At 77.7% G+C, this 49442-nt stretch carries 39 protein-coding genes; 31 read left to right on the plus strand and 8 right to left on the minus strand.

Translation table 11 applies throughout. The features are described from left to right. The 5 genes from WDZ17_RS04080 to WDZ17_RS04100 form a co-directional block, all read left to right on the plus strand. Nucleotides 1-336 (plus strand): SAV_6107 family HEPN domain-containing protein (locus tag WDZ17_RS04080; RefSeq protein ID WP_339573848.1); only part of this gene is annotated, 336 nt, incomplete at its 5' end. A 56-nt stretch (nucleotides 337-392) separates the two neighbouring features. Then, nucleotides 393-5126, plus strand: a complete 4734-nt coding sequence (locus tag WDZ17_RS04085) for a helix-hairpin-helix domain-containing protein (protein WP_422631818.1) — start codon at nucleotides 393-395, stop codon at nucleotides 5124-5126. Between the two features lie 431 nt (nucleotides 5127-5557). Beyond that, the gene (locus WDZ17_RS04090; protein WP_339573850.1) at nucleotides 5558-6211 is read left to right on the plus strand and encodes a methyltransferase domain-containing protein; all 654 of its coding nucleotides are present in this window, start codon (nucleotides 5558-5560) and stop codon (nucleotides 6209-6211) included. 151 nt (nucleotides 6212-6362) lie between these two features. Then, the gene (locus WDZ17_RS04095; RefSeq protein ID WP_339573851.1) at nucleotides 6363-7646 is read left to right on the plus strand and encodes a DNA polymerase IV; all 1284 of its coding nucleotides are present in this window, start codon (nucleotides 6363-6365) and stop codon (nucleotides 7644-7646) included. Between the two features lie 278 nt (nucleotides 7647-7924). After that, nucleotides 7925-8386 (plus strand): SCO2097 family morphological protein, encoded by a 462-nt coding sequence (locus WDZ17_RS04100; protein ID WP_339573852.1) that lies wholly within the window; start codon nucleotides 7925-7927, stop codon nucleotides 8384-8386. Nucleotides 8387-8884: 498 nt separating this feature from the next. Here WDZ17_RS04100 and WDZ17_RS04105 read toward each other — a convergent pair whose 3' ends face one another. Genes WDZ17_RS04105 through WDZ17_RS04115 form a run of 3 tightly spaced genes read right to left on the minus strand, consistent with a single transcriptional unit; the run spans nucleotide 8885 to nucleotide 14015 of the window. Continuing rightward, complete coding sequence (locus WDZ17_RS04105) at nucleotides 8885-11425, minus strand: transglutaminase TgpA family protein (RefSeq protein WP_339573853.1); 2541 nt, start codon at nucleotides 11423-11425, stop codon at nucleotides 8885-8887. Beyond that, a complete protein-coding gene (locus WDZ17_RS04110) occupies nucleotides 11422-12924 on the minus strand; it encodes a DUF58 domain-containing protein (RefSeq protein ID WP_339573854.1) in 1503 nt (500 codons plus the stop codon). Before WDZ17_RS04110 ends, WDZ17_RS04105 begins: the two co-directional genes overlap by 4 nt. A 20-nt stretch (nucleotides 12925-12944) precedes the next feature. Continuing rightward, nucleotides 12945-14015 (minus strand): AAA family ATPase, encoded by a 1071-nt coding sequence (locus WDZ17_RS04115; protein ID WP_339573855.1) that lies wholly within the window; start codon nucleotides 14013-14015, stop codon nucleotides 12945-12947. Between the two features lie 554 nt (nucleotides 14016-14569). On the opposite strand from WDZ17_RS04115, the gene mraZ reads away from it, so the two are divergent. The 22 genes from mraZ (at nucleotide 14570) to WDZ17_RS04225 (ending at nucleotide 41317) form a co-directional block, all read left to right on the plus strand. Beyond that, nucleotides 14570-15001, plus strand: a complete 432-nt coding sequence (gene mraZ / locus WDZ17_RS04120; RefSeq protein WP_339573856.1) for a division/cell wall cluster transcriptional repressor MraZ — start codon at nucleotides 14570-14572, stop codon at nucleotides 14999-15001. Between the two features lie 412 nt (nucleotides 15002-15413). Beyond that, nucleotides 15414-16430, plus strand: a complete 1017-nt coding sequence (gene rsmH / locus WDZ17_RS04125; protein WP_339573857.1) for a 16S rRNA (cytosine(1402)-N(4))-methyltransferase RsmH — start codon at nucleotides 15414-15416, stop codon at nucleotides 16428-16430. Beyond that, nucleotides 16427-17056, plus strand: a complete 630-nt coding sequence (gene ftsL, locus WDZ17_RS04130) for a cell division protein FtsL (protein ID WP_339573858.1) — start codon at nucleotides 16427-16429, stop codon at nucleotides 17054-17056. Before rsmH ends, ftsL begins: the two co-directional genes overlap by 4 nt. Next, a complete protein-coding gene (locus WDZ17_RS04135; protein ID WP_339573859.1) occupies nucleotides 17056-18876 on the plus strand; it encodes a peptidoglycan D,D-transpeptidase FtsI family protein in 1821 nt (606 codons plus the stop codon). The genes ftsL and WDZ17_RS04135 overlap by 1 nt, the downstream gene beginning before the upstream one ends. Nucleotides 18877-18930: 54 nt before the next feature. Continuing rightward, nucleotides 18931-20643 carry a UDP-N-acetylmuramoyl-L-alanyl-D-glutamate--2,6-diaminopimelate ligase gene (locus WDZ17_RS04140; protein ID WP_339573860.1) on the plus strand — a complete coding sequence of 571 codons (1713 nt, stop codon included), beginning with the start codon at nucleotides 18931-18933 and terminating at the stop codon, nucleotides 20641-20643. Continuing rightward, nucleotides 20640-22184 carry a UDP-N-acetylmuramoyl-tripeptide--D-alanyl-D-alanine ligase gene (locus WDZ17_RS04145; RefSeq protein WP_339573861.1) on the plus strand — a complete coding sequence of 515 codons (1545 nt, stop codon included), beginning with the start codon at nucleotides 20640-20642 and terminating at the stop codon, nucleotides 22182-22184. The genes WDZ17_RS04140 and WDZ17_RS04145 overlap by 4 nt, the downstream gene beginning before the upstream one ends. Further along, nucleotides 22178-23269, plus strand: a complete 1092-nt coding sequence (gene mraY / locus WDZ17_RS04150) for a phospho-N-acetylmuramoyl-pentapeptide-transferase (protein WP_339573862.1) — start codon at nucleotides 22178-22180, stop codon at nucleotides 23267-23269. Before WDZ17_RS04145 ends, mraY begins: the two co-directional genes overlap by 7 nt. Then, the gene (gene murD / locus WDZ17_RS04155) at nucleotides 23266-24879 is read left to right on the plus strand and encodes a UDP-N-acetylmuramoyl-L-alanine--D-glutamate ligase (protein ID WP_339573863.1); all 1614 of its coding nucleotides are present in this window, start codon (nucleotides 23266-23268) and stop codon (nucleotides 24877-24879) included. The genes mraY and murD overlap by 4 nt, the downstream gene beginning before the upstream one ends. A 3-nt stretch (nucleotides 24880-24882) precedes the next feature. Continuing rightward, on the plus strand, nucleotides 24883-26301 hold the full coding sequence (gene ftsW / locus WDZ17_RS04160) for a putative lipid II flippase FtsW (RefSeq protein ID WP_339573864.1): 1419 nt from the start codon (nucleotides 24883-24885) through the stop codon (nucleotides 26299-26301). Then, entirely contained in the window at nucleotides 26298-27413 is a 1116-nt protein-coding gene (murG, locus tag WDZ17_RS04165) for an undecaprenyldiphospho-muramoylpentapeptide beta-N-acetylglucosaminyltransferase (protein ID WP_339573865.1), read from the plus strand. The genes ftsW and murG overlap by 4 nt, the downstream gene beginning before the upstream one ends. A gap of 47 nt (nucleotides 27414-27460) precedes the next feature. Continuing rightward, a complete protein-coding gene (murC, locus tag WDZ17_RS04170; RefSeq protein WP_422631819.1) occupies nucleotides 27461-28945 on the plus strand; it encodes a UDP-N-acetylmuramate--L-alanine ligase in 1485 nt (494 codons plus the stop codon). A gap of 350 nt (nucleotides 28946-29295) precedes the next feature. Then, on the plus strand, nucleotides 29296-30027 hold the full coding sequence (locus tag WDZ17_RS04175) for a cell division protein FtsQ/DivIB (RefSeq protein ID WP_339573867.1): 732 nt from the start codon (nucleotides 29296-29298) through the stop codon (nucleotides 30025-30027). 401 nt (nucleotides 30028-30428) lie between these two features. Further along, complete coding sequence (gene ftsZ, locus WDZ17_RS04180) at nucleotides 30429-31778, plus strand: cell division protein FtsZ (RefSeq protein ID WP_339573868.1); 1350 nt, start codon at nucleotides 30429-30431, stop codon at nucleotides 31776-31778. Between the two features lie 11 nt (nucleotides 31779-31789). Then, the gene (locus tag WDZ17_RS04185; protein WP_339573869.1) at nucleotides 31790-32638 is read left to right on the plus strand and encodes a purine nucleoside phosphorylase YfiH/LACC1 family protein; all 849 of its coding nucleotides are present in this window, start codon (nucleotides 31790-31792) and stop codon (nucleotides 32636-32638) included. A 230-nt stretch (nucleotides 32639-32868) separates the two neighbouring features. Continuing rightward, nucleotides 32869-33570, plus strand: coding sequence for a YggS family pyridoxal phosphate enzyme (locus WDZ17_RS04190; RefSeq protein WP_339573870.1), 702 nt, complete (start codon nucleotides 32869-32871; stop codon nucleotides 33568-33570). A gap of 137 nt (nucleotides 33571-33707) precedes the next feature. Further along, nucleotides 33708-34268 carry a cell division protein SepF gene (locus WDZ17_RS04195; RefSeq protein WP_339573871.1) on the plus strand — a complete coding sequence of 187 codons (561 nt, stop codon included), beginning with the start codon at nucleotides 33708-33710 and terminating at the stop codon, nucleotides 34266-34268. Nucleotides 34269-34275: 7 nt separating this feature from the next. Further along, a complete protein-coding gene (locus WDZ17_RS04200; RefSeq protein WP_339573872.1) occupies nucleotides 34276-34566 on the plus strand; it encodes a YggT family protein in 291 nt (96 codons plus the stop codon). A 127-nt stretch (nucleotides 34567-34693) separates the two neighbouring features. Next, nucleotides 34694-35443: a DivIVA domain-containing protein gene (locus WDZ17_RS04205; protein ID WP_339573873.1), complete on the plus strand. Its 750-nt coding sequence runs from the start codon at nucleotides 34694-34696 to the stop codon at nucleotides 35441-35443. A gap of 92 nt (nucleotides 35444-35535) precedes the next feature. Then, on the plus strand, nucleotides 35536-36102 hold the full coding sequence (gene lspA, locus WDZ17_RS04210; protein ID WP_339573874.1) for a signal peptidase II: 567 nt from the start codon (nucleotides 35536-35538) through the stop codon (nucleotides 36100-36102). A gap of 10 nt (nucleotides 36103-36112) precedes the next feature. Next, nucleotides 36113-37018 carry an RluA family pseudouridine synthase gene (locus WDZ17_RS04215; protein ID WP_339573875.1) on the plus strand — a complete coding sequence of 302 codons (906 nt, stop codon included), beginning with the start codon at nucleotides 36113-36115 and terminating at the stop codon, nucleotides 37016-37018. A gap of 121 nt (nucleotides 37019-37139) precedes the next feature. Beyond that, on the plus strand, nucleotides 37140-40697 hold the full coding sequence (gene dnaE / locus WDZ17_RS04220) for a DNA polymerase III subunit alpha (RefSeq protein ID WP_339573876.1): 3558 nt from the start codon (nucleotides 37140-37142) through the stop codon (nucleotides 40695-40697). Nucleotides 40698-40729: 32 nt separating this feature from the next. Continuing rightward, complete coding sequence (locus WDZ17_RS04225; protein ID WP_339573877.1) at nucleotides 40730-41317, plus strand: hypothetical protein; 588 nt, start codon at nucleotides 40730-40732, stop codon at nucleotides 41315-41317. Between the two features lie 40 nt (nucleotides 41318-41357). Here WDZ17_RS04225 and WDZ17_RS04230 read toward each other — a convergent pair whose 3' ends face one another. After that, nucleotides 41358-42014: an LON peptidase substrate-binding domain-containing protein gene (locus WDZ17_RS04230; protein WP_339573878.1), complete on the minus strand. Its 657-nt coding sequence runs from the start codon at nucleotides 42012-42014 to the stop codon at nucleotides 41358-41360. Nucleotides 42015-42137: 123 nt separating this feature from the next. Between WDZ17_RS04230 and hisD the strand changes: the two genes are divergently transcribed. The 4 genes from hisD to WDZ17_RS04250 are packed head-to-tail and all read left to right on the plus strand — an operon-like array spanning nucleotide 42138 to nucleotide 46155. Then, nucleotides 42138-43463, plus strand: coding sequence for a histidinol dehydrogenase (hisD, locus tag WDZ17_RS04235; RefSeq protein ID WP_339573879.1), 1326 nt, complete (start codon nucleotides 42138-42140; stop codon nucleotides 43461-43463). Further along, a complete protein-coding gene (locus WDZ17_RS04240; protein ID WP_339573880.1) occupies nucleotides 43460-44662 on the plus strand; it encodes a histidinol-phosphate transaminase in 1203 nt (400 codons plus the stop codon). The genes hisD and WDZ17_RS04240 overlap by 4 nt, the downstream gene beginning before the upstream one ends. 54 nt (nucleotides 44663-44716) lie before the next feature. Next, the gene (hisB, locus tag WDZ17_RS04245) at nucleotides 44717-45373 is read left to right on the plus strand and encodes an imidazoleglycerol-phosphate dehydratase HisB (protein ID WP_339573881.1); all 657 of its coding nucleotides are present in this window, start codon (nucleotides 44717-44719) and stop codon (nucleotides 45371-45373) included. A gap of 29 nt (nucleotides 45374-45402) precedes the next feature. Beyond that, nucleotides 45403-46155, plus strand: coding sequence for a hypothetical protein (locus tag WDZ17_RS04250; RefSeq protein ID WP_339573882.1), 753 nt, complete (start codon nucleotides 45403-45405; stop codon nucleotides 46153-46155). A gap of 323 nt (nucleotides 46156-46478) precedes the next feature. On the opposite strand, the gene WDZ17_RS04255 is transcribed toward WDZ17_RS04250, so the two are convergent. The 4 genes from WDZ17_RS04255 to WDZ17_RS04270 all read right to left on the minus strand — a co-directional run bounded on the left by WDZ17_RS04255 (nucleotide 46479) and on the right by WDZ17_RS04270 (nucleotide 48910). After that, complete coding sequence (locus tag WDZ17_RS04255) at nucleotides 46479-46913, minus strand: type II toxin-antitoxin system VapC family toxin (RefSeq protein WP_339573883.1); 435 nt, start codon at nucleotides 46911-46913, stop codon at nucleotides 46479-46481. Between the two features lie 116 nt (nucleotides 46914-47029). Next, entirely contained in the window at nucleotides 47030-47317 is a 288-nt protein-coding gene (locus WDZ17_RS04260; RefSeq protein ID WP_339573884.1) for a hypothetical protein, read from the minus strand. Between the two features lie 150 nt (nucleotides 47318-47467). Continuing rightward, the gene (locus tag WDZ17_RS04265; RefSeq protein WP_339573885.1) at nucleotides 47468-47839 is read right to left on the minus strand and encodes a VOC family protein; all 372 of its coding nucleotides are present in this window, start codon (nucleotides 47837-47839) and stop codon (nucleotides 47468-47470) included. 768 nt (nucleotides 47840-48607) lie between these two features. After that, nucleotides 48608-48910 carry a hypothetical protein gene (locus tag WDZ17_RS04270; RefSeq protein ID WP_339573886.1) on the minus strand — a complete coding sequence of 101 codons (303 nt, stop codon included), beginning with the start codon at nucleotides 48908-48910 and terminating at the stop codon, nucleotides 48608-48610. Nucleotides 48911-49442 lie beyond the last annotated feature (532 nt).

A 49442-nucleotide genomic window follows, 5' to 3' on the forward strand; every position in this document is an offset into this window, starting at 1 on the left:
CGCCGCGGCGGCGTCCTCGGGGTCTGGGACGTCCTGCCCCGGGTGGCGCCCGAGCTCGGCGAGTGGGCGCTGCTGTTCGCGGCCGGCGCCCCCCGGCGCGCCGCCGTGGAGGCGGGGCGGGCGGGGGCCGTCACCGCGCGGGACGCCGACGACCTCCTGCGCGACGCCGAGACCTTCGCCGGCGTCGTCTCCTCGGCGCTCGGTCTCGGTGCCGGTCTCGGGCTCCCGCGACCCGCGCGGCCCGTGCGGCCCGGGCGGCCGGTCCCGCCCGGACCGGCCGGTCCCGTCCCCGCGGCGCCCGCAGGAGCCGGCGCCGCGCCGGCCCCGGGGTCGTGAGCGCCGCCGGCCGCGGGCGGGCCTTCCCGCACCTGCACGTGGCGTCCGGGTACTCGATGCGGTACGGCGCCTCCAGCCCGGGTGCGCTCGTGACCCGCGCGGCCGAGCTCGACCTCGACACCCTGGCGCTCACCGACCGCGACGGTCTCTACGGCGCCGTCAAGCACGTCACGGCCTGCTCGGAGGCCGGTCTGGCCCCCGTGCTCGGCGTCGACCTCGCCGTCGAGCCGTCCGGGCTCGCGGACGGCCTGCCCGGGTGGGCCGACCCGTCCCGGGCGGTGCGCGAGCGGGCGGCGGCGGGCGGCCCGGCGCGCGGCGGCGCGGCCGTGGACCGCCGCCTGCCACGGGTCACCGTGCTGGCGCACGCGGGCGGCACCGACGCCGACGGCCGGCGCCGTCGCGGGCGCGCCCTCCTCCCGCCCGGGCGGTCCGGCGCGGGCGACGGCGAGGTGCTGGGGCCGGGCGAGGGCTGGGCGGCGCTGTGCCGGCTGGTCTCGGCGACCCACCTGCGCGGCGAGCGGGGGACCCCCGTGACGACCGCCGACCTCGTGGCCGAGCACGCGGTGGGCGCCCGCACGGGCGCCCCCGCGCTCACGGTGCTGCTCGGGCCGGGCTCCGAGCTCGGCCGGGCCGTCCTGGCCCGGCGCGACGACCTCGCCCGGGCCGTCCTCGCCCACTGGTACGACCTCCTGCCGCTCGGGTCGCTCGCCGTCGAGGTGGTCTGCCACGCCGGCCCGCCCGGCAGCCCCGCGAGCGCCTCGCACGCCGGGCGGATGCTGGCGCTGGCGCGCAGCGCGGGGCTGCCCGCGGTGCTCACCGGCGCCGTCCGGTACGCCCGCCCCGAGGGCGCGCGCACGGCCGACGTCCTCGACGCGACCCGGCGCCTCGTCCCGCTGGACCTGCGGCACCTCGACCGCACGAGCTCGCGCGGCCACCTCGCCGGCACGCCGGAGATGCGCGCGGTCGCCGCGGAGGTCGAGTCCGCCGCGGGCGCCGCCGGCACGGGGACGGGGGCGGGGCTCCTGCGCGACACCGAGGCGGTCGCGGGGCGCTGCCGCCTCGACCCGGCGGCCGACCTCGGCATCGGCCGGGTGCACCTGCCCGAGGCGTCGGTCCTCGGGGTGGACGGCGACCTCGACGCCGCGCTGCGCGCGCGGTGCGAGGGCGCCGTCGGCACCCGCTACCCGGGGGCTCCCGAGGCGCTGCGCCGCCGTGTCGAGGCGCGGCTGGAGGAGGAGCTGTCCGTCATCCGCCGGCTGGGGTACCCCTCGTACTTCCTCACGGTGGCGCAGGTGTGCGACGAGGTCCGCGCGCTCGGGGTCCGCGTCGCCGCGCGGGGGTCCGGCGCGGGCAGCCTCGTCAACCACCTGCTCGGGATCTCCGGGGTGGAGCCGCTGTCCCAGGGGCTGCTCATGGAGCGCTTCTGCACCGTCGAGCGCGCCCAGCTGCCGGACATCGACGTCGACGTCGAGTCCGCGCGCCGGGAGGAGGTGTACGCGCGCGTCGTCGAGCGCTTCGGCGGCGAGCGGGTCAGCGCCGTCTCGATGATGGACACCTACCGGGTGCGCCACGCCGTGCGCGACGTCGGCGCGGCGCTCGGCATGCCGCCCGCCGAGGTGGGCGCCATCGCGACGGCCTTCCCCCACGTGCGGGCCCGTGACGCCCGGGCGGCGGTCGCCGAGCTCCCCGAGCTGCGGGCCTCCGGGCTGGGCCACGAGCGGCTGTCCCTGCTGCTCGACCTCGTGGAGGACCTCGACGCCCTGCCCCGGCACGTGGCCCTGCACCCCTGCGGCGTGCTGCTGTCCGACGCCGGCCTGGGCGACCGCACGCCCGTCGAGGCCAGCTGGGCGGGCTTCCCGATGAGCCAGCTCGACAAGGACGACGTCGAGGTGCTCGGCCTGCTCAAGCTCGACGTCCTCGGCATCCGGATGCAGTCGGCCATGGCCCACGCGCTCGACGAGGTCGAGCGCGTGGACGGCCCCGGGGCCGCGGCGGCCAGCGGGCACGCCCCCGGTGCGCCCTACCTCGACGCCGCCACCGGGCGCCTCGACCTCGACGCGGTGCCGCTGGACGACGAGGCGACCTACCGGCTCGTGCGCTCGACCCGCACGCTCGGCTGCTTCCAGATCGAGTCGCCCGGCCAGCGCGAGCTCGTGGGGCGCTTCGCGCCGCAGGACTTCGCCGACCTCGTCACCGACATCTCGTTGTTCCGCCCCGGGCCGGTGAAGTCGGACATGATCACGCCCTTCCTGCGCGCCCGGCAGGGGTGGGCGCGCCCGCAGCGGGTGCACCCCCTCGTCGACCCGGCGCTGGAGGAGACGTGCGGCGTCGTCGTCTTCCACGAGCAGGTGATCCGGCTCGTGGCCTCGACGGCGGGTGTCGACCTCGCGGAGGCCGACGAGGTGCGCCGCCGCCTGGGCACCCGCGAGGGCCAGGCCGAGGTGCGCGAGCAGTGGTTCCCCCTCGCCGCCGCGCGGGGCCTGACCGGCGCCGACGCCGAGCGGGTGTGGGAGGTGCTGGCCGCCTTCGCCTCCTTCGGGTTCTGCAAGGCCCACGCCGCCGCCTTCGCCCTGCCGACGTACCAGTCGGCCTGGCTCAAGACCCACCACCCGGCGGCCTTCCTCGCGGGCGTCCTCACCCACGACCCCGGCATGTACCCCAAGCGCCTCGTCCTCGACGACGCCCGCAACCTCGGCATCGCCGTCCTCGGGCTCGACGTCAACGCCTCCGACGCGGTCTACCGGGTCGAGCGCGTCGAGGTGGTCCCCGAGGACCGGGGCGGCCCGGCGCGTCCCGGCGTGCCGGGCGGCAGCAGACCGCACCTGCGGCACCGGTCGGACCACCGGCCGGGACCGGGGGAGCCGGCGGGAGAGGGGGCGGGGGACGGTGACGGGGCACCGGTGCCGGGCCGCGGCGGCGAGCCTCCGTGGCGCGGGGCCGCGCTGCGCACCGACGCCGCCGTCCCGGACGGGCGGGGGTACGGCATCCGGCTGGCGCTCACCGACGTCGCGGGCATCAGCGAGGCGGAGGTGGCGCGCGTCGTCGCCGGGCGGCCGTACGCCTCGCTGGCCGACCTGTGGCAGCGGGCGCGACCCAGCCGTCCCGTGGCCGAGCGCCTCGTCCTGGCCGGGGCGCTGGACTCCGTGCACGGGATCGGGGTCCTCGGGGGAGGGGGACGCGCCACCGGGACGCCCGTCCGCCGGCGCGGTGCGCTCACCCGGCGCGACCTGCTGCTGCAGCTGGGGGACCTGGACCGGTGGGCGCGCGGGCTCGACCGACGCCCGCGGGGGACGCGCCGCCGCGGCACCGGTCGCGCGTCGGCCCCCGCCCCGGCAGACGTCCCACCCGCCACCGGGTCCCTCAGCGGGTCCCTCAGCGGGTCCCTCGCCGGGTCCCTCACCGGGGCCCGGCCCGGCCCCGACGTCGCGGCGGCCGCGGCGCGGCAGTCCCGGGCGTCGGCCCCGGTGGCCGCCGCCGACCGCCTCGAGGTCCAGCTGGCGCTCGACGTCGGCGGGCCCGGGGACGCGCCGCCCTCCGGGCTGCCGGAGATGACGGGGGCGGAGCGGGTCCGGGCGGAGCTGGAGGTGCTCGGGCTCGACGCGAGCGCGCACGTCCTGGACTTCTACGCGCCGCTGCTGCGGGCGTTGGGCACGACGGGCTCGCAGCAGCTGGCCTCGAGGCGCTCGCGCAGCGAGCTGCTCGTGGCCGGGGTCAAGGTCGCCACGCAGACGCCGCCCATCCGCTCGGGTCGTCGGGTCGTCTTCCTCACGCTCGACGACTCGACGGGACCGGTCGACGCGACCTTCTTCGAGGACGTCCAGGGCCCGTACGCCGCCACGGTCTTCGGCTCGTGGCTGCTCCTCGTGCGCGGGGAGCTGCGCCGTACCGGCCCGCGCGGGGTCTCGCTGCGCGCGACGGGGGCGTGGGACCTGCCGGCGCTGCAGCAGGTGTGGACCCGCGGGTGCGCCGACGGCGGCGCCGCGGGGGGCCGCGAGGCGCTGCGGCGCGCCCTGGCGAGCGGTGCCCCGGCGGCCGGGGAGAGCGGCTACGACGAGGCGGCCGTGGCGGGGGCGGCCGGGTCGCGGGCGCTGCGCCCGGTGCCCGTCCGGGGCGTCGACCTCGTGCCGGCCGCGCGGTGGGCCGCGGTCGAGCAGCGCACCGGTCGGACCGTCGGGACCGGGCGCGACGACGGCGCGATCCGGGACGACGGCCCCAGCCGGGCCGCCGGGGCGGAGGCCGAGCGCCGGGCCGCCGCGGCGCACCGGCGCGCCATCGCCGTGGCCGCCCGCTCGGCGGCGGCCGCCGCTGCGGTGGAGGAGGCCCAGGAGACTGCCCGGGAGATGGCCCAGGAGATGACCCAGGAGATCACCCGGGGGATGACCGGGGGCGGGGCGGCCGGGCAGGTGAGGCAGGAGCGCGCGGCGGCGGCCCGGCCGGGAGCACGCCGGGCAGGTCCCCTCTCCGCGACGGCACGGCCGGTCGCCGGGGGGCCCGACGGGTCCGGGCGCACCCGTCGCGTGCTGGTGCACGCGAGCGGCTTCCGGCAGTCGCCGTACAGCGACGTCCGGGCGCCGGGCGGGGACGTCCGGGACACCAGGGGCATGGCCCGCGGTGGGAGCCCGGTGCAGGACCCGGCGGTGCAGGACCCGGCGGTGCGGGACCCGGCGGTGCGGGACCCGGCCGACGCGGGGGCGGTACCGGGCGCGGGGGCCGGCCCGGGCCCGGGCCGGGGGGCGGCAGGGGCACCGCGCAAGCTGTGGCACTCCAGCGCGGGGAGCTCGGGGCGGTGACGGGCGGGGCGACGACCCGACCACCGTCGGAGCGCTTCCCGACGGTGCGGTGCGCCGTGACGCCGTCACTAGGGTGGGTCGGGCGGTGCGGAGACCCTCGACGGGGACGGACGGCCGCGGTGCACGAGCGGTGCCCGGTCGGGGGCGGCCCGCCCGCAGAGGAGACCGCCCGTGGAGCGGCACGACAGGAAGGGGTCCCCGTGCCCGAGGAGCCCGTGCCCGAGACTGCTGCGGCCGGTGTGACTGCGGCCGGTGCGACTGCGCCCGAGGACGGCGGGCCCAGGTCCTCGAGCGCCTCCGGGACCGACGCCGGGCCGGCGAGGACCGAGCCGCGGGGCGGGTCGCGGACGCCTCCCGCCCTGCTCGACGGCGTCGTCGCCCTCGCGGCGGCGGCCGCAGGTCCTGCCCGAGCGGGAGCCCGGGGCGACGGGGTGCCGCCCGTCCGGGTCCTGGACCTGGGCGGCGGCACGGGCGGGCTCGCCGTCGAGCTCGCCTCCCGCGGGCACGACGTCGTCGTGGTGGACCCGAGCCCGGACGCGCTCGCGGCGCTGGCCCGCCGCGCCGACGAGGTCGGCGTCGCGCAGCGGCTCACCGGCGTCCAGGGCGACGCCGAGGACCTGTCGGCCCACGTCGCCGACGCCAGCGTCGACGTCCTGCTCGCGCACGGCGTCCTCGAGGTGGTCGAGGACCCGCGGGCCGCCCTCGCGGCGTGCCGCCGGGCCCTGCGGCCGACCGGCCGTCTCAGCGTCCTCGTCGCCGGCCGGGGCGCCGCCGTCCTCGCCCGTGTCGGCTCGGGCCACCTGCGCCAGGCCCGGGCCCTCCAGCAGGACCCGGACGGGCGCTGGGGCCCGGGGGACCCGCTCCTGCGCCGCTTCGACGTCGAGGGCGCCAGGTCCCTGCTGGCCGCGACCGGCTTCGGGGTGCTGCGGACGCAGGGCGTGGGCGTCTTCCGCGCCGTCACGCCCCGCAGCGCCGCGGACCCCGCCGCCGCGCAGGCCCTGGAGGAGCTGGAGCGTGCGGCCAGCGCCGACCCGGCCCTGCTCGGGGTCGCCGCCGCGATCCACCTGCACGCCGCCCCCGTCTAGAGCCCCCCGTCCAGAGCCCCCCGTCCAGAGCCCCCCGTCCAGAGCCCCGACCCGGGCCCGGACCGGGGGACGCGCGGCGCCGACCCACCGACCTGCCACCACGCCGACACCTGCCACCCCGCCGCTCCGGACCGTCCGAGGAGGTCGCCCCGTGGGTCGCTCCCAGCTCGACCGCTCGCAGCCGGGCTCACCGGTCGCGGGCGGCCCCGCCGCCGGAGCCGTCGGGCCCGACGCGGACGACACCGGCTGCACGGTCCTCCACGTCGACATGGACGCCTTCTACGCCTCCGTGTCGCTCCTGGAGCACCCCGAGCTCGTCGGGCGGCCGGTCGTCGTCGGCGGCGCGGGAGGGCGGGGCGTCGTGCTGTCCGCGACCTACGAGGCCAGGGCGCTGGGCGTGCACTCCGCGATGCCGATGAGCCGGGCCCGGCGGCTGGCGCCGCACGCCGTCGTGCTGCCGCCGCAGCACCACCGCTACGCCGAGGTCTCGGCCGGCGTCATGGAGGTCTTCCGGTCGGTCACGCCCGCCGTGGAGCCGCTGAGCCTCGACGAGGCCTTCCTCGACGTGGGCGGGGCGCTGCGCCGGCTCGGGAGCCCCCGTGCCATCGCCCGGGAGGTCCGCCGTCGCGTGGAGGACGAGCAGGGCGTGACGTGCTCGGTGGGCGTCGCGTCGACGAAGTTCGTCGCCAAGCTCGCGTCGTCGCGCTGCAAGCCCGACGGCCTGCTCGTCGTCCCGGCGGACCGCGTCGTCGACTACCTGCACCCCCTGCCCGTCTCGGCGCTGTGGGGGGTGGGGGAGAGGACGGCCGAGCACCTGCAGCGCCTCGGTCTGCGGACGGTCGGGGACCTCGCCCACACGCCGCGGGCCACGCTCGTGCGCGCCCTGGGGGCTGCCTCCGGCGCGCACCTCGCCGAGCTCGCCTGGGGGCGTGACCCGCGTCCCGTCGTCGCGCACGCGCGGGAGAAGAGCATCGGCGCCGAGGAGACCTTCTCCTCGGACGTCGACGACGAGACCGTCGTCCTGCGCGAGCTGCTCCGCCTGTCCGGCCTCACCGCGGCCCGGCTGCGCGCCGCGGGGACCGTCGGCCGCACCGTGGTCCTCAAGGTGCGCTTCGCCGACTTCACGACCATCACCCGCTCGCGCACCCTCGAGGAGGGCACCGACGTCAGCCGGGACGTCTACGCCGCCGCCCGGCGGCTCTGGGACGGCCTGCGGCTGGACCGGGCGCGGATCCGGCTCGTCGGGGTGCGGGTCGAGGGGCTCTCCCCCGCGGAGGCGGCGCACCGGCAGATGCGCCTCGACGAGCGGGACCGGGGGTGGCGCGACGCCGACCGCGCCGCGGACCGGGCCGCCGCCCGCTTCGGCGCCAGCAGCATCACCTCCGCCAGCCTCCTGCGCGGGGGCCGGGGCGACCCGGGGAGCGGCCCCGCGTGAGCGGTGGTGCCGCCGCGGCACGGGGGGCACCGGAGGGCACGGGAGCACGGCCGGGCGCCCGCTCCGCCGGGCCCCCGACGACACCGCGGGCGTTCTCCGACGAGCCCCCGGGGCCGGTCGGCAGCGGCCTCGTGAGAGGCGCGGGACTCGCCGGTGCTCGATCGGACGGTCCCGGGGGCGGACGTGGTACACCTGGCTTTCCCCAGCGCCGAGCGCGACCTATCCTTCCCACGGGTGCGTCGCTCTCGCGACAGCGCCGTCTTCACCGGGGAGGTCCTGTGCCGCTGTCCGAGCACGAGCAGCGCCTGCTCTCGCAGATGGAGCAGCAGCTCCTCAACGACGACCCGAAGTTCGCGTCGGCGATGAAGGGCTCCGCGCGCCGCGGCGGCTCGGCCGGCCGGCTCCTCCTGGGAGGAGCGGGGATCCTCGTCGGGCTCCTGCTCCTCGTCGTCGGCGTCGCCACCCAGCTGACGGTCGTCGGCGTCCTGGCGTTCGTCCTGATGCTCGGCGGTGCGGCGTGGGCGATCTCCACCCCCCGCCGACCCTCCGGCCCCGGCCCGCGCGGAGCGGTCCGCACGGACGGGTCCACCGGACCCGCGCCGGGGCAGGGTCGCAGCACCGCCCCCGGGCCCGGACGAGGCGCACGCCGCTCCCGTCCCGCGCGAGGGTCGTCGTCCTTCATGGAGCGCATGGAGGAGCGGTGGCAGAAGCGGCGCGACGAGGGCGGCGGCGGCCGCTGACCTCGGCGGACGCCGCGCGTCGGGGCGGGCCCCGGGAGTCGTGCCCGTCCTGACGCCCCGCCGACGTCCCCACGGTGGCCCACCCCGGTGACCGACGAGCTCGTGACCCGGCCACCTGCCGCCCGCCACCCGTCCCCTCCCGAGCCGCTCCGCCCGTCGCTGCCGACGACCTCCCGGACCGGACCAGCGGCGAGGACGCGCGGACGCCTACGAGACCCCCGCCCACCGGTGGGGGTCTCGTGCTGCGAGGACCGCCGCCCCGGGCGCGACGAGGCAGGGCCGGGACGAGGCAGGGCCGGGACGAGGCAGGGCCGGGACGAGTCGGGGCCGGGACGAGTCGGGACCGGGACGAGTCGGCGGCCGGGACGAGGAGAGACCCCTCCACCGGGCCCGACGCCTGCGGTCGTGGTCGGCCGGCGTCCACGTGGAACGGCCCGCCCGGACGCGTGTCCCCGGGAGCGCTGGTCGGCCGGCCACCGAGGACGTCTGGTGGACCGGTCAGCGACCGCCGCGGAGCCGGGCCAGCGGCAGCCAGCGGGCGCGCCAGCGCCGGCGACGGGACGTCGTCGCCGCGACCGCGGCCAGCACCGCGTCGACGTCGTCCCGGTAGCCGCGAGAGGCCGCCGGGGATCCGACCTCACCCTCGACCTCACCCTCGACCTGAGGTCGAGACCACGCCGTGGTGCCCCCGCTCGGGCGGCGGACGCCGGCGCCGGTCGGGACGAGCGCGTAACGGGCGGCCTCCTGGTCGGCCCTCAGCCGCCCGACCCGGGCGGGCAGGTCGTCCCCACCGCCCCCGTGGTGCCGACCCCCTGAGTCCCGCCCTCGCCCCGGCAGCGGGTGCTGGCCGCCCGCCACGAGCGCGAGCAGACGCGCCTCCTCCGATCGTGGCGTCGCCCCGACGGGGGGCGAGGACCCGAGGTCGACGAGGCCCCGTCGCAGGTCGTCCTCGGCGCGGTCGACGAGGGCGGCGGGGTCGCCGCCCTCGGCCGCCCGCCCCGCCCGCCGCCACCGCCGGCGACGCAGCAGCGCGGCGAGGCCTGCCGGTGACAGCAGGAGCACGACGACGGCGACGCCCACGGCCACGGGCAGCAGCGCCCGCCGTGCGTCGGCGCCCGTGCCGGTGCTCGAGCCGCTGCTGCCCGCGCCCTGCGTCGGTGCGGGCGACGCCCCGGTGGCCGAGGGGGCGGGCGTCGGTGCGGGCGCCGGCTGCGGCTCCTGGGCGTCCTCCTGCTGCGCGGCGACGGCGGCGTCCGCGGCCGCCACGCCGGTCCAGGGCGGCGCCTCGCCCGTGCGGACGCCGGGCGTGGGCTCGAAACGGAGCCAGCCCGTGCCCGCGACGTACACCTCCGGCCACGCGTGCGCGTCGCTGAACCGGACGACGTAGCTGCCGTCGGCCTGCCGCTGCCCCGGCAGGAAGCCCACGGAGACCCGCGCCGGCAGGCCGAGCGACCGGGCCATCAGCGCCATCGCCGAGGCGAAGTGGACGCAGTAGCCCGACCGCCGGTCGAGGAACGCCGCGACGGAGCCGGCTCCGGTGCCGCCGGGCGCCTCCTCGCTGTAGGAGAAGCCCCCGTCGTCGCGGAAGAACGCCTGCAGCCGGGTGGCCTGCTGCAGCGGCACGCCGTCGCCGGCCACCTCGGCCGCGAGGTCGGCGATCTGCGGGGGGAGGTCGTCCGGCAGCTCCGTCCACGTCGTGCGCACGGTCGGGGGCACGGCGCTGCCCCCGACGAGGTCCTCCTCGCGCGGAGCCAGGCGCAGCGCGTCGACCCGGTAGGTCTGCCCCTCGGTCGTCGTCGTCGGCCCCTCGCCGACGAGGTCCAGGGTGCCGGGGCGCACGAGCCAGCCGTCCCCCACGTCCACCGACGTCGCGGGGTAGGGGGCGGGCAGGTACTCCTGGCGCAGCCCCTCGACCGACACGGACAGCTCCTGCTGCTCCGCCGTCCCCGCCGCCAGCGCCGCGTCGACGTCGAGCCCGATCGGTTCCGGCAGGACGCCCCCCCGGTCCAGCGGCACCGCGGCCGCGTCCTCCTCGCGGGGGCGCCACATCTCGCCGTCGAAGGCGTCCACCGTCACGAGCCGCAGCGGCTCGGTGGCGGGTGCGCCGTCGGCGAGGCGGTAGGTCAGCGCAGCGGCGTCGGAGCGTTCGTCGAGGTCCTGCGCGAGGTCGAGGAGCGGGTCCACGCGGCCGGTGCCGCTGCCGTCCCCGGTCGAGCCGCCCCCGACGCCCTGGAGCGCGAGCAGGCCCGTCCCCTGCCACGGCCCGACGGCCGGCACCACCAGCGCCGCGGCCAGCGCCGCCGCGACGACGACGGCGACGGCGCCCCACGTCCCGTCGCCCCGGGCGACGGGCCCCCCGCCGCGGCGCCAGCGCGTCGCCGTGCGCCCCCAGCGGGGCGTCGCCCAGCGGCTGTCGGCCCTCAGCAGCAGCAGGTAGGGGAGGACCGCGACGACGAAGAGGACGGGCGGCAGGCCCCCGCGCAGCAGGGCCCCGGCGGCGACGACGACCGCGAGGAGGGGCAGGCCGGCGAGCGCGGCCCGGCGCAGCCGCACGGCGAGGAGGTCGACGGCGACCGCGACCGCCGCGGTCGCGCCGACGACGACGAGCCGGAGCCCGGCGGGGTCGGGCACGGGCGGCAGGGACGTCCGGATCACGGCCCGGCCGTCCTCGAGCAGCCGGGCCACGGCGTCGACGGCGTCCGGTCCGGGCAGGACCCCGAGCACCGCGCTGCCGGGCAGGTAGAGCGCCGTCAGCGTGCACACCGCGACGAGGAGCTGGCCCGCGGCTCGCAGCGCCACCGAGGGCGTCAGCGCGTCCAGCGCCGCACCCGCGAGACCGACGAGGACGACGACCACGACGGCGTCGACGAACCAGCCCGGGCCCTCGACGAGCGGCAGGAGGGTGGTGACGGCGGCCAGGACGGCCAGCGCGGCGAGAGCCCTCGGCGCGGCCGTCGCGAGGCGGGCCTGGGCCGGCTCCGACCTCGGGCGCCCCGCCGCCCGGGTCCCACGCGCGTCGGCGCGCCGGCGCCCGCTCACGCCGGGCTCCCCGCCGGCGCCTGCGCCCCGGGCTGCGGTCCGGGGTGGGCGCCCGCGCGACCGGCGGCGGCGGGGGCGGAGGGCGACGGGGCTCGCCGCGACGGTGCCGCCGCCCGCACGGCGCGCGACCACGCCGCGCCCAGGGCCGCCTGCGCGCCGCCGTCCGTGTCGCCGTCGCGCCCCCGGTCGGGGGCCCGGTCGGGGGCCCGGTCGAGGGCATGGTGCGGGGCGTGGTCCGGGGCGTCGTCACCCGCACCGCCGACCCGTAGACCGGCCGCTCCCCAGCCGGCGCCGGCGAGCGCCGACAGCGCGGCGCCGACCTCGGCGTCGTCGTCCCCGTCCTCCCGGCCGACGACCAGCGCGACCGAGCGGGCGGCCCGTCGGCCCGAGGTGGCCGCGAGCAGGGCGGGCACGGCCCGCGGACCCACGACGGCCACGACGGCGTCCTCCCGGCGGCCGCCGAGCCGGCGCAGGGCGGCGTCGAGGGCGCCCGCGCCCCCGCCGCGGTCGCCCGCCGGCTCCGACGGCTCCGCGGTCGTGGGTGCCACCGCGGCCAGCCTCTCCAGCCGGGCGCCGCGACCACGGCCCCCCTCTCGGCCCGCGTCCGCGGGCGAGCCCGTCAGCAGGCGCACGGCGACGTCGTCGAGCGCCAGCCGCTCCGCGGCCGAGGCCGCCGCGGTGACCGCCAGCTCGAAGGCGTCGTGGCCCGCGCCGTCGTCCGGGCCGGACACCTCGCCGGCGCCCAGGTCGAGCAGGACCGAGGCCGACGCGCGACGCGGGCGCTCGTCGCGCCGGACCATCAGCTCGCCCTGGCGTGCGCTCGTGCGCCAGTGGACCCGCCGGCGGTCGTCCCCCGCCCGGTACTCCCGCGGCACCACGTCGTCCTCGCCCGTCCCGGGGTCCGACGCCGTGGCGCCGCCCGCGCCGCCGTGCAGGCGCAGCGGCGGCAGGTGGACGGTCGCCGGCACGACGACGAGCGGGTCGGTGGCGCGCGTGGACACGGGCAGCTCCACGAGCCCGAGGGGGTCGCGGGAGACCAGGCGCAGCGGGCCGACGCGGTGCACGCCGCGGACGTCGGCCCGCAGGGCGTAGCGCACCGACGCGGAGGTGCCGGCCGGCAGCCGGTCGACGACGAAGCGGGGCGCGGCCCGCAGCGCCGGCGGCACCAGGTCCTCGGCGAGCAGCGCACCGCGCCCGCGCCCGCGCCCGTGCAGGTCCAGGCGCACGGAGACGGGGTCGCCGACCGCGACCACCTCGGGGGAGACCGTGCGCTCGACGACGAGGGAGGGGCGCGGCACCCGGGCGACGACCCAGCCGCCGAGCGGCAGCGCCACGAGCAGCAGCCCCAGCCTCAGGAGGTCGCGGTGCGACAGCACGACCCCGACGACCACGGCGGCGACGCCGAGCACCGCGAGGGCGCGCCCCCGCGCGGTCAGCGCCCCGGCGCCCCGGCGCCACGCGCTGACCGCCCGTGCGCGGACGCCCCGGCCGGACCGCACCGCCCCACCCGCCGCCGGGCTCAGCGGTCCTCGCCGCGCAGCGGCGTCGAGGCCAGGACGTCCTGCACGACCGCGGAGGCCGCGCGCTCGTCCGCCAGCACGTCGACCCGGTCGCTCGTGACGAGCCGGTGCGCGAGGACGGGCCCGCACAGGGCCTGGACGTCGTCGGGGAGCACGTGCGGGCGTCCGTCCACCAGCGCCCGGGCGCGGGCGGCGCCCAGCAGGTGCAGCGCCGCCCGCGGCGACGCCCCGAGCAGGACCGCGGGGTGCCGACGGGTGGCGCCGACGAGGTCCACGACGTAGCGCACGAGCGCCGGGGCGGCGTGCACGCGCGACGAGAGGTCGACGAGCCGGCGCACGTCGTCCGCGCCGGCCACCGGGCGGACGGCGGCGAGCGGGTCGCGCGAGGCGCCGCCGGCGCGCGCGACGAGGACGCCCACCTCGTCCTCGGGCGCGGGGTAGCCCACGGACAGCCGGGTGGTGAAGCGGTCCCGCTGCGCCTCGGGCAGGGGGTAGGTGCCCTCCATGTCCCCGGGGTTCTGCGTGGCCACGACGAAGAAGGGGTCCGGCAGCAGGTGCGTCGTGCCGTCCACCGTGACCTGGCCCTCCGCCATGCACTCCAGCAGGGCGGACTGGGTCTTCGGGGACGCGCGGTTGATCTCGTCGGCGACCACGAGGCCGGCGAAGACGGCGCCCGGGGTGAAGCTGAACCGCCGCTCCGAGGGGTCCCAGATGCTCACGCCCGTGACGTCGCTGGGCAGCAGGTCGGGCGTGAACTGGATCCGCCGCATCGTGAGGTCCACGGCGCGCGCCAGGGCGGAGGCGAGGACCGTCTTCCCCACGCCGGGGACGTCCTCGACGAGCAGGTGCCCCCCCGCCACGAGCGTCGTCACCGCGGTGCGGACGACCTCGTCCTTGCCCCGCACGACCGACCGCACCGCGTCGACCACGGCGCCGGCCGTCCGGCCCGCCTCCTCGGCCTCCGCCGGCGACGGGGGCTCGGGCGGGGCGAGGGGGGACCCGTCGGGGCCGGGACCGCGTCGCTGCGGTCCGGCACCGCCCGCGGCGGGTGGCGCGGTCGTCGACGTCACTCACGAACCGTACGTGAGCGACCCGCGGCCCACGAGGGCGTGCCCGCGCCGCCACCCGACCGGGGTCCTCCACCGCACGCCAGGCGGCGCCCACCCCGCACCCGACCCGCGGCCCGCCGCGGGCGGGGGACGAGCGCCGCCGGTGGTCGCCCGGCCCCACGGCCCTCCACGGGTCGCCCCACCTCCCTCCACCGGCCGCCCCACCACCCTCCACCGGCCGCCCCACCACCCTCCACCGGCCGCCCCGTGACCCGTGCGGACGCCGTCACGGCGGGTCCCAGGGCTCGTGCGGGCCGGTGCGGGGCGAGGGTCGGGTCGTCCGTCCTCCACCGCCCCCCACCGTCACCCGGGTGACCGGTTGACGCGCTGACCTGGGACGACGCCCGACGGGCTGCTCCACCCGGGTGACCGTCCGGGGCTCTGCGTCGTTGACGGTGGAGCGAAGTGGAGTACGGTGGGGCCCGTCGGAGCGGAGAGGTCGCCGACTCGCCCTCCCACCCCCGCCGACACGGGGGAGGGGGTGGGTCCGGGGCCTCGCAGGGGAGGAGCGGCCGGTGTTCCTCGGCACGCACTCGCCCCGCCTCGACGACAAGGGCCGGCTCATCCTCCCCGCGAGGTTCCGGGACGAGCTGGCCGCCGGCCTGGTGGTCACGAAGGGGCAGGAGCGCTGCCTCTACGTGTTCCCGGAGCGGGCGTTCGAGGAGCTGCACGAGCAGCTCCGCCAGGCGCCCGTGACGAGCAAGCAGGCCCGGGACTACGCGCGCGTCCTGCTCGCCGGGGCGTTCGACCAGGTCCCGGACCGCCAGGGGCGCATCACGGTGCCCCAGCAGCTGCGGACGTACGCCGCCCTCGACCGCGACGTCGTCGTGATCGGGGCCGGCACGCGCCTGGAGGTCTGGGACGCCGGCGCCTGGGACTCCTACCTCGAGGAGCAGGAGCCGTCCTTCGCCAGCACGGCGGAGGAGGTGGTCCCCGGTCTCTTCTGAGGCGCTCCGGCGGGAGGGGTCGAAGCCTCTGCCGTCACAGGAGTCACATCCGCCACATCCGCCCCGGCGCTCCTCCCGGGGCGCCCACGACGCGCCGCGCGCCTCCCCGCCCGGCACGGGCCCGACCCGCACGATCGTCAGCGCAGCGTCACGGCGCGGCACGTCCGGTCACTTGCGTCACAGACGTCACACGCACCTCGGCAGCACCGCACCACCCGGCGCCCGGTCCGGCCTCCAGCCGCCCCTGCCGCCCGGTACCTGGCGCACTTCCCCGGCGCCAGGCACCGGACCGGCCGGAGCGGATGGGGACCAGTCCCGGCGGCGGGGCCGCGGTGGGCCACCAGGACGACCGGCACGACCAGCACGACCAGCCAGCAGGACGACGCGGCCCGGCCGCGGGGGAGGAGGGGGCATGGACGCCGAGCCGGACGACCCCACGACCCCCGGGCGCGAGCCGCGCGGCGAGCAGCGCCACGTCCCCGTCCTGCTCGAGCGGTGCGTCGACCTCCTGGAGCCGGCGCTGCGGGAGCCCGGGTCCGTGGTCGTCGACGCCACGCTCGGGCTCGGGGGGCACGCCGAGGCGCTGCTGGAGCGCTGCCCCGGGGTCCGCCTCGTCGGTCTCGACCGCGACCCGCAGGCGCTCGCGGAGGCGTCCGCACGGCTCGCCCCGCACGCCGACCGGGTGGACCTGGTCCGGACCGTCTTCGACGGCCTGGTGCCCGCGCTCGCCGACCTCGGCGTCGAGCGGGTCCAGGGGGTGCTGTTCGACCTCGGCGTCTCGTCGCTGCAGCTCGACGAGGTGGGGCGGGGCTTCTCCTACGCCCGGGACGCGCCGCTGGACATGCGCATGGACGGCACCGAGGGGACGACGGCGGCCGAGGTGCTGGCCACCTACTCCGCGGCGGACCTCGCCCGGGTGCTGCGCGACTTCGGCGAGGAGCGCTTCGCGCGCCGGATCGCCGACCGCGTCGTCGCCGCCCGCGGCCGCGAGCCCCTGCGGACGACGCAGCAGCTCGTGGACCTCGTCCGCGACGCCGTCCCGGCGGCGACCCGCCGCACCGGGGGCAACCCCGCCAAGCGGACCTTCCAGGCCCTGCGGGTCGAGGTCAACGGCGAGCTCGAGGCGCTGCGCGCGGCCCTGCCCGCCGCGGTCGACGCGCTCGCCGTCGGCGGGCGCGTCGTCGTCATGAGCTACCAGTCGCTCGAGGACCGCATCGCCAAGCAGGTGCTCGCCGCCGGCGCGGCCAGCACGTCACCGCCCGACCTCCCGGTCGAGCTGCCCGAGCACGCGCCCCTCCTGCGCCTGCTCACCCGCGGCGCCGAGACGGCGCCCGAGACCGAGACCGCCCGCAACCCCCGAGCCGCCTCCGTGCGGCTGCGCGCCGCGGTGCGCGTGCGCGGGGGCAGCCTCCGAAGGAGCGCCGCATGAGCGCCGCCCGCGCCGCCGCCACCGCCCCCGCCCGGCCGCTGGGCCGAGGGCGCCCCGGTCGTCCGGGCCTGCGGGCGCGCACGGCGAGCACCCGACCGGCCACCCGGCCCCTGCCGCGAGCGGCGACCGTCGCGGCGTCGGCCGCGGCGGTCCCGGCGCCGGTGCGCCCGGCGCGCGAGCCCCGCGTCCGTCTCGTGCCCCCGCCGGCGTCCTCCCGTCGGCGGGTCCCCTTCGGGGTGCTCTGCGGGGTCGTGGTCCTCGCCGCCCTGCTCGCGGTCCTCGCGCTCAACATCTCGCTCTCCCGCGGCGCCTACCACCTGCACGAGGTCCAGGCGCAGCAGCAGGACGCGGCCGAGCGCCGCCAGGCCCTCGCCGAGCAGCTGGAGCGGACGGCGTCGCCCGAGGAGCTCGGCCGCCGCGCCGCGGACCTCGGGATGGTCGAGGCGGGCGCCCCCGCCTTCGTCGAGCTGCCGGACGGACGCGTCACGGGAGAGCCGGAGCCCGCCCCGACACCGACCGCGGCGCCCGACGACACCGCCGCCGACGCCTCCACCGACACCGCCGACACCACCGACACCGCCGGCACCGCCCCCGCCGCCGACACCGCCGAGGAGAGCGCGGACTGATGCCCCCCGCACCGCACCACCGCCCCGCCCGCCGGGTGGACGCACGACCGCTCGTGCGGCCGGAGCGCCGCGCCCGGCTCCTGCTGGCCCTCGTGCTCGCCGTGCTCGTCGTCTTCGCCGGCCGCCTCGTGCAGGTCCAGGCCGTCGATGCCCGCGCCGTCGCCGACCAGGCCCTGGCGGACCGCATGGGTCTGGAGCAGGTCCTGCTGGCCCCGCGCGGGGAGATCCTCGACGCGGACGGCGACGTGCTCGCGACCAGCGTCGAGCGCCGCGACGTCGTCGCGGACCCCGTCATCGTGGGGGAGTACTCGCGCACCGGGGACGACGGCGAGGTGGTGTCCTCGGGCGTCGACGGCGCCGTCGACGACCTCGCCGGGCTCCTCGACCTCGACCCGGCCGACGTCCGGTCGGCGCTGACCCGCGAGGGCACGCGGTGGAGCGTCGTCACCAAGGGCATCACCCCGGAGCTGTGGGCCCGCGTCGACGCGCTCGGCGTCCCCGGGATCACCTCCGAGCAGCGGTGGGCGCGCGAGTACCCGGGCGGCCCGCTCGCGGGGAACGTGCTCGGGTACACCGGGTACTCGGCCTCGGGCGACGACGAGGACGCCGGCCTCGGCGGCGTCGAGGCCGTCATGGACGACGAGCTCGCGGGGACGGACGGCAGCCAGCGCGTCGAGCGGGGCCGCATGGGCCAGGCCATCCCCATGGGGGAGAACGACCGGGTCGACCCCGTCCCCGGCGAGGACGTCCGGCTGACGATCGACCGCGACCTGCAGTGGACCGCGCAGGAGCGCGCCTCCGCCATGCGCGAGGAGGCGGACGCGGAGTGGGTCAGCGTCGTCGCGCTCGAGGTCGGCACCGGCCACGTGCTCGCGCTCGCGGAGTCCCCGACGGTCGACCCCAACGACTTCGCGTCCGCCGACCCGTCGCAGCTCGGCAGCCGCGCCGTCTCGGACGTCTTCGAGCCCGGGTCCACGAGCAAGGTCGTCACGGCCGCCGCCGCGCTCGAGGAGGGCGTGGTCGACCCGCTGAGCAGGTTCACGGTGCCCTACACGTGGGAGGCGCCGAACGGCCAGAGCTTCCGGGACTCCCACCACCACGAGGTCGAGCACAAGACCTTCGCGGGCGTCATCGGCGAGTCCTCCAACACCGGGACCGTGCAGGCCGGCGACCGCCTCACCCGCGAGCAGCGCCACGAGTACATGGAGCGGTTCGGCTTCGGGCAGCGGACGGGCATCGAGCTGCCCGGCGAGACGGCGGGCATCCTCGCCGCCGCCGACGACTGGGACGCGCGCCAGCAGTACACGGTGCTGTTCGGCCAGGGCGTGTCGGTGAACGCGCTCCAGGCCGCGGAGGTGTACGCGACGATCGCGAACGACGGGGTGCGCATCCCCCCGCGCCTGGTCGCGGGGACCGTGGACCCCGACGGCACCGAGCACGAGGCGGCGCCGGCGGCCGGGGTCCGCGCCGTGAGCGAGGAGACGGCGCAGCAGGTCTCGACCATGCTGGAGGGCGTCGTCGCCGAGGGCACCGGGGACGCGGCGGCGATCGACGGCTACCGCGTGGCCGGCAAGACCGGCACCGCCGAGGCGCCGGACGCCTCCGGCGGCTACAGCGGCTACACGAGCTCCTTCATCGGCTACGCGCCCGCGGACGACCCGCAGGTCGTGGTCGCGGTGATCGTGCAGCGGCCGCAGAACGGCTTCTACGGCGGCCAGGTCGCCGCGCCCGTCTTCAAGGACGTCATGACCTACGCGCTGACCTCCCGCGGCGTGCCGCCGTCCACGGAGCCCGCGCGCCTGTACCCCCAGGACTGGTGAGCGGCGGGTGAGCGGCCGGACGGGGGCCACCCCTGCCGCCGGTAGCCTCCCGGGGTGCCCGAGCCGTCCCCGCCCCCGCCCGGGCGGGGACGTCCCGGACGTCCGGCGGGGGTGCCGGTGAGCGGCGCGGGCCCCGTGGCCGACCGGGCCGACGGCGCGAGAGATGCTGCGGCGCGAGGGGTCCCGCTCGGCGAGCTGGTGGCCGCCCTCGACGGCGCGGACGTGCGGGGCCCCGGCACGGAGGGCGTGCGGGTGAGCGGGGCGGTGCTGGACTCCCGCACCGCCGGCCCCGGAGACCTGTACGCCGCGCTGCCGGGGCAGCGGGCCCACGGCGCGGACTTCGCGCGCACCGCCGTCGGCTCCGGCGCGGTGGCCGTGCTCACCGACGAGGCCGGGGCCGCCCGCCTCGACGGCGGCGCCGGGCTGGACGTGCCCGTCGTCGTGGTCGAGGACCCGCGCTCGGTCCTGGGCGACCTCGCGGCGCGGGTGCACCACACGGGTGTCCACCGGGGCGCCGCGCCCGGCCCGCTGCTGCTGGGCGTCACCGGCACGAACGGCAAGACGACGACGGCCTACCTGCTCGAGGGGGCGCTGGCGGCGACCGGCCGCAGGACCGGCCTGGTGGGGACGGTGGAGACGCGGGTGGCCGGCGAGGTCGTCGCGAGCACGCGCACGACGCCCGAGTCGACGGACCTGCACGCGCTGCTCGCCCGGATGGCCCGCGCCGGCGTGGACGCGGCGGCGCTGGAGGTCTCCAGCCACGCCCTGGTGCTGCACCGCGTGGACGGGGTCGTCGTGGACGTCGCCGGCTTCACCAACCTCTCCCAGGACCACCTCGACTTCCACGACGGCATGGAGGACTACTTCGCCGCCAAGGCGAGCCTGTTCACGCCCGCCCGCTCCCGCCGGGGCGTCGTCGTCGTCGACGACGAGTGGGGCCGGCGGCTCGCCGCCACCGCCGGCGTGCCCGTGACCACGGTGTCCACCGTCCCCGACGCGCCGGAGGGCGCGGACGCGGGCTGGCGCGCGCGGGCGCGCTCCGCCGATGCCACCGGCACCGACCTCGAGCTGCGCGCCGCGGACGGGCGCCGGCTCGCGCTGCGGGCGCCGCTGCCGGGCGCCTTCAACGTGGCCAACACCGCGCTGGCGGCGGTGATGCTCCTGGAGGCCGGCGTCGGGCCCGACGACGTGGTGCGCGGGCTCGCCGCGGCCGGCTCGGTGCCGGGGCGGCTCGAGGTCGTCGAGGCGCCGGCGGACGCGCCCGCGGGGCGGCGCCCGCGCGTCCTCGTCGACTACGCGCACACCCCCGACGCCGTCGCCGCCGCGCTCGTGGCCGTGCGCCCCAGCACCCGCGGACGGCTCGTCGTCGTCCTCGGCGCCGGCGGCGACCGGGACCGCGGCAAGCGCGGGCCCATGGGCGCCGCCGCGGCGCGCCACGCCGACGTCGTCGTCGTCACCGACGACAACCCGCGCTCGGAGGACCCGGCGGCGATCCGCGCCGCGGTCCTGGCCGGCGCCACCGCCCCCCTCCCCGCGGCGGACCTCTCGACGACCCGTCCCTCGGGGGCCGTCGAGGTCCTGGAGGTCGGGGACCGGGGCCGGGCGCTGCGGGCGGCCCTGGACGCGGCCGGTCCCGACGGCACCGTCCTGGTGGCCGGCAAGGGCCACGAGCGCGGCCAGGAGGTCGCGGGCGTGGTCCACCCCTTCGACGACCGCGACGAGGCCCGGGCGGCGCTGGCCGCCACGGGCGGAGACGAGGACGCATGATCCCCCTGGCCCCCGCCCGCCTCGCCGAGGTCGTCGGCGGCGCGCTGCGCGTGCCCGCGGGCGCCGCCGCGGACGACCTGCCGGTCGTCGACGCCCCGGCCGCGACCGACTCGCGCGCGGTCGTCCCCGGAGGTCTCTACGTCGCCCGCGTCGGGGAGCACGCGGACGGCCACGACTTCGTCCCCGCCGCGGCGGCGGCCGGTGCCGCGGCCAGCCTCGTGGCGCGGCCGGTCCTCGCCGAGGACGGCGGGCCGGTCGGCGTGCAGGTCGTCGTGGACGACGTCCAGGCCGCCTTCGAGGCCCTCGCCCGCCACCACGTCGACGCGCTGCGCGCCCGGGGCGCGCTCGTCGTCGGGGTCACGGGCAGCGCCGGCAAGACGACGACGAAGGACCTGCTGGCCGTCCTGCTCGCCGAGGTGGGCCCGACGACCGCCACGCCGATGTCGTACAACGGCGAGGTCGGGCTGCCGCTCACCGTGCTGGCGGCCGACGAGGGCACGCGCTGCCTCGTGCTGGAGATGGGCGCCCGCGGGGCGGGGCACATCGCCGCCCTGTGCCGCGTCGCCCCGCCGGACGTCGCCGTCGTCCTCAACGTGGGGTCCGCGCACGTCGGCGAGTTCGGCTCGGTCGACGCCGTGGAGGCGGCCAAGGGCGAGCTGCCCGAGGCCGTGGGCCCCGGCGGCGTCGTCGTCCTCAACGCCGACGACGAGCGGGTCGCCCGGATGGCCGGACGGACCAGCGGCACCGTCCTGCCCGTGCGGGCCGCGGGCTCCGGCGCGGGCGCGGTGGTCTGGGCGCAGGACGTCGACCTCGACGCCGGCGGCCGGGCGTCCTTCCGCCTGCGCTCCCGGCTCTCCCCGTCCGCCGCGGACGAGGGGGATGTCCCGGAGGCGCGGGTGACGCTGCGGCTCGTCGGCGAGCACCACGTCGCCAACGCCGTCGCCGCCGCCGCGGTGGCGCTGCACGCCGGCGTCCCGCTGGGGCGGGTCGCCGAGGTGCTCTCCACCGCCGGGCCCGCGAGCCGGTACCGGATGGAGGTCACCGAGCGCGCCGACGGCGTCACGGTCGTCAACGACGCCTACAACGCCAACCCCGAGTCGGTGCGGGCCGCCCTCAAGGCGCTCGTGGCGATGCGGCGGGGCCCCGACGGGCGCGAGCGGCGGACCTGGGCCGTCCTCGGCGAGATGCTGGAGCTGGGTGCCACGAGCACGGACGAGCACGACCTCGTCGGGCGCCTCGCCGTGCGGCTCAACGTCTCCCGGCTCGTGGCCGTGGGGCCCGGCGCGCGCGCCGTGCACTCGGGCGCCCAGCACGAGGGCTCGTGGGGGCAGGAGGCCGCCCACGTCGCGGACGCCGCGGCCGCGCTGGCGCTCCTGCGCGCCGAGCTCCTCCCCGGCGACGTCGTGCTCGTGAAGTCCTCGAACGCCGCCGGCCTGCGCGCGCTCGGCGAGCAGCTCGTCGCCGACGCGCCGCCGGCCGGGGAGCCGGACGGGGAGCCGGACGGGGCGTCGCACGGGGTGCGGGGAGCCGCCGCGTGCTGACCGTCCTCGTCGCCGCGGGCCTCGCCCTCGTCCTGTCCCTGCTCGGCACGCCCGTCCTCATCCGCTGGCTCGTCCGCAAGGGGTACGGCCAGTTCATCCGCGACGACGGCCCCACGGCGCACAAGACCAAGCGCGGGACGCCCACCATGGGCGGGGTCGTCATCGTCGCGGCGACCGTGCTGGCCTACCTCGCGGCGCACCTCGTGACGCTCGACGGCCCGACCGCCTCCGGCCTGCTCGTGCTCCTGCTCATGACCGGGCTCGGCGTCGTCGGGTTCCTCGACGACTACATCAAGATCTCCAAGCAGCGCAGCCTCGGCCTGCGGAGCCTGCCCAAGCTGCTGGGGCAGATCGGCGTCGCGGTGGTCTTCGCCGTGCTCGCCCTGCAGTTCCCCAACGACCGGTTCCGCACGCCCGCCTCCACCAGCATCAGCTTCATCCGGGACACCGGCGTCGACCTCGCCTTCGCGGGGGCGCTGCTCGGGACGGTGCTCTTCGTGGTGTGGGCGCTGCTCATGGTCGCCGGGGCGAGCAACGGCGTGAACCTCACCGACGGGCTGGACGGCCTGGCCACGGGCGCCACCACCGCGGTGGCCGGCTCCTACCTGCTGATCGGGGTCTGGCAGTCCAACCAGAGCTGCCAGGTCGTCGCGACGGCCGGGCCGAACTGCTACGAGGTCCGGGACCCGCGCGACCTCGCCGTCGTCGCCGCCGCGCTCATGGGCGCCTGCTTCGGCTTCCTGTGGTGGAACGCCTCCCCCGCCAAGATCTTCATGGGGGACACGGGCTCGCTCGCCCTCGGCGGGGCGCTCGCCGGCCTCGCGATCCTGTCCCGCACCGAGCTGCTCCTGGTCCTGCTCGGCGGCCTCTTCGTGATCATCACGCTGTCCGTCGTCATCCAGGTCGGCAGCTTCAAGCTCACCGGGAGACGCGTGTTCCGGATGGCCCCGCTGCAGCACCACTTCGAGCTCGCGGGCTGGGCCGAGGTGACGATCGTCATCCGCTTCTGGATCGTCGCGGTGCTCTTCGCGGCGCTCGGCCTCGGCATCTTCTACGCCGAGTGGGTCGTGGGGACGGGGCTGTGAGCCGGGGCGGCCCGGGCGGCGAGCAGCCCGTCACGCCGCGCACCGCGGGCCTCGTCGACGCCGGCGGGGAGTGGTCCGGCCTGCGCGTCGTCGTCGCCGGGCTCGGGACCTCGGGCTTCGCCGCCGCGGACGCTCTCGCCCAGCGCGGCGCGCGGGTGCTCGTCGTCGACGCCCGCGACGGCGACGACGAGCGCGAGAAGGCGCGCGTCCTCGACGTCATGGACGTGCGGGCGGCGCTCGGCGCCGACGCGCCGTCGTCCCTGCCCGAGGTCGACGGCGCGGCCCCCGACCTCGTCGTCACCTCGCCCGGGTGGCGTCCCGGTGCGCCGCTGCTCGCCTCCGCGGCCGCCGCGGGCGTCCCGGTGTGGGGCGACGTCGAGCTCGCCTGGCGGCTGCGGCCTCCGGCCGGCGCCCCCGGCCGCGCCCCCTGGCTCGCCGTCACCGGCACGAACGGCAAGACGACGACCACCCGGATGCTGGCGGCGATGCTGTCCGCCGCCGGCCTGCGGACGGCCGCCGTCGGCAACGTCGGCGTGCCCGTGCTGCACGCCGTCGTCGACCCGCAGCCCTACGACGTCCTGGCCGTCGAGCTCTCCAGCTACCAGCTGCACTGGTCCTCCTCGATCGCGGCGCAGTCCGCGGCCGTGCTGAACCTCGCCCCCGACCACCTCGACTGGCACGGCGGCATGGACGCCTACGCGGCGGCCAAGGGCCGCATCTACGAGGGCGTCAAGCGCGCGTGCGTCTACACCGTGGCGGACCCGGCGACCGAGGCCCTGGTGCGCGAGGCCGACGTCGTCGAGGGGGCCCGCGCCGTCGGCGTGACGCTCGGCGTCCCGTCCGTCGGGATGCTCGGCGTCGTCGAGGACGTGCTGGCCGACCGCGCCTTCGTGGCGGGACGGGCGGACTCGGCCGCCGAGCTCGGCACGCTGGAGGACCTCGTCGGCGCCTCCGGCGGGACGGGGCCGGCGCCGCACGTCGTGCAGGACGCCCTCGCCGCCGCCGCGCTGGCCCGCTCCCACGGCGTGCCCCCCGCCGCCGTGCGGTCCGCGCTGCGCGGGTACCGCCCCGACGCCCACCGCATCGCCCTCGTCGGCGAGGCGGACGGCGTCCGCTGGGTGGACGACTCGAAGGCCACGAACCCGCACGCGGCGTCGGCCTCGCTCGCCGCGTACGACCCCGTCGTGTGGGTCGCGGGCGGGCTCCCCAAGGGCGCCACCTTCGACGAGCTCGTGGCCCGGCACGCGCGCCGGCTGCGGGGGGTGGTCCTCGTCGGGCTCGACCGCGGGCCGCTGCTCGGCGCGCTGCGGCGACACGCCCCCGAGGTCCCCGTCCTCGAGGTCGACGCGTCGCAGGATCGGCCCGTGGGCGGAGCGGACGACGGGCAGCGGGCCGGGGAGCAGCAGGCCGGCGGGCCGCAGGGCGGGGGACGGGCGACCGGTCGCGTGGTGATGGAGCGTGCCGTGGCGCTGGCGGGGCGCCTGGCGCGGCCGGGGGACGTCGTCCTGCTCGCCCCCGCCTGCGCCTCCATGGACCAGTTCACGGACTACGGCGCGCGCGGCGACGCCTTCGCCGCCGCGGTGCGCGCCGCCCTCGCCGGGCGGGCCTGACCCGTGGCGCGGACCCCCGCCCCCGGCCGCCGCGACCTGCGCGCCGGGGCGCCCGGTGACCGCCGCGGCGGTGCGACGGGCCTGCTGCCCGGGCGCACCGGCGCGGCGGGCTCGCACCCCGTGCCGCCCCCGGGCCCCCGCGGGCGTGCCGCCTCGGCGCGCGAGGGGCTCGGCCGTGCCGGTGACGTGCTCACGGGCTGGCTCGCCCGGGCCGACACCCCGGCCACGAGCTTCTACCTGCTCTCGGCGACGACGGGCGTGCTGGTCGTCCTGGGGCTCGTCATGGTGCTCTCCAGCTCCAGCGTCGAGTCCCTCGAGGCGGGGCGCTCCCCCTTCGCGCAGTTCACCAGCCAGCTCCTGTTCGCCGTGCTCGGCGTCCCGCTCGCCTACGCGGCCTCGCGCATGCCCGTGCGCGCGTGGAAGGCGCTGGCGTGGCCGGCCGTCGGCCTGGCCGCGGTGCTCCAGCTCGTCGTCCTCGTCGCCGGCGACGAGGTCGGGGGCAACCGGAACTGGATCCGGGTCGGCGGCCTGTCGTTGCAGCCGGCGGAGTTCGCCAAGCTCGCCCTGGCCGTCTGGCTCGCCGCGGTGCTCGTCCGCAAGGCGCGGCTGCTGCGCGACTGGCGGCACGTCGCCGTCCCCGTGGTCCCCGTCGCCGGCGGGGTGCTCGGGCTCATCCTGCTCGGCCGCGACCTCGGCACGGGCATGGTGGTGATGCTCGTCGTCGTCGCCGCGCTGTGGGTCGGCGGCGTGCCGTTGAGGACGCTGCTCGCCCCGGGGGCCGCGCTCGTCGGCGTCGTCGCGCTGCTCGTCGTGACCAGCCCGAACCGGATGGGGCGGATCGGCGACTTCCTGTCGGGGGACTGCGACGTCCAGGCGGGGTGCTACCAGTCCGCCCACGGCCTGGCGGCGCTCGCCGGCGGCGGGGTCACCGGCCTGGGGCTCGGGTCGAGCCGGGAGAAGTGGTCCTACCTGCCCGAGGCGCACAACGACTACATCTTCGCGATCATCGGCGAGGAGCTCGGCCTCGCGGGCACGCTGCTGGTGCTCGGCCTGTTCGCGGCCCTCGCGGTGGGCTGCATGCGCGTGATCCGTCGGCACGACGACCCCTTCGCCAAGATCGCCACGGCGGGGGTGATGGCCTGGGTCGTGGGCCAGGCGCTCGTCAACATGGCCGTCGTGCTGGGCCTCGTCCCGACCATCGGCGTCCCCCTGCCCCTCGTCAGCGCCGGGGGCTCCGCCCTCGTCGCCACGCTCCTCGCCCTCGGGGTCGTGCTGTCCTTCGCGCGCACCGAGCCCGGTGCCCCCGACCTGCTGGCGGCGCGCGCCGGCGTCGTGCGCCGGTCCCTCGTCGTCGCGGCCTCCCCGCTCGCCGGGCGCGGCCGCCGGTCCGGACGGCCGCCCCGGCGCCGGGGGGCCCCGTGAGCGCGGGACCTGCGGACGGGCCCGCCGTGCTCCTCGCGGGCGGCGGGACGGCGGGGCACGTGAACCCGATGCTCGCGCTGGCGGACGCGCTGCGCCGCCGCCACCCCGGCTGCTCGCTGCTCGCGCTGGGCACGGCCGAGGGGCTCGAGTCCCGCCTCGTGCCCGCTCGCGGCTACGAGCTCGCGCTCGTCCCGCGGGTGCCGCTGCCGCGGCGTCCTTCCGGCGCGCTCCTGGCCCTGCCGGGGCGCCTCGCCGCCGCGGTCGCCGCCGCCGACGCCGCCATCGACCGCTGCGGCCCCGACGGTGCCGACGTCGTCGTGGGGATGGGCGGCTACGTCGCCGTGCCCGCCTACCTCGCGGCCCGTCGACGCGGGGTGCCGGTCGTCGTGCACGAGCAGAACGCGCGGCCGGGCGTCGCCAACCGGCTGGGCGCCCGCCTGACGTCCCACGTGGCCACGACCTTCCCCGGCACCCCGCTGCGGCACGCCGTCCGCGTCGGGCTGCCGATGGCGCCGGCCGTGGCCCACCTGGACCGCGCGGCGCTGCGGGCCGCCGGGCGCGAGCACTTCGGGCTGGAGCCCGGTCGACCCACGCTGCTCGTCGTCGGCGGCTCGCTGGGCGCCCAGCGGCTCAACGCGGCCGTCGAGGGCGCGTGGCCGGACCTCGCGGCGGCGGGCGTCCAGGTGCTGCACCTGTCGGGCGCGGGCAAGCCCGTGCGGACCGCCGCGGCGGTCGGCGGCCCCGTGCACCGCGTCCTGGAGTACACCGACCGCATGGACCTGGCGTACGCGGCGGCCGACGCGGCGCTGTGCCGGTCCGGGGCGGGGACGGTCTGCGAGGTCAGCGCGGTCGGGCTGCCAGCCGCCTTCGTCCCCCTGCCCGTCGGCAACGGCGAGCAGCGACGCAACGCGGCCGACGTCGTCGACGCCGGGGGCGCCCTGCTCGTGGCGGACGGCGACCTGGACGCCGCCTGGCTGCGCACGCACCTGCTGCCGGTGCTCACCGACGACGCCCGCCGGGCCGCCATGGCCGCGGCGGCCCAGGCCAGCGCCGTCCGCGACGCCGACGAGCGGCTGGCCGACCTCGTGCTCGCCGCGGCGGGGCGCTCGTGAGCGCCCGCGCCGACGGGGGGCCGGCCGAGCCGCGCCGCCCGGCCCCGCTGCGCGACCCCATGACCGGGGGCGAGGTCCCGCTGGCGTTCGACGTCGACGAGCCGGTCCCCCCGGCGGCGGGGCTCGGCGGCGTCCACTGCGTGGGGGTCGGCGGGGTGGGCATGTCCGGGATCGCCCGCGTGCTGCTCGCGCGCGGCCTGCCCGTCAGCGGCAGCGACGCCAAGGACGTGCCCGTCCTCGCGGCCCTGCGCGCGGTCGGCGGCCGGGTCGCCCCCGGCTTCGACCCCGGACGGCTCGAGGGCGCGGGCACGGTGGTCGCCTCCTCGGCGATCCGGTGGGACAACCCGGAGCTGGTCGCCGCGCGGGAGCGCGGCCTGCGCGTCCTGCACCGCTCGCAGGGGCTGCAGGCGCTCATGGCCGACCGCCGCGCCGTCGCGGTCGCGGGCACGAACGGCAAGACGACGACGACGTCGATGCTCGTCGTCGCCCTCCAGCACGCGGGCCTCGACCCCTCCTTCGCGGTGGGCGGCGAGCTCACGGGGGCGGGGACGAATGCGCACGACGGGACGGGGGACCTCTTCGTGGCGGAGGCCGACGAGTCGGACGCCTCCTTCCTCGTCTACTCGCCCGAGCTGTCCGTCGTCACCAACGTCCAGCCGGACCACCTCGACCACTACGGGGACGCCGCCGCCGTCGAGCGCGCCTTCTCCGCCTTCGCCGGGCGCGTGCGACCCGGCGGGGTGCTGGTGGTCTGCGCGGACGACCCGGGCGCGGCCCGCCTCGCCGACGCCGTCACCGCCGCCGGCGGGCGCGAGCCGGGGCGCTGGCCGCGCGTCGTCACCTACGGCCTGGCCCCCTCCGCCGACGTCCGGCTCGTCGACCTGGCCCCGTACGGCGGCCGGATCTCGTTCGGTCTCGTCGACACCGCGGCGGGGGAGGGCGCCGTCCCCGTCCGCCTCGCCGTCCCGGGCGTGCACAACGCCCTCGACGCGGCGGCGGCGTACACGGCGGCGACCCGCCTCGGCGTCCTGCCGCGGGTGGCGGTCGACGGGCTGGAGCGCTTCACGGGCACCCGACGCCGCTTCGAGGCACGGGGGGTCGCCGCCGGTGTCCGGGTCTTCGACGACTACGCCCACAACCCCGCCAAGGTCGCGGCGGCGGTGCAGACCGGCCGCCAGGTCGCGGGGGACGGGCGTCTCGTCGTCGTGTTCCAGCCGCACCTGTACAGCCGGACGCTCGACTTCGCGGCGGAGTTCGGGGCGGCGCTGGGCGCGGCCGACGACGTGCTCGTCATGGACGTCTACGCGGCGCGGGAGGACCCGGTGCCGGGCGTCACCGGGGCGCTCGTCGCGGGCGCGGTCCCCCTGGCGGCGGAGCACGTCGCCTACGTCCCCTCCTGGGGCGACGTCGCGCAGGCGGCGACCGAGCGCGTCCGTCCCGGCGACCTCGTGCTCACCGTCGGCGCCGGCGACGTGACCATGGTCGCCGGCGAGGTGCTCGCCCGGCTCGAGCGACGGGCGGCCGCGGCGTGAGCCGCCGCCCGGTGGCGCCGCGCGTGCGCCCCGCGCCGCCACGTCCACCGGCGCCGCGCGGGCCCGCGGACCGCCCCCGCGAGGGGTCCGGTCCCGCGGACGACGCCGGGCCGTCCTCGGCCTCCGGCACGTCCTCGGCCTCCGGCACGTCCTCGGCCTCCGGCACGTCGGGGACCCCCGGCGCAGGGGAGGTCCTCGCGGCAGGCGCCGGCCGCGGCCCCGCGGCGCCCGGGCGACCGCGCGCCGACCGGCCCGAGCACGAGCGGCCCGAGCACGACCGGCCGGGTCCCCCCACGGCGGTGCACCTCCGGCGGCGCTCCGGCAGCCGGCCGGTGGACCGGTCGCCGGACATGCTGGGCAGCTCGACCGGGTCCGCCCGCCGCTTCGCCGAGCGCGCCCGGCGGCACCGGCGCGCCGCGCTGAGCCCCGTGCTCGCCGGGCTCGCCGTCCTCGTCCTCGTGGCCGCGGGGGCCTGGGTGCTGCTCGCCTCGCCCCTGCTCGTCGTCCGCGACGTCGCGGTCCTCGGCCTCGACCGGCTCGACCGGGCCGCGGTCGACGAGGTCGTCGACCCGTCGCTGGGCGTGCCCCTGGCGCGCGTGGACGCGCACGGCCTGGAGGAGCAGCTCGAGGCGCTGCCCCTCGTGGACTCGGCCGTCGTCGCGCGGGTGTGGCCCTCCGACCTCGAGGTGAGGGTCGTCGAGCGGGTCCCCGTCGCCGCGCTGCCGGTCCCCGGCGGGTACGACGTCGTCGACCGCAGCGCCACCACGGTGATGTCCACGCCGGAGCCGCCGTCCGACGTCCCGGTGGTCCAGGTCGACCTGTCCACCGCGGGGGAGGGGACGGTCGAGGCCGTCACCCGCGTCCTCGACGAGCTCCCCCCGGAGCTGCGGGAGCAGGTCGCGACCGCCGGCGGGACGAGCCGGGACGGGGTCGTGCTCGAGCTGCGCGACGGCGCGCGCGTCGTCTGGGGCGGTGCGGGCAGCACCCCGCTGAAGGCCGAGGTGCTCACGTCCCTGCTGCCGCGCGCCGCCGCCGTCTACGACGTCAGCGCCCCCGGCTGGCCCGTCACGCGGGACGCCTGACCGGACCGGGCGCCCCGGCGGAGGACCCGGTCGCTCCCGGCGACGTCGGCCACCCGAGCCCGAGGGTGGGGGTCCGGCTCGACGTGGTGCCGGCCCGACGTGGTGCCCGTGCGACGTGGTGCCCAGGTGACCTGGTGCCGTCGCGACGCGGTGCCGGTAGCCACCGCGGCGCACGCGCGGGGCGAGCGACGCGGCCCGGGCGCCGGCGGTGTCGGCGTGTCCCGGCGCGTCCCGGCGCGGCGGTCGACAACGGCGACGCGCGGCACCTACGGTTCACCCATCACGGACCTGACATAACTCTCACCCTCAACCTGAGGCTGAAACCTCGGCCAGGACCACCCGGCACCTCCCGGTGCCCAGCGCAGCAGCACACCTCAGGACTCCAGCGAAGGGCTCGCCTCGTGGCATCACCGCAGAACTACCTCGCCGTCATCAAGGTCGTCGGCATCGGCGGCGGCGGGGTCAACGCCGTGAACCGCATGATCGAGGTCGGCCTCAAGGGGGTCGAGTTCATCGCGGTCAACACGGACGCCCAGGCGCTGCTCATGTCGGACGCGGACGTCAAGCTCGACGTGGGCCGCGAGCTGACGCGCGGCCTCGGCGCCGGCGCCGACCCCGAGGTCGGGCGCCGCGCCGCGGAGGACCACGCCGAGGAGATCGAGGAGGCGCTGCGCGGCGCCGACATGGTCTTCGTCACGGCGGGCGAGGGCGGCGGGACCGGGACCGGGGGGGCGCCGGTCGTGGCCCGCATCGCCCGCGAGCAGGGCGCCCTCACCATCGGCGTCGTCACCCGGCCGTTCACCTTCGAGGGGCGGCGCCGGGCCAACCAGGCCGACAGCGGCATCGAGAGCCTCCGCGAGGAGGTCGACACCCTCATCGTCATCCCCAACGACCGGCTGCTGTCCATCAGCGACCGCGCCGTGAGCATGCTCGACGCCTTCCGCTCCGCCGACCAGGTGCTGCTGTCCGGCGTGCAGGGCATCACCGACCTCATCACGACGCCGGGCCTCATCAACCTCGACTTCGCCGACGTGAAGAGCGTCATGCAGGGGGCCGGCAGCGCCCTCATGGGCATCGGCTCCGCCCGCGGTGACGACCGGGCCGTGCTCGCGTCCGAGGCCGCCATCTCCTCCCCGCTGCTCGAGGCGAGCATCGACGGCGCCCACGGGGTGCTGCTGTCCATCCAGGGCGGCTCCGACCTGGGGCTCTTCGAGATCAACGAGGCCGCCCGCCTGGTGCAGGAGGCGGCGCACCCCGAGGCCAACATCATCTTCGGCGCGGTCATCGACGACGCGTTGGGCGACGAGGTGCGCGTCACCGTCATCGCCGCCGGCTTCGACGGGGGCACGCCCTCGCGCCGCCGCGACGAGCGCGGTGCGACGCAGGCCCCGCCGGCGCGCCAGCAGCCCGCCCGCGGCTCGGTCCCGCCGCCGCAGCAGCCCGCCCCCGCGGGCGGCGACGACGTGAGCTCCCCCTGGGGCGGGGCCCCGGCCGGCGGCGGCTCGTCGCAGGGCGCGGGAGCCTCCTCCGGAGCGGGCGCCCAGGGCGGGGCGTCGCAGGGCGGGGCGTCCCAGGGCGACGCGTCGCAGGGCGGGGCGTCCCGGGGCGGCTCGGCGCAGGGCGGTGACGGGCCGGACGACCAGCGCGATAGCCGCCAGGGCCGTCCCGAGCCGCTCGAGCCCGGGCCCGCCTGGGGCCGCGGCTCCCGCGCCTCGGACGACGACCTCGACGTGCCGGACTTCCTGCGCTGACCACCGCCGGCGTGACCCCGACCCCCGGCCCCGACCCCGGACGAGACGCGGCGGGGGCCGGGGGTCGAGGTCTGCTCCCGTGGAGCCGCGCCCTGCCCGACGGCCGCGGGGGGACCGGCGCCGTCCTCGCGCACACCACCCGTGCGGGCGGGGGGTGGTCGCCGTCGCCGGCGCCCGGTGCGCCCGCGGTCGGGCCCTACGACGGGCTCGACCTCGCGCTGCACGTCGGTGACGACCCCGTCGCCGTGCGGGCCGCCCGCCGGGCGCTCGCCGCCGACCTCGCCCCCCGGGGCGTCCGGGAGGTCCAGCACCTGCAGCAGGTGCACGGCGCCGACGTCGCCGTGCTGCGCGCCGAGCGTCTGCGAACCGCGGGACGCGGGGACCTGCCCGCCGTCGACGCCGCCGTCACCGACGTCCCGGGCCTGGCCCTCGTGGTGCTCGTCGCCGACTGCGTGCCCGTGCTGCTCGCGGACGCGGGCGCCGGGGTCGTCGGCGTCGCCCACGCGGGCCGGCGCGGAGCCGTCGCCGGGACGGCGCTGCGTGCCCTCGAGGCGATGCGCGACCTCGGCGCCCGCGACGTGGTCGCCGTGCTGGGGCCCAGCATCTGCGGGCGCTGCTACGAGGTGCCGCCGGGGCTGCGCGACGAGGTCGCCGCGGTGTCCCCGGTCGCGGCGACGACCACGTGGGACGGGCGCCCGGCCGTGGACGTCGCCGCGCTCGTGCTCGAGCAGCTGAGCGGGGCGGGCGCCCGCGTCGAGCAGCTCCCGGGGTGCACCGCCGAGCGCGCCGACCTGTGGTCCTACCGCCGCGACGGGGCGGCGAGCGGACGCCTCGCCGGGCTGGCCTGGGTGCCGGCGTGACGCCGGGGCGGGGCCCCGCTCCCGACGAGGGTTCCGACGGGGGGCCCGACGAGGCCCGCGACCGGGCTCGCGACCGGGCTCTCGACCGGGCTCTCGACCGGGCTCTCGACCGGGGGCCGTCGGCCGCCGGCCGCCGGGACGAGCTCCGTCGCGGCCTGGAGCGGCTGGACGAGCGGGTGGGGGCGGCGTGCGCCGCGGCCGGTCGTGACCCGGCGGGGGTGCGCGTCGTCGTGACGACGAAGACGTGGCCCGCCTCCGACGTCGTGCACCTCGCGGCGCTGGGCGTCCGGGACGTCGGGGAGGCCCGCGAGCAGGAGGCGAGGGCCAAGCGCTCCGAGGTCGCCGCCGCCGGGTGGGCCGACGACGTGGAGGACCCCGGCGTGGAGGACCCCGGCGTGGAGGACCCCGGCGAGGGGGACCTCGGCCCGGAGGACCGGGGGACGGGACGTCCGGCCCCCGGGCTGCGCTGGCACTTCCTCGGCCGGCTGCAGCGCAACAAGGCCGCCGCGGTCGCCGGCTGGGCCGCCCTCGTGCACTCCTGCGACGGCGACCGCCTCGCCGACGCCCTGGCGCGGGGCGCGGAGCGCGCGGGCCGGGTCCTGCCCGTCCTGGTGCAGGTGGACCTCCAGGACGGCGTCGACCCGCGTCGGGGCGGGGTCCCGCCGGCGGACGTGCGGGCGCTGGCCGACCGCGTCGCCGCGCACCCGGCGCTGCGGCTGGACGGCCTCATGGCCGTGGCGCCGCAGGGACCTGACCCGGCCCGCCCCTTCGCCCGCCTCGCGGCCCTCGCGCAGGACCTCCGGGGCGACCACCCCGGGGCGTCCGTGCTGTCGGCGGGCATGAGCGGCGACCTCGAGCAGGCCGTGGCGGCGGGGGCGACGCACCTGCGTGTCGGGCGCGCCGTCCTCGGGGAGCGCCCGCCGCTCCGGTAGCGTCCGGCCCCGGACAGGTCGCCGGGCGGGCGACCCGGGTCGCGGGTCGCCCGGCACCGGGCCGGCACGCGGGGCGAGCGCCGCGCCGGCACGACGGCCACGCGAGGACACCGCACAGGCGGCATCGAGGGAGCGACATGGCAGGCGCGCTGCGCAGGACGATGGTCTACCTGGGCCTCGCCGAGGAGGACCCCCGCGACGACGAGCTCGAGGGCTACGAGGACGAGGACCGTCGCGGCGCCGTGCGGGGGCAGGACCGCCAGGCGGACGCGGGCGAGCCGCGGGCCGACCGCGAGCAGAGGTCCGAGCCGAGGGCCGACCACCGCGGCGGCGAGCACCGCGCCGCCGTCACGCCGATCACCCGGGAGCGCTCCATGTCACGCGTCGTGCCCGAGCCGCTGGGGGGCGACCTCAGCCGCATCACGACCATCCACCCGCGCAGCTACAACGAGGCGAAGGCCATCGGCGAGAGCTTCCGCGAGTCCGTCCCGGTGATCATGAACCTCACGGACATGGACGACGCGGACGCCAAGCGTCTCGTCGACTTCTCCGCCGGGCTGGTGTTCGGGCTCCGCGGCTCGATCGAGCGGGTCACGAGCAAGGTCTTCCTGCTCTCCCCGGCGCACGTGGAGGTCACCGCCGAGCAGGCCGGCCCGCCGCGGACGGGGACCTCGAGCTCGTTCTTCAACCAGAGCTAGGGGCTCCGTGTCGGCGATCTTCTCCCTCCTGTCGCTGCTCGTCCTGCTCTACATCGTCGTCCTGCTCGGCCGCCTCGTCCTCGACTGGGTCCAGCTGCTGGCCCGGGACTGGCACCCGTCGGGCGTCGTCCTCGTCCTCGCCGAGGGCGTGTACTCGCTCACCGACCCCCCGCTGCGGGCGCTGCGGCGCGTCATCCGCCCGATCCGCATCGGGCAGGTCCAGCTGGACCTGGCCTTCGTCGTGCTCCTCCTCGGGCTGAGCATCCTGCGCAACGTCCTCGGCTCCCTCGCCCGCTGACCACCCCGCCGCGCGCCCGGTCGCCCGGTCACCCCGGTGCGGTCCGGGGCGGCGCCGGGGGTCCGCTACCGTCGCCCGTGGCCTCGCGGTCGCGGGCCGCCAGACCCGACGTCCGAGGTGGAAGCGCATGGCCCTGACCCCCGAGTCCGTGGCGAGCAGGAAGTTCCCCGTCACGAGGTTCCGCGACGGGTACGACCAGAGCGAGGTCGACGACTTCCTCGACGAGGTCGTGAGCGAGCTGAGGCGCCTGACCGGCGAGAATGACGACCTGCGCGAGCAGCTGGCCGCCGCGGAGCGGCGTGCCGGTGACGGCGCCACGGCGACGCCGGGCGCGGACGACGGCGCGGCCCCCTCCGACGCGGCACCGGTCACGGCGGCCGCGACCCCCGCTGCCGCCGAGCCGGTGGAGCCCGCGGGGCCCGGGGCCTCGTCCGACCAGACGCGCGCGGCCTCCGTTCCCGCCCAGGCGGGTCCCGTCGACGACGAGGGGGCCGCGGCTCCCGTCTCCGCCGGCAGCGCCGCCGGGGTGCTCGCCCTCGCGCAGCGCCTGCACGACGAGCACGTCCGCGCCGGCGAGGAGGAGCGCGACCGCCTGGTCGGCGACGCGCGCACGGAGGCCGAGCGCCTGGTGAGCCAGGCCCAGGAGACCGAGCGCACCACGCTGGCGTCCCTGGAGGAGCGGCGCACCGACGAGCTGGGCGCCCTGGAGCGGGAGCGGGGCCTCCTCGAGCGCAAGATCGACGAGCTGCGCGGCTTCGAGCGCGAGTACCGCTCGCGCCTGCGGGCCTACCTCGAGGGCCAGCTGAAGGACCTCGACGGCACCGCCGCGGTCGTGCCCGGCGCCGACGCCGCGTCCGCCACGGGCGGCCGCAGCTGACCGCAGACCGACCGGCCGACGGCGGGACGGCGCCCGCGCCGGGCACCGTCGCGCCCCGCCGCCGCCACCGCCTCGTCGCCGCCCTGGTCGCCGTGGTGGCCGTCGTCTACGGCCTGGACCAGCTGACGAAGGCCCTCGCCGTCGCGCGGCTGCAGCCGGGCGACCCCGTCCCGCTCGTGCCCGGCGTCCTCGACCTCTACCTCCTGTACAACCCCGGGGCCGCCTTCTCGCTGGCCACGGGGCTGACGTGGGTGCTGACGGTGGTCGCCGTCGGCGTCGTCGTGGCCGTGGTCCTCGTCGCCCGCCGGATCGGGTCCCGCGGCTGGGTGGCGGCGCTGGGCCTGCTCCTCGGCGGCGCCCTGGGCAACCTCACCGACCGGCTGCTCCGGGAACCGGGCTTCGCGCAGGGGCACGTCGTGGACTTCCTGCGCCTGCCCCGCTGGCCGGTGTTCAACCTCGCCGACGCGGCGATCGTGGTCGGTGCCGTGCTCGTCGTCGTCCTCACCTTCCGGGGGGTCGGCGTCGACGGCACGCGCGAGCGACGCGGGGAGGGCGACGGCGAGGGCGACGGCGCCCCCGCCGTCCCCGAGGACGCGCGCGCCCGGCGGGCGGACGACGAGGAGCGCGGTGCGGACGGCGAGGGGGGCTCCCGTGGGTGAGGTCCGCTCCATGCCGGTGCCGGACGGGCTCGTCGGGCAGCGGGTCGACGCCGCGCTGGCCCGCCTGCTCGGCCTCTCGCGCTCCCGCGCGGCCGAGGTCGTCGCCGCGGGCGGCGTCCGGGTCGACGGCCGCGAGGTCGTCAAGGCCGACCGGCTCGAGGGTGGCGGCTGGCTGGAGGTCGAGCTCCCCGACCCGCCCTCGCCCCCGACGGTCGTCGCCGAGCCGGTGCCGGGCATGCGCGTCGTCCACGACGACGACGACCTCGTCGTCGTCGACAAGCCGGTCGGCGTCGCCGCGCACCCCAGCCCCGGCTGGAGCGGCCCCACCGTCGTCGGCGGTCTCGCCGGGGCCGGCTACCGCATCGCCACCTCGGGCGCGGCGGAGCGTCAGGGCGTCGTCCACCGCCTCGACGTGGGCACGTCCGGGCTCATGGTCGTCGCCAAGAGCGAGCGCGCGTACTCGGCCCTCAAGCAGGCCTTCCGCGAGCGGACGGTCGACAAGACCTACCATGCCCTCGTCCAGGGCCACCCGGACCCGACGGCCGGGACGATCGACGCGCCCGTCGGCCGCCACCCCACGGCCGACCACCGCTTCGCGGTCGTGGAGGGCGGTCGCCCGAGCGTCACGCACTACACGACGCTCGAGGCCCACCGCGCGGCGACGCTGCTCGAGGTCCACCTGGAGACCGGACGGACGCACCAGATCCGCGTCCACGTCTCGGCGCTGCGCCACCCCTGCGTCGGCGACCTCGCCTACGGCGCCGACCCCGTGCTCGCCGACCGCCTCGGCCTGCGGCGCCAGTGGCTGCACGCCGTCGGGCTCGGCTTCACCCACCCCGGCACGGGGCTGCCGCTGGTCGTGGAGAGCAGCTACCCCGCCGACCTCGCCGAGGCCCTCGAGCGCCTGCGCGCCTGACCGGCAGCCCGTCCGTGGTCGGTGGTCCGACGTACGCTCGACCCTGCCGCCGCACCGCCGGGCGGAGCACCCCGCACCCTTGCGCGCCCCCCGCCGGGCGCGCCGCCTGGAGGCCCCCCGCATGCCCTCGCCCTCCGCCCCCTCGGCCGCCGCGAAGGACCAGTTCGTCCACCTCCACGTCCACACCGAGTACTCGATGCTCGACGGCGCGGCCCGGGTCGACGACCTCATGGCGGAGGCCGCGCGGCTGGGGATGCCGGCGCTCGCGACCACCGACCACGGCTTCGTCTTCGGGGCCTACGACTTCTGGCGGGCGGGTCAGAAGCACGGCGTGAAGCCGATCATCGGGCTGGAGGCGTACGTCGCGCCCGGCACCCACCGCGGGGACCGCACCCGCGTGAAGTGGGGGGCGCAGGGCACCTCCAGCCGCGACGACGTCTCCGGCGGCGGCGCCTTCACGCACATGACGATGCTCGCCGAGAGCACCGGCGGGATGCAGAACCTCTTCCGGCTCGCGTCGCGCGCGTCGCTGGAGGGGCACTTCTACAAGCCGCGGATGGACCGCGAGATCCTCGCCGAGCACTCCGGCGGGCTGATCGCGACGACGGGCTGCCCGTCCTCGGAGGTGCAGACCCGGCTGCGGCTCGGCCAGTACCGCGAGGCGGTGCAGGCGGCGAGCGACTTCCGCGACATCTTCGGCGCGGAGAACTACTACTGCGAGCTCATGGACCACGGGCTCGAGATCGAGCGCCGCACCCGCGAGGACCTCCTGCGTCTCGCCAAGGACCTGTCCCTGCCGCTGGTGGCCACCAACGACCTGCACTACACCCGGCCCGAGGACGCGACGGCGCACGCGGCGCTGCTGTGCGTCCAGTCCGGCTCGACGCTGGCGGACCCCGCCCGCTTCAAGTTCGACGCCGAGGACTTCTACCTCAAGAGCGCCGCGGAGATGCGTCGGACGTGGGCGGAGCTGCCGCAGGCGTGCGACGCGACGCTGGAGATCGCCGAGCGCTGCGACGTCCGCTTCACCGAGGGCAACGGCACCTACATGCCCCGCTTCCCCGTGCCCGAGGGGCACACGGAGCAGTCCTGGTTCGTGGAGGAGGTGCAGCGCGGGCTGCACCGCCGCTACCCGGGCGGGATCCCGCCGGAGTCCCAGGCGCAGGCGGACTTCGAGTGCCAGGTCATCGCGCAGATGGGCTTCCCGGGGTACTTCCTCGTCGTCGCCGACTTCATCACCTGGTCCAAGGAGAACGGCATCCGGGTCGGGCCGGGCCGTGGTTCCGGCGCGGGCTCGATGGCCGCGTACGCCATGCGCATCACGGACCTCGACCCGCTGCAGCACGGGCTCATCTTCGAGCGCTTCCTCAACCCCGAGCGCGTCTCGATGCCCGACTTCGACGTCGACTTCGACGAGCGCCGTCGCGGCGAGGTCATCCGGTACGTCACGGAGAAGTACGGCGACGACCGCGTCGCGATGATCGTCACCTACGGCACCATCAAGGCCAAGCAGGCGCTCAAGGACTCCTCCCGCGTCCTCGGGTACCCCTTCGCCATGGGGGAGCGGCTGACGAAGGCGATGCCGCCCGCCGTCATGGGCAAGGACATCCCGCTGGCCGGCATCTTCGACCCCGAGCACAAGCGCTACGCGGAGGCCGAGGAGTTCCGGCAGCTGCACGCCGGCGACGCGGACGCGCAGAAGGTCGTCGACACCGCGCGGGGTCTCGAGGGGCTCAAGCGCCAGTGGGGGGTGCACGCGGCCGGCGTCATCATGTCGAGCGAGCCGCTCGTGGACGTCATCCCCATCATGCGGCGCGAGCAGGACGGCGCCGTCATCACGCAGTTCGACTACCCGACCTGCGAGGGCCTCGGCCTGATCAAGATGGACTTCCTGGGGCTGCGCAACCTCACGGTCCTCGACGACGCGCTGAAGAACATCGTCACCAACGGCGGCGAGCCGGTCGACCTGGACGAGCTGACCCTCGACGACCCGAGGACCTTCGAGCTCCTCCAGCGCGGGGACACCCTCGGCGTCTTCCAGCTCGACGGCGGCCCCATGCGCTCGCTGCTGCGGATGATGAAGCCGGACGTCTTCGCCGACATCTCGGCCGTCGGCGCGCTCTACCGGCCCGGCCCCATGGGTGCCGGGTCCCACACGAACTACGCGCTGCGCAAGAACGGCCAGCAGGAGATCACCCCGATCCACCCCGAGCTGGCCGAGCCGCTCGCGGACGTCCTCGGCGAGACCTACGGCCTGATCGTGTACCAGGAGCAGGTCATGGCCATCGCGCAGACGCTGGCCGGGTACTCCCTGGGCAAGGCGGACCTGCTGCGGCGGGCGATGGGCAAGAAGAAGCGCGAGGTGCTCGACGCCGAGTACGTCGGCTTCCGCGACGGCATGGCGGCCAACGGCTACTCCGAGGCCGCCGTCAAGACGCTGTGGGACATCCTGCTGCCGTTCTCCGACTACGCCTTCAACAAGGCGCACTCCGCGGCCTACGGCGTGGTCTCGTACTGGACCGCGTACCTCAAGGCCAACCACCCGGCCGAGTACATGGCCGCGCTGCTCACCAGCGTGCGCGACGACAAGGACAAGTCCGCGCTGTACCTGGGCGAGTGCCGCCGCATGCGCATCACGGTGCTGCCGCCGGACGTCAACTCCTCGATCGGCACCTACGCGGCCGTGGGGACGGACATCCGCTTCGGCCTCGCGGCGATCCGCAACGTGGGGCAGAACGTCGTCGACGCGATCGTCGCGGCGCGCGAGGCCAAGGGCGCGTTCACCTCCTTCGAGGACTTCCTCCGCAAGGTCCCGGCCGTGGTGTGCAACAAGCGCACCATCGAGTCGCTCATCAAGGCGGGTGCCTTCGACTCCCTCGGCCACACCCGGGCCGGGCTCGCGGCCGTGCACGAGGTCTACGTGGACGCCGTCGTCGACGAGAAGCGCCAGGAGGCCATCGGCCAGGACTCGCTGTTCGGGGGGCTCGGGGACGACTCCGCCGTGCAGCTCGCGGCGCTGCCGCCGGTGGGGGACCACGAGTGGGACAAGCGCGAGCTCCTCGCGAGCGAGCGGGCGATGCTCGGGCTCTACGTCTCCGACCACCCGCTCTTCGGCCTCGAGCACGTGCTCGCCGCCTCGGCCGACTGCTCGATCTCCTCCTTCGTCACCGACGAGTCCCGCCGCGACGGCTCCACGGTGACCGTGGCGGGGATGGTCACGACCGTCACGCGCAAGATGACGAAGCAGGGCAGCGCGTGGGCGATCGCCACGGTCGAGGACCTGGAGGGGTCCGTCGAGGTGCTCTTCTTCCCCAAGACCTACGCCGAGGTCATGCACGAGCTGCGCGAGGACCTCGTCTGCGTGGTCCGCGGCCGGGTCAACCGCCGCGACGACGTCCCCACGATCTACGCCTCGGAGATGTCGGTCCCCGACACGTCCCAGCCGTCCGGCGGCCCGCTCGTCATCGAGATGGCCACGAGCCGCTGCACGCCGCCGCGGGTGGAGAAGCTCAAGGACGTGCTCCTGCTGCACGCCGGCGGCACCGAGGTGCACCTGCGCCTGCGGACGTCGCCGGAGCGGGCCACGCTCATGCGCCTCGACCCGGGGCTCAAGGTGACGCCGTCGCCGTCGCTGTACGGCGACCTCAAGGCGCTGCTCGGCTCGACGTGCCTCGGGTGAGCGGGATGCCTCGGGGGAGCGGGGTGCTGCGCGTGAGCGGGTCGGGGCGACCCGGCACGGGAGGGCCGGCGGACGGCGGGGCGGACCGGGCTCCTGGCGCCCGTCGCGCACGGGTCGTCGCGCGCGGGGTCGTCGGCGCCCTCCTGCTCGTGGTCGCCGCCGTGCTCGCCTGGTGGCTGCTGGCCCCGCAGCCGCCCGTCGTCACGGACGGGACGCAGCGGGTCTCCCCGGGTCTGCCCGAGCTGGCCGCCGCCCAGGACGGCGTCTTCGTCCTCGTGACGGCGGTGGCCGGCCTGCTCACCGGGTGGGGCGTGGTGCGTGCGGGACCGACCGCCCCGCGCGTCGTCGTCGTGGTCCTCCTGTCGGCCGCCAGGGCGTGGCTCACCTCCGTGGCGGGCTCGGCGCTGGGGAGCCTGGTGGCGGGCCCGCGACGGTCGCCGGCGCTGCCCGACGGCGTGACGGACCAGCTCGCGCAGGGCGTCGCCGTCGCGCCCTCCCGCCTGCTCCTGTCCTCGGACGTCGCGATCGCGGTGTGGCCGCTGCTGGCGACGCTCGTCGTCACGGCCGTGCTCGTCGGTCGGCTGCTGCGCGCGCCGACCCCGGCGGCGGAGGCCGGCTGACCGACCTGTCGGTCCGCCTGTCAGTCCGGGGCGGAGCCCGTCAGTTGGGGGTGAGGAAGGACAGGTCCGGCGTGGTCTGCGGCAGCGCCCGGGTCGCGTCGACGAGGACCTCCTCGCGGGCCAGCAGGTGCTGGGCCGCCTCGAGGCGGGAGACGGCGTCGGGCAGCTCCAGCAGGGCCTGGCGCTCCGGGAGGGCGAGCACCATGCCCGCGGTGACGAGGTAGGACAGGACGCGGGGCGAGGTCACCCCCACCGGCTCGTCCGAGCCGCCGAGCCGGGCGCGGTAGGTCGCGAAGGCGGTCGCGACGCGCAGCGCCAGCGCGGCAGCGCGGCCGGGGTCGCCCTCCGGGTCCTCCATGGGCGACACCAGCCCCGTCGCCCAGGGCGTGCCGGCCGTGCCGTCCACCTCGTGCAGGCGGAAGCGCAGCGCGCCGCTCGTCACGAGCTCGAACCGGCCGTCGTCCAGGGGCGAGAGCTCCCGCACCACGGCCGTGCAGCCGACGGCGTGCAGCGCGCCGGCGCCCTCGCGGACGTCCCGGCCGGGCCGCAGCGCGACGACGCCGAAGACGCGGCGCTCCTCCGGCTGCTCGAGCAGGTGGCGGCAGAGCGCGCGGTAGCGGGGCTCGAAGGCGGTGAGCGGCAGCACGAGGCCCGGCACGAGCACCGTGGGCAGGGGGAACAGCGGCAGCGGCTGCACGACGGCGACCCTACGGGGGCCCCCGGTCGGCGCCCGGGCACGGCCCGCACCGGGGCGACCGCCCGCGGCGGCTCCGGGGCCGACCCTCGTGGGCGGGGCAGGTGCCGCCCCTACGATCGGGGGGTGATCCGACGCCTGGACCTGCGAGGACGCGCGCTGCACGCCCGCGAGCTGCGCGGGACGCTGCCCCGCGCCGAGGCCGACGTCGAGAAGGCCCTCGCGGTGGTCCGGCCGGTGGTCGAGCAGGTGCGCACCGGCGGGGCGGGCGCGCTGCGCGACCTCGCCGAGCGCTTCGACGGCGTGCGCCCCGAGCACCTGCGCGTCCCGGCGGAGGCGCTCGCGCGGGCGCTGCTGCAGCTGGACCCGGCGGTGCGCGCGGCGCTGGAGGAGAGCGTCCGACGGGCCCGCCGCGTCCACGCCGACCAGCGCCGTCGGCCGACGACGACGCAGGTCGTGCCGGGCGGCACGGTGACCGAGCGCTGGGTCCCGGTCGCGCGCGTCGGGCTGTACGCGCCGGGCGGCGTCGCGGTCTACCCGAGCAGCGTCGTCATGAACGTCGTGCCGGCGCAGGAGGCCGGCGTCGCCGAGCTCGTCGTCGTGAGCCCGCCCCAGCGCGAGCACGGCGGGCTGCCGCACCCGACCGTGCTCGCGGCGTGCGCGATGCTCGGTGTCGAGGAGGTCTACGCGGTCGGGGGGGCCCAGGCCGTCGCGATGCTCGCGCTCGGCGCCTCCGAGGAGGACGGCAGCGTGCTGTGCGCGCCGGTCGACATGGTCACCGGCCCGGGCAACCGGTACGTCGCCGCCGCCAAGCGGCTCCTGCGCGGCGTCGTCGGGATCGACGCCGAGGCCGGGCCCACCGAGGTCATGGTGCTCGCCGACGACGGGGCCGACGCCGTGCTCGTGGCGGCGGACATGGTCAGCCAGGCCGAGCACGACGACGTGGCCGCGGCCGTCCTCGTGACGACGTCGCCGGCCCTGGCCGACCGCGTCGAGGTCGAGCTCGAGCGCCAGGTGCCCGCGACGAAGCACGCCGAGCGGGTGCGCACCGCGCTCGCCGGCCCGCAGTCCGCGCTCGTGCTCGTCGACGACGAGGAGGGGCTGCTCGCGGTGGCCGACGGCTACGGGGCCGAGCACCTCGAGGTGCAGACGGTCGACGCCGCGGGCCTGGCGGCGCGGGTGCGCAGCGCCGGGGCGGTCTTCGTCGGCCCGTCCTCGCCGGTCTCGCTGGGGGACTACTGCGCGGGCTCGAACCACGTGCTGCCCACCGGGGGGACCTCGCGGTTCTCCGGGGGGCTGTCCGTGCAGACCTTCCTGCGTGGCGTGCACGTCGTGGAGTACTCGGCGGCCGCGCTCGCCGAGGTCGCCCCGCACGTCGTCGCCCTGGCCGAGGCCGAGGACCTGCCCGCCCACGGGCAGGCGATCACGGCGCGCACGGGCGGCGGGGCATGAACGGGGACGCGGGCGCGGGGGTCACCGACCCCGTCGCGCAGCAGCCGGCCGGCCCGGAGGAGGGCGCGGGGGACGTCACGGACGGGCCGCTGGGGCTGGCCGACCTGCCCCTGCGCCCGGAGCTGCGCGGGGTGGAGCCCTACGGCGCGCCGCAGCTGGACGTCCCCGTGCTCCTCAACGTCAACGAGAACCCCGTGCCGCCGTCGGCGGCCGTCGCCCGCGAGATGGGCGAGGCGGTGGCGGCTGCGGCGCGGGGGCTCAACCGCTACCCCGACCGGGAGTTCCTCGACCTGCGCGCCGACCTCGCCGACTTCCTCGCCCTGGAGTCCGGCGTCCGGCTCCCACCGGAGCAGGTGTGGGCGGCCAACGGCTCCAACGAGGTCATGCTGCAGGTGCTGCAGGCCTTCGGCGGTCACGGGCGAACGGCGGTGTCCTTCGCGCCGACGTACTCGATGTACCCCGAGTACGCCCGCGACACCGGGACCCGATGGGTCACCGGCCGCCGCGAGGACGACTTCACGGTCGACCCCAGCGCGGCCGCGGCGCTCGTCGAGGCCGAGCAGCCGTCGGTCGTCCTGCTCGCCTCGCCCAACAACCCGACGGGCACGGCGCTGCCGGCGGCCGTCGTCGAGGCCGTGCTCGCGGTGGCGCCGGGCGTCGTCGTCGTCGACGAGGCGTACGCGGAGTTCCGCCGGGCGGGCGTGCCGAGCGCCCTGGAGCTGCTGGCGGACCACCCGCGCCTGGCCGTGAGCCGGACGATGAGCAAGGCCTTCAGCCTCGCGGGCGCCCGGGTGGGCTACCTCGCGTCCTCGCCCGCCGTCGTCGACGCGCTGCGCGTCGTCCGGCTGCCGTACCACCTCTCGGCCGTCACCCAGGCCGTCGCCCGGGTGGCTCTGCGGCACTCCGCGGAGCTCCTGCGCGGCGTCGCCGACCTGCGGGCCGAGCGCGACGACCTCGTCGCGTGGCTGCGCGACCTCGGCCTCGAGGTGGCCGACAGCGACGCCAACTTCGTCCTCTTCGGACGCCTCGCCGACCGGCACGCCGCCTGGCAGGGTCTGCTCGACCGCGGCGTCCTGATCCGCGAGACCGGCCCCGACGGGTGGCTCCGCGTCTCCGTGGGGACGCCGGAGGAGACCGCCCGCTTCCGGGGCGCCCTCGCCGACGTGCTCGCCGGCCCCGCCGGCGCCCGCGCCTGCTGACCCGGGCCCGCTGGCCCCGCGACCGCCCCGCCCGACGACCCACCGGAGACCCGCATGAGCGAGACCGACGGCGCCGCAGCCGCTCCCGACGACCGCCCGGTACGGCGCGCCCGCGTCGAGCGCCGCACGAGCGAGTCGTCCGTCGTCGTCGAGGTGGACCTCGACGGCACGGGGGAGTCGCGGATCAGCACGGGCGTGGGCTTCTACGACCACATGCTCACGGCGCTCGCGCGCCACAGCCTCGTGGACCTCGTCGTCGAGGCCGAGGGCGACCTGCACATCGACGCCCACCACACGGTCGAGGACGTCGCCATCTGCCTCGGGCAGGCCTTCCGGCAGGCGATGGGCGACAAGCGCGGCCTCGTGCGCTTCGGCGACGCGACGGTGCCGCTCGACGAGGCGCTCGTGCAGGCCGTCGTCGACGTCTCCGGTCGCCCCTACTGCGTGCACTCGGGCGAGCCCGCGGGGCAGGAGCACGTGCTCATCGGTGGCGGCCCGGGGAACACCCCCTACCTGGGATCGCTGACCCGGCACGTGATGGAGTCCTTCGCCTTCCACGCCCACATCGGCCTGCACGTGCGGGTCCTCGCCGGGCGCGACGCGCACCACGTCGTCGAGACGCAGTTCAAGGCGGTCGCCCGGGCGCTGCGGACGGCGCTCGCGCACGACCCCCGCGTGACCGGGGTGCCCAGCACCAAGGGCGCGCTCTGAACGACGGGACGGGCGACGGGGCGGGCGCCGTGGGGGAGGGCGCGGCGGGCGAGCGTGTCGTCGTCGTGGTCCCCGTCGTCGACGTCCGCCGTCTCGCCGGCGTCCTCGCGCTGTCCGGGGTGGAGGCCGACGTCGCCCCGCTGCCCGGCCGCGGGTGCCTCGTCGCGCTGCCGGAGGCCCCCGACGCGGCCGACCGGGGGCGCGGAGGGCGGGGGAGCGGCGAGGAGGGCGAGCAGGAGGACCTCGCCGCCGGCGTCTCGCGGGCGCTGCGCTCGACCGTCGTCCTCGCCCTGCGGTGCGACGTCGGCGCCGCCGGGAGCGGCTCGGTCCGCGTCGAGCGGTGGGAGCGGGGCGAGCGGGTGCACGGCGCCGACGTCGAGCGCTCGCCGGGCCTGGTGCTCGCCGGCCTGCCCGGGGACGCCGAGCGGGTCGTCCACGGCTCCGCGCGGGTCGCCGACCTCGACGGCGCCACGACCAGCGTCGGTCTCGGGCGGCTCGAGGCGGCGCGCCTGGCCGCTGGCCGCGACCGCGGGGGCCGTGGGCCGGACGCCGCGCCGCCCACACCCCGCACTTCGTGGCTCGTGCCCGCGGTCCTCGCCGGCGCCGGCCTGCTCGTGCTGCTGCTCGAGGCCGTCCAGCTGCTCCTCGGCGGCGGCTCGGCGCTCGTGGCCGCCGTCGGGTTCCTCGCCGTCGTCGTCGGCACGTCGACCGCGCTGCGCCGGCGCGCCGCGGCCCGCGAGGGCGGAGGGTCCGTCGGGACGCCGGAGCCGCCGCCGCGGTGAGCCCGACCATGCCGTCCCACCCGTGCTGTCGACGACGGCGGCGTGACCGACCGTGCGGGCCACCGGCCCTGCGGGCCGCTGGGGACGCGCCGGACCTGTCCACTCTCCGGGTCCGTGTCCACGCCGTGTCCGCGTTCTCCGATGCGAGTCCACAGCGGAGCGGAGCAGGCACATGGCACCACCGCACGAGGTGGAGACGCTCCCTGGGCGGTGTCCGTCCCCGTCGCCCGCCGGCGCGGCCGTCACCGCCCACGGACGCTGACGGTGGAACCGCGTGACCGTCCGCCCGTCATCGTCCTCCGGGCCGGAGGCAGCGCCTGGTGCTAGGGAGCCCCGGGGCCTGGCGTGACCGTCAGGAGGGAGCAGGCGATGGGGGCGCCGGAGCGCTCGATCCTGGTGTCGGCGGTCATCAGCGTGGTCCCGAGGCGCTTCGCTGCGGCGACGTAGAGGCCGTCGGCGTAGCGCAAGGAACCCTTCGAGAGGTGCCAGGCTCGTCGGACGTCGCCCCACGGAGTCGCATGGATGGTGATGCCGAAGCCTTCGGCGTCGTGGAGCGCCTGTGCGACGTCGTCGGGCTGGAACGGGTGGCTCGGACGGTTGGCCGCCGCGCGCAACCCGGAGAGCACCTCGAACGCGAGGTGACCGGGCGAGCTCATCTGCTCGGCTGCTGGCTGTCGGGCCAGCGCGGCGCGAGCTGCCGCGCCGCGCGGGCCGGGGTCGGCGACGGCGTCGATGACGACCGAGGCGTCGACGATCACGAGGGGCGGTCACCGTCGTCGCGGACGGCCAGCTCCTCGGCTCGGCCCTCGTGGTCGTCGGTGAGGGTGTCCAGCACCGCCCGCCTGTCCTCCTCGCCGNACCGAGGCGTCGACGATCACGAGGGGCGGTCACCGTCGTCGCGGACGGCCAGCTCCTCGGCTCGGCCCTCGTGGTCGTCGGTGAGGGTGTCCAGCACCGCCCGCCTGTCCTCCTCGCCGACCGGGGGCCGGTCGTGCAGCCTCTCGTCGAGGGCGGCGAGGGTCTGCTGACGACGGAGGTAGGTCGCCTGCGCCTGGACGGTGCTGCGCAGGTAGCTCTGCAGCGAGACGCCCGTCCTGGCCGCGGTGGACCGGATCAGGTCGAGGTCGTCGCCAGGGACGTCGCGGATGAGCACGTCGGACATGCGCCGGACGCTAGCACTCTTGCTATCACCGTCGTCGACGGATGCGACGTGAGCTCAGATGGACGCTGCTACGCGGCAGGATCGCGCGTCGGACGGCCGGGCTCTCCGCAGGGGGGAGGGGGCGCCGCGGAGCGGCCGGGTTGACGACCCTCATCCGGACGTCGTGATGCGCCAGTAGTAGCCGGACGGATCCAGCAGGCGGAAGTCGACCAGGCCCCAGGGCCTCGTGGTCAGCTCCTCCTCCAGCGGCCAGCCCGCGGCGACGACCTGACCGTGGGCAGCGGTCAGGTCGGCGACCTCGAGGACGAGCTCGACGCCGGTCGGCGGACGCCGAGGCGCCACGTCGACCACGTCATCGCGGCGGGCCAACCCGAGCCGCACCGGGCCGCGGCTCAACGCGACGTAGGGCGACGCCGACGAGCGCTCGTCCCGGTCGAGGTGGAAGCCGAGGACGTCGACGTAGAAGCGCACCGACGGGTCGAGGTCGTCGGGGAACAGCTCGCAGCGCAGCAGCTCGACCATCACCACAGGTTGTCAGGCAGAGCTGCGGCGGGTCGGTACGAGCGGCCGAGGACGGCGTCTCGGCGGGCCCGACGCCGTCCCGCAGGCGATCGGCGATGGGCGACCGGGACGGGCCAGGCCGGAAAGACCTTGCCCGACGAGGCCGAGCAGCCGAGCCTCAAGTCGACGGCCGCGTCGTCAAGGGCCTATGGGAACGCAGGCACTCAGACCCATCGCGGTGGAGTACCCCTCACGGGGTGAGCCGGTTCGAGTCCGGCATTCGGCGCGGCCGTCCTCCGCTCGGCGCCGGTGCAGCCACAGCCGCCCTGCTGCCGACCCTGTCAGGAGGCGCTGACGCCGGGGAGGCCGGGGCGACCTGGGACGTCGCCCCCGGGCAGGCTCTCGAGAGGGACTCGGCCTCCTTCACCGCCCTCGTCACCCGCCTGGGCTGCAACAGCGGGGTGACCGGAGAGGTTAACCCCCGCGCATCGAAGAGACGGACGACGTCGTCACCATCACCTTCACCGTCGGTCTCGGCTCGCCCGGGGCTGCCGACTGTCCCAGCAACGACGCTGTCCCCTACGAGATCGACCTGGGCAGCCCCCTTCAAGGACGCCTGCTCATCGACGGCGCCTGCGGGACCACAGAGGCCAGCACGACGACAGACTGCGACCCGGACGGCATCCAGTCCCCCAGCTGACGGCCTTGGGCGGGCATCGAGCTTCGCCCCTTCAGCGGAGGGGATCGTCTACTGGCTCCCTTCGCCAGCCGTCCGCGCCACGGGAGCCGTCACGCCTCTTCTCGGAGGTAAGCGTCAGCCTCCTCGCTCTCCAGCGGTACGTCATAACCGAGTGTGCGGGCGAAGAGGACGTGCTCGGCGGCCGGCTGCGCACGTGCCCAGGCAAGCACATCGCCCTTCGTGCCTGAGATCTCGGTGTAGCGGCGGTCGAACCAGACCGCTTCCCACTCGCCGGTGTCCTCGTCTCGGAGCACGTGGACGGTGCCGTGACCGGGTCGTGGTGGCTGGTCCCAGTCGTCGGGCAGCGGAGGCTTGTCGTCGTCGGGCAGGTAGTCGCGATACGGCGGCTGCACGGTTGGCCTTTCGTCGTCATCCCGAGGCGGGAGTCGGATGAGTGTCCACCGCACCAAGCACCCGGTCGTCACACACGGATGCAGCTGACGCCTCCGCCACCACCGGCTAGCCGACCGCACGCTGAGACCGCCCGAGGGCCTCGGCGACGCCAGCGCGCCCGGCCGTGCCACATCCGATCGCTGGCCGGACAGCGTCCCCCTGTCGATCCTCGACCGGACGTCACCTCGGGCGAAGGCCTGGGTTTGCCGCCGGTCAGGCGTGGAACCGAGAGTCACGCCTGCACGTCCAAGCGCCATGACGCACCGCGGCGGCCCTGATCAGTGGCCGGGTCGAGCTCGCGCTGCAGGCTTCGGTCGGCTCGGTGCCGTGCTGGTCGTCACGACGGCTCTGGTGGCCTGCGGCGACTCGACACCTGCTCCGCGAGACGACGGCCTCGCAGTCGCCTACGACGAGCCCACGGGAAGCGGCGGGGACAGCGCGATGCTCACCGGCGTCGTCGAGGACCTCGACGGCTGCCTGGTCGTGCGGCCG

The organism is Pseudokineococcus basanitobsidens, from assembly GCF_037482545.1.
In the GTDB taxonomy this organism is placed as follows: domain Bacteria; phylum Actinomycetota; class Actinomycetes; order Actinomycetales; family Quadrisphaeraceae; genus Pseudokineococcus; species Pseudokineococcus basanitobsidens.

Excerpts from the sequence above, each read along its gene's own strand:
- WDZ17_RS04085 (WP_422631818.1), top strand. The coding sequence starts at position 393 with ATGCGGTACGGCGCCTCCAGCCCGGGTGCGCTCGTGACCCGCGCGGCC.
- rsmH (WP_339573857.1), top strand. The coding sequence starts at position 15,414 with ATGGACGCCGAGCCGGACGACCCCACGACCCCCGGGCGCGAGCCGCGC.
- ftsL (WP_339573858.1), top strand. The coding sequence starts at position 16,427 with ATGAGCGCCGCCCGCGCCGCCGCCACCGCCCCCGCCCGGCCGCTGGGC.
- WDZ17_RS04135 (WP_339573859.1), top strand. The coding sequence starts at position 17,056 with ATGCCCCCCGCACCGCACCACCGCCCCGCCCGCCGGGTGGACGCACGA.
- WDZ17_RS04145 (WP_339573861.1), top strand. The coding sequence starts at position 20,640 with ATGATCCCCCTGGCCCCCGCCCGCCTCGCCGAGGTCGTCGGCGGCGCG.
- WDZ17_RS04175 (WP_339573867.1), top strand. The coding sequence starts at position 29,296 with ATGCTGGGCAGCTCGACCGGGTCCGCCCGCCGCTTCGCCGAGCGCGCC.
- WDZ17_RS04195 (WP_339573871.1), top strand. The coding sequence starts at position 33,708 with ATGGCAGGCGCGCTGCGCAGGACGATGGTCTACCTGGGCCTCGCCGAG.
- WDZ17_RS04205 (WP_339573873.1), top strand. The coding sequence starts at position 34,694 with ATGGCCCTGACCCCCGAGTCCGTGGCGAGCAGGAAGTTCCCCGTCACG.
- WDZ17_RS04215 (WP_339573875.1), top strand. The coding sequence starts at position 36,113 with ATGCCGGTGCCGGACGGGCTCGTCGGGCAGCGGGTCGACGCCGCGCTG.
- dnaE (WP_339573876.1), top strand. The coding sequence starts at position 37,140 with ATGCCCTCGCCCTCCGCCCCCTCGGCCGCCGCGAAGGACCAGTTCGTC.
- WDZ17_RS04240 (WP_339573880.1), top strand. The coding sequence starts at position 43,460 with ATGAACGGGGACGCGGGCGCGGGGGTCACCGACCCCGTCGCGCAGCAG.
- hisB (WP_339573881.1), top strand. The coding sequence starts at position 44,717 with ATGAGCGAGACCGACGGCGCCGCAGCCGCTCCCGACGACCGCCCGGTA.
- WDZ17_RS04260 (WP_339573884.1), bottom strand. The coding sequence starts at position 47,317 with ATGTCCGACGTGCTCATCCGCGACGTCCCTGGCGACGACCTCGACCTG.
- WDZ17_RS04265 (WP_339573885.1), bottom strand. The coding sequence starts at position 47,839 with ATGGTCGAGCTGCTGCGCTGCGAGCTGTTCCCCGACGACCTCGACCCG.